Origin of the sequence: Roseivirga sp. (genome assembly GCF_965216855.1) — a bacterium.
GTDB lineage: Bacteria > Bacteroidota > Bacteroidia > Cytophagales > Cyclobacteriaceae > Roseivirga.
This window is the reverse complement of sequence record NZ_OZ244204.1, coordinates 2,349,654-2,406,960: the sequence shown is the minus strand read 5'-3', so window position 1 is coordinate 2,406,960 and position 57,307 is coordinate 2,349,654. Positions and strand designations below refer to the sequence as shown.

Genomic DNA, 57,307 nt, shown 5'->3' with positions numbered 1-57,307 from the left:
TGAGGGTTCAAAAATATAACCAATCAGACCGATATTCATGCAATAATTAGAGTTTATTCAAAGTGACAGTTCATTTAAATAATCTATTTATATTAGATGAAATAGTAGTATTTCAACTAATTGTTAATCAATAGACACTTAGCTTTTTGAATAGTCAACCTGTTTTAATATTAACTTTTAAGTGAATTATATTTGAAAATAAACTTATAAGTGAATACTTTCGTTGTTCAAATGTGGGATGATGAGGGCAGTATGTGTAATTTCTATACTGTGCGTTGGGATGATTCTGACATTAGTGAAACGGATAAGTTTTATGAGAAATTCATTCAAGATGAAAAACACACAGAAGCTCTAGATCAATTGACAAGTTTGATCTTGAACAAAATAGGAAATGACTATGGTGCTATTGACGAACTATTCAATAGAAATGAGAATGAGGTTTCCGCATTACCCCCTAAAGGAAAAATCCATTTTGATGAACTGACTCTACTATATTACCCTCAATTTCCATTGAGGCTCTTCGCTCTTAGAATTACTGAAGAAATAGTTGTCCTCTTTAACGGAGGAATCAAAGATGCAGCAACGAACCAGAAGAGTTCGTTAAGTATGCAATGGAGAGAAGCTCTATTGTTCGCTAAGAAGATAATTGAAGGAATATTAGACGGAACTATCATTGTGAACCATAAAGAAGCCAAACTAGAATACTTTAATGGTAGCGATGAAATAATATTATAAGGCTATGAGAAGTGAATATGCAAAAAGAGTACTGGCCAGAACTTCAGAAGATACACATAGGTTTGTAGACAAGTACACCGATCTCATTGTATTGATCAAGCAGGTCATGAAGGAGAAAAAAATGACTCAAAAATCATTGGCCGAGCAATTGGGGAAGAAGCCTTCGGAAATTAATAAATGGCTCAGCGGTAAGCATAACCTTACATTAAAATCTATTTGTAAGCTCGAAGTTGTGTTAGATACAACACTACTTTTGGTGCCAAAAAAACTTCTTTATGCTGGTGAAAAAAAGAAGAAAATATCTCATTTGACCAGCACACCAAAATACGATCTAAATGTGGGTTTGGATTCGCTTAAATATGTCAAGCCCAAAGTTTCTAAAGCAAAAGAGAATGTCGAAGAAAGACGCGCAGCATAAACTCGATCCAACGAAAATAGAGATACGGGATTTTCAAATTCTGGAAGGATCAATTCAAAGCCCTTTCGAGTTTGACATAAGTAAGGTCAAAGATCATGAGTTTTCTTCTGGCCTGAACGTGGGCTTTGCTTTAGATCATAAGCTTATTAAAACAGATTTTTCTATTAGCGTTGCGACAGATTCTAATGGCGAGAATGAAAAGGAAGCTGAAGGTAAGTTCGTATTCACCTTCATTTTTCAAGTTGATAACTTAGATGAATTGACAGAAGTAGATGAAAATCAAGAGGTCACAATGGATTATGGTTTAGCCAATGCTATATCATCAATAACATACTCAACCTCTCGCGGTATCCTTATGACCCGCTTTCAGGGAACTGCTTTGCGAAGCTTTATTCTTCCAGTTATAGACCCCAATGAACTGTTATAATAAAAGCCAACCCATTAACTGAGTTGGCTTGAGTTTTAACTATCCCTCCGGCTTTAAGGGGAGGACATCACTGCTCTTAGTTGCTTAATGCCAGAGTTGGGACATTCCCGCCTTCACGGGAATGACGTGCAACCTGCCTTCTTCTACCCGAAGAAATAAGGAAACTTGCCTTTGGCGATCATAGTATCGGCTACTTGTCTGCGGAGTTCTTTGACGTTTACCAGATCCATTTTGGTGAATCGCTTCAGACCCATCAGCATCACTTTCTGCTCATCACCTTTCGTGAACGAACCAATCGCTTCCTTGGCAGCTGCGTTGATTTTCTCCACGGCCTGAGACATATAAATCTGCGTCATGGCGATGTAATCTTTGCAAGCATCCTCGCCTCTTTGGCTTACCAGCTTTTCTGTTCTCAGCATAGCTGATTCACAGGCGTAGATTTCTATGAGGATATCCGCCAGGTTCATCATTACTTCCTGCTCGTCTTCAATTTTGTCCTGCAAAGCCATGGCTGCTTTTCCACCTACCATCAGGAACACCTTTTTCAGGTTCTTGATCACTTCTTTCTCCCCTGCAAAAAGTACAGATTTGTCAATGGTGGAGAAAGTAGGTACTGAGGTCAGTTCTTTGGAAACAGCCATAGCTGGTCCGTAGATATCTACTTCCCCCTTCATGGCTCTTTTTAGTAACATACCTACCATCAGCATACGATTGATCTCGTTGGTACCCTCGTAGATTCTGGCAATACGGGCATCACGATAGGCTCTTTCCATTGGGGCATCGGCTGAGAAGCCCATACCTCCATATACCTGAACGCCTTCGTCTACCACATAGTCCAGTACTTCTGAGCTATGGATTTTAGCAATGGCGCATTCTATAGCGAATTGCTCGACACCTTTCAACTTGGCCTGGGCATCATCCATTCCATCGGCAATCAGGTCATTGATCTTGTCTTCAATGTTTTGTCCTGCACGATAATCGAGCGACTCGGTTACATAGGTTCTGGTGGCCATTTCTGCTAACTTACCCTTAATGGCTCCGAAGCTGGAAATAGATACACCAAACTGCTTGCGTTCATTGGCATAGTTAGTCGCCTGAGAGATCACGGTTCTACATCCTCCCAATACTCCGGCACCTAGTTTTACACGGCCAATGTTCAGGATATTTACTGCGATCTTAAACCCGTTGCCTCTTTCCGAAAGCATGTTTTCAGCCGGCACCTCGCAGTCGTTGAAGAACACCTGACGGGTAGATGAGCCTTTGATACCCATCTTTTTCTCTTCTTCATTCATGGTGATACCACCAAAGGTTTTCTCCACAATGAAAGCGGTCAGGTTTTTATCGTCTTCAATTTTCGCGAAGACAATGAAAAGGTCTGCAAATCCGGCATTGGAGATCCACATCTTCTGACCGGTGATTTTATAATGGCTGCCATCTGCAGAAAGAACTGCTTTGGTTTTACCACTATTGGCATCAGACCCGGCATCGGGTTCAGTCAGGCAGTAGCAGGCAGCCCACTCACCTGTGGCCAGTTTTGGCAGGTATTTCTGTTTCTGCTCCTCCGTACCATAGTAAAGAATCGGTAAAGTACCGATACCGGTGTGAGCACCATAAGTAGTAGAGAATGAACCTGCTGCACCAATAATATCGGCCATCAACATAGAGGTATTGAAACTCATGCCCATGCCGCCATATTCTTCGGGAACAGAGATTCCTAAAAGACCCAACTCACCGGCTTTCTTGAAAATATTCGGAACGAGGTCCGGATCTTTCATGGAGTCAATTTCATTGGCCTTAGGAGTAATCTCCGTGTCGATAAAGTCCTGGCACGCCTGTGCCATCATTTTTTGCTCTTCAGAAAATTCTTCAGGAATAAATACTTCCTGAGCTTCTGTTTCTCTGACGATGAATTCACCGCCTTTAATTGATTTAGTTTCTGCTACGGATGACATATTGCAAAGTATTTTAGTACATAGTATTGAGTATTGAGACAGACCTGCCTAACGAATAGATTTCTTTAGGCTATAAATCATCCTCTGTAAAGAGAGATAAGCTGTTTCCAATTCCTCAAATGTTTGATCATTTATAAAATTCAATTTGTTCGCGATAATGAGTTGAGTGTCCAATTCACAGGTGGAGCCATAAGCTATACCGAGGAATTGATTGAACTCACCATCTGTATTTCGTCCGGCACCTTCCGCAATATTAGAAGCGACAGAAACTGCGCTCCTTCTTATTTGAGAGGTCAACCCAAACTTTTCTTCTGGAGGCAGTGAGTTTGTCTGTTTGTATACCTGAACAGCAAAGTCTACTGACTTCTGCCAAACCTTCAATTCTCTGTAGTTATGCATAATGTTTATTTTCTGATGAATCGGTCTCAATACTGGTTACCCAATACTCAAGACTAATTCAAGAACTCATAAATCCCTGCGACTCCCTGGCCACCGCCCACACAAGCGGTTACCATACCATATTTAGACTTGCGTCTTCTCATTTCATTGAAAAGCTGAACAGAGAGTTTTGCTCCTGAACATCCCAGCGGGTGACCCAAAGCAATAGCGCCTCCATTGACATTTAGCTTTTCTCTGTCAAAATCCAGCTCTTTGATCACCGCGAGTGACTGAGCGGCAAAAGCTTCATTGAGTTCAATCAAATCGAGGTCTGACTGTTTCAATCCTGCTTGCTTCAATGCCTTTGGCACTGCTTCTACCGGACCAATTCCCATAATTCTTGGATGAACACCCATGGCTGTATAAGTGACCATTCGGGCAATCGGCTCCAGTTTCAACTCCTTGACCATTTTCTCAGACATCACCATGACAAAAGAGGCTCCGTCAGAAACGGGAGAAGAGTTACCTGCCGTTACTTGTCCGCCTTGAGCGAATACAGGCCTCAGTCCAGCGAGTACATCAAGGGATGTATCTGCTCTTGGTCCTTCGTCTTTATCAACTGTGTAAGATTTCTCGGCCATTTTGCCTGAGGCATCTACAAATTTCTCTGTGACTTTAATCGGCACGATCTCATCATCGAAGAGGCCTGCTTCCTGAGCTTTGATAGCCTTTTGGTGCGACTCCAATGCGAACTGATCGGCTTCTTCTCTGGTGATATTGAATTCCTTGGCCACCTGCTCTGCCGTAAGTCCCATATTCAAATAATAGTCCTTATGCTCGGTAGCGAGTTTGTAGTTCAGAGCCGTTTTGTAACCCATAATTGGCACCATGCTCATAGACTCAGTACCACCGGCAATAATGCAGTCGGCTGTACCGGCATGAATTCGGGCAGAAGCCAAAGCAATGGCCTCCAGACCAGAGCCGCAGTAGCGGTTCACAATCATTCCAGGAACACCGATCGGCAAAGAAAGCAATGAGATCATTCGACCCATTTGCATGCCTTGCTCAGCTTCCGGAACTGCATTTCCAACAATCAGGTCATCGACCCTTGTTGGATCGAATCCTTCGATTTTGGAAACCAAATGTTTAATTACATCAGCAGCCATATCGTCTGGACGTACGCTTTTTAAAACACTGCGCTTTCCGCGTCCTACTGCTGTTCTATATCCTGCAACTATATAAGCATCCATATTTTTAGAGATTAGAGGTTAGATATTAGTACATTGACTATTGCTTACCTCGAAGTTTGTTTATCAATCCTGTTATCATTTTTTGAACTTCCCAGACCATTTCTAAGAAGAGGTCTAGTTTTTCTTGAGATACATATCCCAAGTCAAAAGACAGAAACAGCTGAGATTCCAATTCATGAGAGGAACCCATGCTAATGTCCAAGAATCTGGCAAAATCCACATCAGTTGATCTACCAGAACCTTCTGCAATATTTGATGGAATTGAGACAGCACAACTCTGCATTTGAGAACACAAATTGTATTTCTCTGTAGTAGGGTACTCTGCTGTTAGTATGTAAACCTCTTTCACCAAGAGTCTGCTTTTCTGCCAAACTTTCAATTCCCTAAAATTGTGCATGTCTATTATCTATCATCTAAATTCTAACATCTAGTTACGAAGCGGCTTACCCTTAAACAGGATTGAGTGAATCCGCTCAAGTGTCTTAGGCTCTGCCGTCAACTCAACAAACATTTGTCGCTCGAGGTCAAGTAGATATTGCTCTGAAACTTCCTGAGGAGTAGTTAAATCACCACCACACATAATCCAGGCTAGTTTCTTGGCAATCTTGGCATCGTGCTCAGAGATGTAGTTTCCAAGCAGCATTCCATTAATACCTGCTTCGAAATTGGCTAATCCCACTCTTCCGTGGACTTTAATATCCTTTCTCTCTACTGGCTCAGTATACCCTGCCTCATAAAGTTCTAGTACTTTGGCTTTGGCATCTGTGAGCAGACGTTTTCTATTCAGTGTTATTTCATCCTGAGGTCGTAAGATGTTCATCGCTCTGGCTTCCTCGGCTGAGGTAGCTACTTTTGCCGTGGCAATGTTCATAAAGGCCTCCTGCAATCTGTTCAGTTCAGGATCTCCTTCGGCCAGAGAGTCTGCTACCCTGAGGGTCAATTCCTTGGTACCCCCTCCTCCTGGAATCAATCCGACTCCTACCTCTACCAAACCGATGTAGGTTTCGGCATGAGCCTGAATGGCATCACAGTGTAGAGAGAGTTCGCATCCTCCTCCTAAGGCCAGACCTGACGGAGCAGCCACTACCGGAATAGATGAGAACTTTGCACGCTTCATGGTATTTTGGAATTGAGCCACCATAAGGTTGACTTCATCGAACTCCTGATCACCTGCGAACATAAAGAGCATGGCCAGGTTAGCACCAGCAGAGAAATTATCTCCTTCATTACCAATTACCAGTCCTTTATAGTCTTTCTCCGCCATAGAAATAGCGGTTTCAATACCTTCTATAATTTCCTGACCGATGGCATTCATCTTGGTATGGAACTCCAGGCAGAGTACCCCATCCCCAATGTCGAACAAAGACGATCCGGCATTACCCCAGACTTTGTGGGTTTCTCGAATATTCTCGAGGATCACTAAATCTTCCGTACCCGGAATGGTTTTGTAAGATTTAGATGGAATATCGTAATACTTCTTAATGCCATTCTCAATCAGGTAGAAGGAGTCATTTCCTGCCTCAAGCATTTCATAAACCCAGTCTGCCGGTTTAAGATCCATGGACTCCATTTGCTCTACCACCTTTTTAACCCCTAGTAAATCCCAGGTGTCGAAAGGACCCATCTTCCAGGCAAAGCCGGCACAAACAGCCTGATCTATTCTGTAGAGCTCATCTGAAATTTCAGGAATTCTAAAAGAGACATACTTGAAGGTGTCGAAGAAGGTTCTTCTGTAGAATTCGCCTGCTTTATCGTCAAAATTGACAAGCTGAACGATTCTCTTTTTGAGGTCTTCTTCTTCTTTCACTGCCTCAAGGGCTTTGAAGTTGGCTCTGGTTCTTGGGCCGTACTCGAAAGTTTTAAGGTCTAATTCCAGGATCTCACGATTTCCGTCTTTATCCTTTGTCTTCTTAAAGTATCCCTGACCTGACTTGTCGCCAAACCAACCTTTCTCATGTACTTCCTTAACAATGTTAGGAAGTTTGAAAGCTTCCTTGGATTCGTCATTTGGAAGTCCCTCATAGAGGTTATTGGCCACATTCACTGTAGTGTCCAGACCAACCACATCCATCGTTCTGAAAGTGGCCGACTTGGCTCTACCGATGATAGGACCTGTCATACGATCTACTTCACCCACCGTTAAACCCATATCTTCAATAGTATGCATGGCAGACATGATGGCATAAATGCCTATTCGGTTCGCAATGAAAGCTGGCGTGTCTTTACAAAGCACTGTTTCCTTGCCGAGGTAGAGGTCTCCATAGTGCATCAGGAAGTCGATGATCTCCGGATCTGTTTTTGGACCGGGAATAATTTCGAGTAACCTCAAATATCTAGGAGGATTGAAGAAGTGTGTTCCACAGAAATGCTTCTGGAAGTCTTCACTTCTACCTTCGCACATCATGTGCATTGGAATACCAGAGGTATTGGATGTAATTAAAGTACCAGGCTTTCTGTGTTGCTCAACCTGATCAAAGACAATTTTCTTAATGTCCAACCTTTCCACAACCACCTCAATGATCCAATCTACATCTTTGATTTTCGACATGTCGTCTTCGAAGTTTCCCGTGGAAATAAGGGAGGCAAACTTCTGGTCATAGATTGGTGAGGGCTTAGATTTGAGTGCGAATGCCAGTGCATCGTTTACAATTTTATTTCGGGCAGCCTTATCCTTTTTCTTTTCTTCAGGCAGGTCCCGGGGAACGATATCAAGCAATAGCACTTCAACACCAATATTCGCAAAATGACAGGCGATTCGGGAGCCCATTACTCCTGAACCCAGCACTGCAACTTTTTTAATGGCTCGTTTCATGCTTATCTGAATATATTTTTTGATTCAACGATTTGATTAATCTTGGTTATGACTTCAAAGAAGGCATCGAGTTTCTCGGGTGCAATCGATTGTCGAACAGCTTCATTAAAACAGATGACTGTTTCTTTAGAAATTCTTCGCTTTTCTTTACCTAAATCTGTCAGGAAAATCCTGACAGACCTTCCATCTGTGGGGTCCTTCTTTTTGTAGATAACTCCCATTTCTTCCATAGTCTTGAGCATCCTGGTGAGGCTTCTGGATTCGAGGCCCATTAAAGGAGCTATTTTGGTAGCGGGAGTACCTTCGACCGGATCAATATTTAATACCACGAATGCCTGAGACGTGGTACTGTTATGCTTGGCTGCTTCCTGATTGTACATTCTGTAAATCGCATGCCAGCAGGTTTTTATATGGTGATCTACGGTTTCTTCTCTCTTCATATTCTCTTGTGAGGCTTACGAAGTTAGAAAAAATTTGTTATGCATGCATACTATTTTTCCGAAAGTATGTTAAGCTTATTTTAAGAAGTATGTTTTAATTGAGTCTTTCTACCAGATAAATAGTGGTAAGCGTTGAGCTGATGATGGCAGCAAGTGTTCCAAAGTTCTCCAGAAACTTACCTGGTTCCTTCGGCTCTTTCGGTGGCTTTGCAGAAACAGTAATGATAGACCCATCCAACACTTTAGGGTTTTGGAGCCATCCTACTTTTTTGGTGAAGCCGTTAGCGTTGGTGATATATATCTTGTTCGCATTCTTTGTCTTTCCGCCAGCATCTTTGATATAGGCTCTTACAGTTTGGTTGGGTCGATACTTCTGAAGAGAAGGGTTACTCACCTCCCCTTCTACTCTTACAGTATAGAAGGCCTCGGGAACATAAATACTATCATTTGGCTGAAGTATAATGTTGAAAGAGTCAGTATCTCTATTCATAAGATCATCCAGCGAAAAAGCCAATTGTTTCCCATTTCGGAAAAACTTAGCTCCATTCAAATAGGCATTTGGTGAAACCCCTCCTGCCCGACTTAAAACTTCTTTCAGCGTTTCTTCCTTGCTCTGTAAGAAGTAACTGCCAGGAAATTTGATTTCGCCTGTTAACTTCACTTCTCTAGATTCGGACGAGCCTGGGATCAGGTCTACAGTTACATTATCATTATGCTTCAGATAATAGCTATTCACCGACTCAATACTGTTACCTAGCAAATAATCCATATCTGTAGGGACACGATTAATTCTCGCAATCAGGTTGCCACTGAAGTCAAAGTTCTCTCTGGTTATAGTCACTGAATCTCTGAAAGCAGTTCTTACAAAACCTCCTGCCTGAAGTATTAAATCCTCAATTGACATACTATCGGTTAATGCATATCTACCTTCATTTTTAACAGCTCCTCTGATAGTCACATACTGATCCAGCACTTCGTTTATGTCTCGACTGTATAGGATTACGCGATCCCTGGGCTTGAGAACGGCATTGAACCTCTTGTCCAAAACATTATCAAGGTTGAAAGGAATTACCTGATATTCTGTTTGGCCTTCCTGAAACCTCAATAAATCTGCACGGTTGGTCAGTATTCGGTTTTTATATTCCAGGTCTTCTACATTGGCAGACATAAAAATGAGATCATACAGTGTAAAGTTCTCCCTCCACAAAACCGTTCTCGGTTCGGACAGGTATCCTTCAATAGAAACCGTTTCAAGGCTCTTTAATTCTTCTGTATTGTAAACCTTCAGGGAATCATCTGCCTGAAGCAATAGGTCTGATCTGCCTGAACCTGACATCACTTCAGTCAAATTGAATGACTGAAACTTCAACTCGCCTGTTCTGTCTCTTCTGAATAAATCTACCTTCTCAAAATAAGTATTAGGTCTGAGGCCACCAGCTCGTTGAACAAGCTGCCCCAATGACATTCCCTCGCTGTATTCATATTCTCCCGGTCGGAAAACAGAACCAGCTACTTTTACCACATTGTCATACTTGTCGAGTACACGATCAAATACCACCTCATCACCATCTTGCATAGTGAAATTTCTTCCTTCCATCAAGAGCTCATTATAGTTAAGCGTTATGATCTCGCGGTCAAATGAACTATTTGCAGGTCTACCAATTAGTGGTTTAATTCTTTTGATGGATACCGATTGTGTATGTGCCGAGGGTTTAAGCCCTCCCGCAAATCCAATGAGATCAATTAGCCCCTCATTACCTTTCAACTCATAAATTCCCTCTCTATTCACCTCTCCCTGAATTGAAATGGTATTCAAACGACTTGGGATAAATATGACATCATTACTCATTAGGCGTATATCCTCTGATACTGCTCCTTTAATGAGGTAGTCATATAGGTCTATCGTTGATATAAACTTATTATTCCTGAAAACCTTTACTTCTCTCAATGAGCCTGATGTTTGAATGCCTCCGGAGGCATAGATGGAATTCATGGTAGTCGCAAAGGAGTTGATGAGAAGTGAGCCTGGATTTTTGGACTCTCCCATCACCATAATTCTTATTGGTCTCAGTTTGGTTAATGAAACATCGAGAAAAATGGCAGCCGGGGATTTAGCCAGCCCTGAGTAGAATCTCGATAAATATTGCTTAAGTCTATCATGAAGATTGCTATAGGTAGTTCCCGAAACGAACACCTGACCCACATTTGGTATGAACAGGTTACCATTAATATCAACTTTACCTTCGAATTGAAATTCTGCCTCTCCCCATAAATAAACACGCAACTCATCTCCGGGACCAATAATATAACCTGGATCAATATTGCCTACTAAACCTTGCTGATTGGCGTAAGGATTCGAATTGAAAATATTGTAGCCGAAATAAGGAAGGCCAGATCCTTTCTCTTCAATTGGTTCCTGAGGTTCAACCTGCTCATATCTGTCCTTAACTTCAGTGGTATAATCCACTGTATCGAGCTCAATGGATGTAATAGCATCCATATTAGTTGAATCCTTTGGCTTAGTTAGGATATATTTTCTGAGATATTCATCGTAATTTATTCCGTAGAGGCGTGCCTGTCTTCTGGCATCAGCCTCACTCATACCTCTTTTTCTTAATTCAGCCTGAACTTCTTCATAGGTATCAATACCTCTTTTTTCAAGCTCATTTTTTATCTGTTGCTCAGACTGCGAATTAGCTGAAAAGGGTAGAGCCAACAAGGCCAAACCTGTTAAAAAAACAGCTGCTAACTCTCTAATGTACATTTTCAGGGTCTATTTGGTTAGGTCTTCCCTAGCTGAGGACTTTGAAGGTATTAAATAGTTGGCGCAAAGAGAAATATTCAATTTGGAATTAACGAAAGATTAACTTGTAATTAGAGGGATTCAATGTCAAAATCATCTCCTTTGCCTAAACATATCAAGTCAAAAAGTCTGTATTTCTCCAGAGTATTTATGTCTTTCAATTGGCAATCTCCATCTGCCAATATTTCTAGTATTTCAAATTCATATGTTTCCCCGAAATTAGTCAATTTGAAAGTTTTGCCAACTCTGAGGTTGTTGAAAGACTGGGCCATTAATGTCAGTTATTGAAATCTCCGCGCAAGGTTCGGAACCTGTTCCGCGCTTCGGCCACATAGATACTACCTTTGAATTTGGTAAGCAAGTCTGAATAAACCTGCATCGCTTCTTCTGTTCTGTTAAGATTTTCCTCAAGAATTAACCCCGTCAGGAATAAGGCATCATCACCCAAAATATCATAATAGAATTTCTCATTGATTTTCTGTACCGACTCCATGGCCTGTTCAAAATCTCCCAGTTCTCTTAGGGTATTGGCCTTTAACAAAAGTACCTCATCTGCAATAGAATGGTCAGGATACTTGGTCAACATAGAGTCCATGGCATGAATGGCCTCTTTCTTTTGATTTTGAAAAATCATCAGTTCGATGTTAGCATAATTTTGCATGATGACATCGGTAGTATCAAAGACCGTATTATTCTTGATCAGAATACTTAAGTCAAGTGCATCATTGGCAATTTCTCTTGAGGTGGCCAGTTTCAAAATGTCCAGATGACTTTGAGCCAGTTCAAACTCACCCTTAAAGTATGAAAGTTTAGCACTCTTTAGTTTCGCTGTGTAGCCGAGAGGTTCATCTTTGAACATGCGCTCAACCTGGCCATAGAGGAGTATAGATTCCCATGGCTGTTTGTCGAGAAGGTAAATATCCGCCAAGTCCATTTTGGCTTCAGCTATCACTCTATGTTTGCCTACTGGTTGATTCACCAACTCCTGAAGCGTAGCAATGGCCGTTTCGATTTCATTGAGTTGAAACGCTTGCAAAAGCGCAATACGTCTCTGGGCTTCCATGGCCGAAAATATATCTCTTGATTCCTGTTTATACACATCATACTTTTCTATGAGTCGCCTTACAGCTGTGCTATCTACGGGGAAGGTTGTTTTGATGACCTCTTCTTCTGCAAGTAAGGAATAGCGTTGTGCGAGCCTTTGATTGGGGCTTTCAGGAAAATCTGTGATGATATAATCAAAAGCTTTTGAGGCATTTTTAAAATCATCATTTTCAAAAGCAATCATTCCTACATTGAGAATATTTTGGCCATTATTCTCCATTCGTCTATCGAGGGCCCTTGCCTGCCGTAAGGCAGCCGAAAAATTTTTTTGTTGCAGATGGGTCCAAACCAGCAGCTCGTTGAACACCGGATTACCGGCTTCTTCCTGAATGAAGTCGTAAAGAACAATTTCAAGGGTATCCATATCGGTGGGCTCAGTCAAATACCTTTGAAGAGAGTTTTTGACATAACCGATGTTCCTGGGTTGAGATTTGGAAAAGTTCAGATATTCTGTGACCATATTTTCCTTCTCATTCATAACGCGATAAACGTTCGCCAGATCCAGCGCGAATAAATCACTACGCCCGAATGACTCTCTACCCTTCTCATAAGTTTTAATGGCCTTGTCTCTAAAGTTCTTCTCGAAAAACATTTGGGCCAAAAAGCGCGTGTCGTTCATTTTTTGCTGAACATCTTCGTTACCGGTGACCCGATCAATTAAATCATCCAGATAGGAACTCGCTTTTTCGTCTTCTCCTTTGGCCCGATAGAGTACGCCCATATCAATGGCATAATTGAAACTGTTATCCATTTGACGGAGAACCATTTTAAGATATTTCTCTGCCTCATCAAAATCCTCTTCAGATAATAGAAGATTGAAATATGTATTATGGATTAATGGAATGTACTGTCTGCTACGCGCCAATTTTTCGAATTCACTCCTGGCTTTTTCAACTTCACCCTGAGTAAGATATTCTTCAGCAATCATTACCGGATCACTGTTCTGACCCATTACCATTGTCGAAGTAACAAGCAAGGCGAACATGAGAACTAATCCAGTGTTTGGCTTTATCAACAGTTTCAACATACCATTTATATATATTTAAATATTAAATAATTTTTTATCATATCTATTAAGGCTGTGTAAAAGTGGATAACTGTTGATAGGTGAGTTATCCATAACCTATGTGTAGATATGGTTTAGAAATAATTACTTATTAACAGGTTATCGATTTCTATTTTCTAGAAAATCAATGACTTATGAATTACTGTTGATAAGATCTTCTTTTTGTTGATATTGATGCAAACTGTTTGAGTTGTGGATCAGTTCAGGATATTATGTGAATGGATCACTGAATTATTAACGTAATGACTGAAATCAGAGCTAAGAGTGGATTGCTTTTCTTTTCTCCACATAGATCAATACGGTTATACACAACTTAAAAACTGATGTTGATATCGGAATTAGCCCAGTTTTTCCTCACTTCGATGACTTTGGTTTTGTAGTAGGTATCGAAATAATAATGTACATCTTCCGGTACTTCGTTGGTAAGGATATTACCAATATCGAGGCGACCATTACCGTTACGATCGTCAATGACACGCACCATATATCTGCCTGCAGGCAGGTAACTGAATTCAAAGGTCTTGGTGTTTGTTTCACGTAGCACTCTCTTATTATTGGCGCTAAGTAACTGAATTATCACATTAGCTGATGAAGAAATCACCTGACCGGAAATAACAGCTGTTTCTGATTCTTCTAAATGGTTATACTTTTTCTCGAATCGTTTGGAGCTGTCCTGATCGGCTGAAATAAATGCTGCCTTGTGAGTGATGATCGTAAGTTGGACATCTTTCTCATTTAGTTGTTGGTCAGGTATGAACCCTGTATTGAGTTCAGTACGGTATTGATTAAATCTGAATAGTTGTGGATTAAGTGTGAAGGTTCTGGTGCTGTCCAGGTTGATACTGATACTATCCAGGTTATATGAGACGATAGGTTTACTGAATTTGAAAATTAAGGTATCTGTGGGGCTTGCTTGTGGTGTAGCAGGATCGGTAGAGATTGTAAAATCGGTTTTGTCAATTTTAGATTCAGAGAAATACAGACCGACCGTATCCTGAAGAATGGTATTGAGAGAATCTTTGACCTGGTAAATAAGATCAAGTGTATCTCCATAGGTTCTGTCGTTCCGGAAGAATCTCATTTTATCAGGTCCTTCGGGTCTATAATAAAAGTTTCCGACTGTAAGTATTTGAAAATCAGTGAATTGTTTATTAAATGTAATGTCGAAATATTCTCCAAAATGTCTGGCATTGAGTGTTTTAATCTCTGTGGTATTCAGATTTTGTATAGTGAAATCGATGTTTTCAATATTATTGGTGAGCATAAGGCTGTCAGGATAAAAGCCATAACGCTCGGACTGAGAGTCAGCCCGGTTGTTATTGTTGTCGTCACGTGCGGCATAGATTCGGTAAGTTCCCGGACGGAGATTACGGAATTGATAGTTTCCTGTTGTATCTGTGAGTGTGAAATATGAGGCTACTCCATTGAGAATATTGGTGGAGTCGTTGTTGTCGTATAGGGCGACTAGTACTTCTTCAGCGGGTTCCTGATCGATTAGAGATTTAATAGTTCCGGAAATCTGTAGACTATCTATATAGGGCCCTGTAGAGAAACTAAGGTTAAGGTTTTCAGCTGGGTTATTATTAGTGACATCCCGTATTGTTCCACCAAAGGAGACGGCATAAGTAGTGTTTTCCAAGAGGGGTTCAAAGAAGGTAATCTCAACCTGATTCTTTTTGACTTTCGTTTTGAAAGAACTTACAATTCTTGGGGTAATGATTACTTCTGTTTCGATGTTTCTGGTGTTAACCCATTCATCGAAATTCAGAAGAATGGTCTGACCCTGATAGTTGGTTTGTTCTTGATCTGGTACTGAAGATATGAGTTGTGGAGGAGTTTCATCTTCAGGTCCGCCTTGTGGTGAGCTTACATTGGCGCAACCCTGGATCAGGAGAATGAAGATATAGATGATAATTGGGTATTGTAATCTCATTTGCTCAGGATATATATCAGACTACTATATTCTTTTGTCTTCTGTGCTTTTCTATTAGATACCATGCCCTGGTAAAATGCCTTGAGAATCTTACTGGATCCTGATCTATACTTTTCAGAAAGGAGACTAACATAATAGCTGTCGAAATGCATGGGATGTGTTGCAACAATATTCAAACCAAGTTTCTTGGCCAGAGTAAATATACTTTTTTGACTAAAGTGATAAAGATGACGGGGAACATCATATCCGGCCCAATGTTCCTGATAATGCTCAGCATCGTAAGATTTGTAATTAGGAAGAGCCAGGATCAAAACTCCGTTTCGGTTAAGACAGCTTATAAGTTGAGTGAGAGTTTCATTTAATGAATGAACATGCTCCAGAACGTGAAACAGAGTAATGGAATCGAAGGATTGTGTTAGTTGATCTATACTGGTTAAATCAATTCTATTATTAAGAGCTATTTGTCTGGCTTGTTCATCGGGCTCGATGCCAAGGGTATCCCAACCGTGCTTTGACATGTAGGATAGGAAAGTACCGGTACCACAACCATAATCGAGAATGGAATGACCGATGGTGTACTTGTGTATGATCTTTTTCTTGTATGCCAGGTTTTTATTCTGAATGAACCTATAAACCCTATCGAATATTGGGTTAACAGAGTCTCCATGTGATACGTAACTATTTGACTTATAGTATTTTACAATCTCTTTTTCGTCTGGAAGAGGAGATGTGTATAGTGTTTGACACTGTGTACAAAGTAATAGATTGAATGAGTCCCCGGAACCAAAATAGTCCTGTGTGGTGAGGTGGGGTTTCAGGGTTTGATTTCCACAAATACTACAGGCAACAATTTCTTTCACTTCCTTATCTCCCCATATAAACCATCAAAACGGAAATATCTGCCGGTGATACCCCACTTATTCTGGATGCCTGGCCTAATGTGGCAGGTCTGATTTTATTAAGCTTTTCTCTTCCTTCTGCAGAAAGCGCGGGTATTTCTGCAAAGTTCATTTTGTCTGAAATTTTGACGTGCTCTAACTCATTCATTTTCTGAGCGAGTTTCATCTCTTTATCAATGTAGTCTTCATATTTGATATGAATGTCAGCAGCTTCAATGATTTCAGAATCATACTTACCCAGATAGGTCGAAATATCCTCGTTAATCTCTTTTAGGTTTTGAATATCAAGCTGTGGTCTTTTAACCAACTTATTCAAAGTTGTTCTGTGCTGAATTGTTGCTGTTCCATGCTTATCTAACATAGGATTGGCAATGGCAGGATCTACCTTCTTTTGATTGAGATCATTGATGAGTCGATCGAGTTGCTTTTGCTTTTCCTTGGTCTGTTGTAATCGCTCATCTGATGCGAGGCCTAACTGATGACCTCTTTCAGTAAGTCTTAGATCGGCATTATCCTGTCGGAGAAGAATACGATGTTCAGCTCTACTGGTGAACATGCGATATGGTTCATTGGTACCTTTATTGATGAGATCATCAATTAATACACCAATATATGCCTCAGATCTGCTAAGTGTGAACTTATCCAGATCGTTGATTTTTTGATGTGCATTGATACCAGCTACTAACCCTTGGCAGGCAGCTTCCTCATAACCGGTTGTTCCATTAATCTGACCTGCGAAGAATAAGTTTTCTACAAGCTTGGTCTCTAGGGTGAGGCCCAATTGTGTAGGCGGAAAGAAGTCGTACTCAATGGCGTAACCAGGTCTGAACATTTTAACTTGCTCGAAACCTGGGATCTTTTTGATGGCTTCATACTGTATGTCTTCAGGCAAGGACGTAGAAAATCCGTTGACGTAGATTTCTACTGTATCCCAACCTTCGGGTTCTACGAAGATCTGATGTCGATTACGTTCAGCGAATCGGTTGATTTTATCTTCGATAGATGGACAGTATCTAGGGCCAAGACCTTGGATACGACCATTAAACATAGGAGATCTGTCGAATCCTTTCTCCAATGTTTCATGAACTTCAGGATTGGTATAAGTAATGAAACAGCTTCTCTGTTTAGTTAAAGGGGTTGTTTCATGACTGAAGGAGAACTTTTGAGGATTTTCATCACCAGGTTGTTCTTCCATTTTGTTGTAGTCTAATGAACGACCATCTACTCTGGGAGGAGTTCCGGTTTTCATTCTACCTGCTTCAAAGCCAAGTTGGACTAACTGCTCAGTAATACCTTTAGCAGCATGCTCACCTGTTCTACCACCACCGAATTGTTTTTCTCCTATATGAATAACCCCATTAAGAAATGTACCAGAGGTAAGGATAACAGATTTGGCTTTGAAGTCTATGCCCATTCCGGTTTTAACACCTGTGACCTTGCCATTGTCAACTGTTATGCCAGTGACCATTTCCTGCCAAAAGTCGACATTCGGATTTCTCTCCAGTGCCAATCGCCATTCTTCGGCAAACCTCATCCGGTCGTTTTGGGTCCTTGGACTCCACATGGCTGGGCCCTTAGACTTATTGAGCATTCTGAATTGAATCATGGATTTGTCGGAAATAATACCCGACATTCCTCCTAGTGCATCTATTTCACGAACAATCTGCCCTTTGGCCACTCCACCCATAGCGGGATTACATGACATTTGAGCAATGGTGTTCATGTTCATAGTGATTAGAAGAACTTTAGAGCCCATGCGAGCAGCGGCATTTGCTGCTTCACAGCCGGCATGACCGGCTCCAACTACGATGATGTCATATTCTGGATACATATACTCTCCTTTAACCTACTGTTCCACGTGGAACAATAAGTGATTTGAAAGACTTAAAGTTTCACGTGGAACACTATACTTTTGGAATCCGGAGCAAAGATAGCGAAGCTTCTTCTCTTTTTCTCATCTCCATTTGTTGCTGCTCCGTTTTGTCTCCCTGGCCCAATAAATGAAGAACTCCATGTATCATAACACGATATAGTTCTTGATCAAAGGAGTTGTTAAGTGACTGTGCATTGTCTTTGACTCTGTCTATAGAGATAAATATGTCTGATGAAATAGGATCGTCTGCTTGGTCTCTATTGTCGAAGGTAATGATGTCGGTATAGTAATCGTGTTGAAGGTAGTTCCGATTAATGTCGAGCAGATACTCATCAGAACAGAAGATATAATTGATTTCTTCTAGTTCGTGATTTTGATTTTCTATGATAAGAGAAATCCATTTTCTGATGTTGGACTTATGCTCGAGTTTGAATTCAATGTCCTCAGAGAAAAAATGAACTGACATTTCTAATCGAGATAGAAAGTTAACTCTACGGTGCGGCCATCATCTTTGAATTGAATTTCATCGGCCAGATTACGCATAAGGAAAATACCCCTTCCTCCTATTTTCTCTACATTCTCCGGAGCTGTTGGATCTGGTAGGTTTTTATAGTCGAAACCTATACCCTGATCACTAACACAGAAAATGATTTCTCCATCGAGTAGCTGGGCTGTTAAACGAACATTTTTCTGTTTGTCTGTCTGGTTACCATGAATAATGGCATTGTTGACTGACTCAATAACAGCAATCATGATGTTTCCATAAAGATCATCAGTCAGCTCATACTTCTCCTTTGCATTGTCTATAAAGCTCTCAACGATTCTTATGTTTTCGGTAAGAGAAGGTATTTCAATACTAATATTCTTCATTCAGTGAGCTCAGTTCTTTTCTTTGATTTTTTTGAAGTATTTATTGGTTTCCTTTTTATAGTAAGGATTGAGTTTAGCAGGAATTGTTTTTAATAATTCAATTTCTTTCTCTTTGGCTTTTAAGTATTCTGTCAGTGATTCTGGTATTGATAGTTCAAAATCTTCTGCCGTTTGGGCTTCTCGTTGATCGTCTTCACCTCTTTCCCTCATAGAGTTTTCGGCATCTAACAGTCTGGTGAGAATATCTTGTTGTCTTTCTATGGTTTCATCAGTAATATTTTTATTAATGAGATCCCATTCGTTTTGCTCCATCTGCTCAACCAACTTCTCAATTTTCTCGCCTAATTTATTTCCCTCCATTCCGGTTTCAAAGTTTTCAAGCGCATTTCTTAGGCGTTCCTGCTGCGCAGCCATTCTGGCAAGTTCTTCAGATAGCTCTCTTCCACTCTTACCACTCTGTTTTAAGTCTTGAATCTGTTGACTTAATTGTTTTTGAATTTCAGACAGACCATTGAGCTGAGGATTATTCTTCTGATTCTTGGCCTGACCTTTTTGGCCATTCATTTGTGCAGCCATTTGTTGCTGCATTTGTTGAAGTACGTCATCTAATAGTAAAGCCAGGTTATTGATGGAGGTCATAGTGAATTGCTGTTTGCCGACTACTTCATTGACTCTTTTTTCTTTTAGAGATTCAATGGCGCCATCCATCTGACGATTCATTTCGTTGAGCTCTTTCATCACGAAGGAAGAGATTTGAAAAACTCTTTGTGATAAAGCTACCAGACTGTCTTGTATGATTTGAGAGTCATCCTTTAGCTTGAGTTGTTCCTGTCCAAGCTTTACAAAACGGGGGTCACTCTGATTAATATCCCTGAACTCATCCATCAGACCTTCCTGATTGAATGAGAGCGTTACCAGGTTATCGACCAGATCGCGCAGATTGTCCATGTCCTCCATTTGTTGCTCCATTTGCATGCTGCTCTGCATGGATTGAAGGCTTTGCTTCAATTGCTCCATTTTTTGGCCTGCACGTTGCTGCGATTTTACAGCTTTTTGTCTTGGCTGGTCGCCCTGTTGCTGCTCTCCCTGCTCCTGTTCTGATTGTTCCTCTTTACTCTCTTCACCTTGTTGCTGTTCTTGTTCAGCAGCTTCTTTTAGTGATTCCTCAGCCTCTTTCTGATCTTCCTGTATCTCTTCCAGTTGTTCTTTAGAATCTTGAGGTATTTGGTCTGGATTTTTCCGGTTTTGATTCAGCTCATTGAGCTTATCTAGTTGTTCTTTCAGTTTTTTAAGATCTTCTTGCTCTTCTGCCTGTTCCTTAGCTAATTCTTCGCTAGACTTCTCTCCTTTGTCTGTTTCTTCTTCAAGTTGTTTTTGATCCTGTATTTCTTCTTCGAGCTGCTCGATACTTTCCTCCAGTTTCATATCAAATTGAAGTTTCTTGAAGAGTTCCAATGTTCTTTCCAGGTCTTCTTCGAGATTACCTCCGTCATTCTTCAACTCTTCCATTTTGTCTCTAAACTCCTCTATGTCAGACTCTTGTTCAAGTAATTCTCTAAGTTCATCGTATAGTTTTTTAGTTTCTTCATCCAGAACACTATTCATAATGTCCTGCAGCTGATCCATTTTTTGTCTGATCTCTTCGTTTTGAGGTTTGAATTGATTGAGCTTCTGGTTGTTCTGCTGATTCTGCTTTTTCAGTTCATCTACTTTCTTGGCTAGTTGCTCCTTCTGATCAAGAATTTCCTGCATCAGTTTTTCATCCTGCCAATCCATCTCTTTCTTGGTCTTAAGACGCTCATCGGCTTCTTGTATCTTCTGATTGAGTTCTTCGGCCTCTTTTAGTGTTTTATCAATATCATCCTGCACGGCTTGGCTAGATCTTTCTATATCCTCTTCCAACTCTTCCAGAGAAGGCACTTTGAAATTGTATGAGGCCGATTTTGCATATTTATAGCCATTAACCCCATCGTTATCACCTACTTGCATGTAATAAGTGAGTTCAGCACCAGCCTTAATCCTTGCTGAGTCTAGTTTAAAAACATAGTAGTAGGACTGGTCCAGAGTGGCGGGGTTAAAAGGAACATTTACTTGTTCATAGTTTTGCCCATCATAACTATAATTAAGTTGAAGCGAACTAAAGCCGTAATCATCTTCAATTTTGCCACCAAGCACAATGTTTTTGTAGAGAACAGTATCTTGATACTGATCAAGGATAATAGACGGGCTTTTGTCTTTGATAATCTCTATCTGAAACTTTAGTGAATCTCTGTTGCTGCTATTGGAATTGCGCAGGTTGATGGAGTAGTTGCTGCTGCGATTTAGCTTCTTCTCCAAGGAGAAATTGTTTCCGGTGTTTGATACACCAGCTTCTTTGTTGTTTTCCGTCTCAAAGAAAAAGATGACTTCTTCTGTATTACTGGTGTTAATGTTCCACGTGGCACTGGTGCCTTCCGGAACAGTCAGGTTACCGGAGTTTTTTACTGATTCATCCTGAATACGAGTATAATCAGGGTAATTGAGGTCAATATCGAACAAAGAGAGGCTAGGCCTCAATAGGGTATTGACATCATAATTATCGGAAACTATTCCTTCCGCTTCAACCTTAAAGCTTGTTCCATCCTTTAGTCTTGCAATTTGATATTCGAAGGTTCCTGTACCGGTCTGAGTAGCTTTAATCTTTCGGTCATTCAACCATACAAAGACGTTTTCTGGTACGGCTCGACCTTCTGTGTTAACCGTAATCTTGAATGGTTCATCTTTAAAACCACTCAACGACTCATCATCAACAATAAACCTGAATGGTGCTTCAGGAACAAAGTCATTATTATAGTTAATGATTCTTGTTGAGCTCTCAGTCAGAAACTGAGGAATGAACACAAGAAGAAGAACAATGATGGCAGCGGGTAAATATGAATACTTAATGTACTTCTTGTTGGCAGAGAGGTCTACCGCACTAACAAAAGGTATTTTCTGTAGTTTGAGACTCTTTTGCTGTATTCCGGCAATTAATAAATCACTCTGTTTATCGGTAAGCTTTTCGAGCTGAATAACATTCAACAGCTTATCTGAAACTTCAGGAAAATATTGGCCTATCTGAATAGCCGCTTCTTCATTGCTCATTTGTCGGCTGTCGTTCATCATCATGATGATATGTCGAATGACGAACCAATAAGATGTACCCAGGAAGGCCAATAGAAATGAATAGAAGAGAATGGCTCTTCCCGTTTTGGAAAGATGTGCCGAGAACTCAATCGTATTGATTACTAAAAAGGCACAGAGAAACAAACTGAGAAGGATGATTGCTCCCTTAATGGCCTTGTTCTTATAGAACTTTCTTTTGTAGTCGCTTAATTGTTTGATTAAAGACTCATTAGAACCCATACACTTCACCCATTAGTCTACCTTAATTACGCAAATACTTTCTAAAGGATTGTAAAACAATTGATAAACAGGCAAATAAAGTTGCTGTTTAGTCAATTTCAACTACTATCGGGCAATGGTCCGAGTGATGGGCATCAGGTAAAATGGATGCTCCACTAAGCCTGTCTTTCATATTTTCTGTGGCCATATGGTAGTCAATACGCCAGCCCTTATTATTAGCTCTTGCATTGGCCCGGTAACTCCACCAGGAGTATTGATGTGGGTCCTCATTGAAATGCCTGAAAGTATCGACAAAACCTGAATCTACATACTTGGATAACCAGGCACGTTCTTCCGGTAAAAAGCCGGATGAGTTTTTGTTAGAAACAGGATTATGAATGTCTATTTCTTTGTGTGCAATATTATAATCTCCACTAATAATCAGGTTGGGGTGATTCTGGGTTAGGTCGTTGGCGTAGTCGTAGAAGAAATCCAGCCATTCGTATTTGAAGTCCTGACGTATATCTCCGCTTGTACCGCTTGGCATGTAAACAGACATCACAGAAAAGTTATCGAAATCTGCACGGATTACCCTTCCTTCACTATCATATAAGGAGTTACCGCAGCCATGTTCCACGTGGTTGGGCTTATGTTTGGTTAAGATTGCAACCCCCGAATAGCCCTTTTTCTCAGCACTTTCCCAATACATTTCATAACCTAGTTGTTCATAAAAGTTTTCTACCTGCTCAGGCAGCGCTTTTAATTCCTGAAGGCATAGAATGTCAGGTTTCTCCTGCTCCAACCACTCCTGAAATCCTTTCTTTAGTGCAGCCCTGATACCGTTAACATTGTAAGAGATGATTTTCATACTTCTATTTTCAGTTGATACTCTTTTTCGAAATATTCCAGTACATGCATTTTCAGCAGTTTTTCCTGATCAAGTAAGTCAAACTTGGGGAGTTTTTTAACCAACTCCCAATGAGGCCACCCTTCCTGATCTACACTTTTGAGCTCGTAGTATCCGGAATAGCTGAGTACTTTGCAAATAGCAATATGCATAAGGTCTTGCTTCTCCTCCTTACTGAAATTCTGAGGGCCTCTACCCAGTTCTTGTACTCCAATCAGGAAAAGAACACCATTCAGGTCTTTTGGTCTTTTTCCAATGACATCTTTAAGGGAAGACATTAGCCTTCCCCATCTGATTTGAAGCTCCAGGTCTTTTTTATACATGCTGCTCTTCCTGAAGGGCTTCCCAGTATTCAACCGCCCTTCTTAAGTGTGGGATTACAATGGAACCACCAATTAAACTGGCAATTGAAAATACTTCAAACACTTCTTTATCTGAAACACCACTTTCGTGGCATTTTCCTAAGTGATATTTAACACAGTCATCACAACGTAAAACCATAGAACAGGCAAGGCCTACTATTTCTTTGGTTTTAACATCCAGTGCCCCATCAGCATAAGCGTTGGTATCCAGGTTGAAAAAACGCTTGATCACCTTGTTATCAGCAGCCATGATTTTCTCATTCATCATAGCCCTGTAATCATTAAATTCTTGTACTTTACCCATTAATAATTTTATTATTTGATATAAATGAGGCTTCAGACTTATTTAAACGATTTTCTATCGCTTATCTACCCTAAGCTTTGTCTGGGTTGTGACGCTCCACTCCCCAAGGGTAGCAAATATATATGTCCCGCTTGTCATTACAATCTTCCGAAAACGAATAGTCATCTATCGGATGACCACCTATTTAAAGAGAAGTTTCAGGGAATAGTTCCTGTCAAGTCAGTTTTAGTCTATGCCTACTTTATCAAGGATGGGATTATGCAGCAGGTTCTGCATGATTTAAAGTACAATGACAATCAGGAGATTGGCAGAATGATGGGGCGTTGGTTTGGTCACGACCTGTTACTCGGTGGTTATGCAGACTCTTTCGATCTGATTGTTCCTGTTCCTTTACATCCGGAAAAACTAAAAAACAGAGGCTATAATCAGTCCTTTGCTTTTGGAGAAGGCTTGTCCGAAGTATTGAAAGTTCCTGTAAAAGAAATGTTGATACGCGAGAAAAACCTAGCTTCTCAAACCCGAAAGGATAAAGTTCATCGAATACAGGGTGTTGATGGGATCTTTGCAGCCACAAACGCAGATTCTTTAAATGGACAAAACGTGCTGCTGGTAGATGATGTGTTGACTACCGGTTCTACTCTCATATCATGTGCCGAACCTTTGTTGGCTGCCGGGATAAGTTCGTTGAGCATTGCTGTTATGGCTGGGGTAAAATAAAAAAGGTGACCATTTGGTCACCTTTTATTCTTAGTTACGAATTTCTTATTCTTTTCCACCGAACACTTTTCCAATCAGGCCATTGGACTGGTCTAGCTGTTGTGTTCCGATAGAAATCATGGCACATCTGAAACCAATGGTATTTGTCGCTCTGTCAAGGTCCATATATCTTCTCGTTCCAGGAGCCATCCAATACGCTACATCTTTCCAAGAACCACCTTTATATACTCTGGCTCTGTCATTGACCAAAGATCTGTACTCGAGGTTTTGGTTAGCAGCAATGCTGTCTTTGCTGTCTAGTGTTTCCCAACCATAATCAGTTTCAGGATCGTTAGTACCGTCTTTTCTAACCGGGTTGAGGTCATCAAAATCACCGAATGAAAGCGGTCTGTAGGTATCGAATACCCACTCACTTACATTACCAGCCATATTAAACAGGTTAAAGTCATTAGGTTCTCTACTGCCTACGGGTTCAGGAATTACAGAGGCGTCATTATTGATGTTTCCGGCAATACCGGCATAATCACCTCTACCTCTTTTGAAGTTAGCCAGCAATTCGCCTCTTCTCTTACCGTAAGGATTTCTAACTCCTCTTCCATCCCAAGGATAAATTCTGCCATATTCTTCATTTTCATCAAGATAAACAGTTCCTACTGTGGCTTTAGCAGCATATTCCCACTCTGCTTCATTAGGAAGTCTGAAGTCAGGAAGGTAAATCCCTCTTTCAATAAATCTTCTTCTGTTTTCAGGAACGTTGATGTACTCAACAACCTCCTGCTGGAACTCATCAAAGTCTGCAATTTCAATGTTTTGGCCCTGGCCACTACTAACATCACCAATAGGTTGGCCACCAATAGCCAACTGATAATCACCTGTTGTCTCCTCTGTTACGAAGAACTCCTCAACGAATTGCTCTGGTAATTCTTCGTAGTCCATTCCGAAAATGATACTTAAGTTAACAAAGTCAGTTCTCCACTTACAGAAGTCAGCTACTTGTCTCCATGATACACCAACTACCGGATATTTATTGAAACCAGGGTTGCTATAATAGTTTTCGGCATAAACATCGTTGAACGAGAAATCGCTGGCCCAAACATCGTCATCAGGAATAATGTCTTCGTAGTTCTGCGGATTACTCTTGCTATGGGTAGGACCATTGTAATCGGGAATCCAAGGAGCCGGAGGGCTACTTAAATTTTGATTGTCCTCATCATCAGGATCCAGAATAGTTGTGGATTTCGGCACAGGAAGATCCTGTGGGTTGTACTGGAAGAACACATATTCTTTCCAGTTACTGTTGGTTACCTCAGTTTCATCCATGAAGAATGAGTTGACAGTAACAGTTCTTTCAATATTATCTCGAGAACCGTAGAGGTCTTGCTCGAAGGAACCTAAAATTGTTCGACCACCCTGAATAAATACCATACCCGGAGGGCTCGGCAATTCCTGATCATCGTAGGGTTGATAGCCCAAAAGACTTTTTTCGGTTGCATATTCTGCTCCGGTTGTGGCACTGATGTTATCTTTATTTCCACCAATACCCAGAACAGAACAGGAGCTTGCCGAAAATAGTACGGCTACACCCAACAAACCCGCTTTTAATTGACCCACGCTTGTTTTCATGATTATCTAATTTCCTATGTCCAGGTGAAATTTGAACTTGCTAATATAAGCTTCTATTCAAATCTATCACAATCCCTCACCTAGATTCACATGCTCAACGCCCTTTTGAAGGTAATTATTTTTAAAATTAAACAGTTTTATCAGTTAAATGCCTGAAGTATACGGAGTTCAGCAGATAGTAACGATTATTTAATCTGCAGATGACTAAAATGAACCTGCTCAAAATCTGCTAATCAGTAGATAAAACCATTCAGGCATTATATTAACATCAATAGAAGAGAATACCCTTTATTTGGAATATGAATAAAACTAAACTCTATTGGCTATTGCAGTTTGGTGGCTGGACAGGACTCATGCTGACCAGTTTTTTAGCCATGGCCATGTTCCTGCCTTTCCTTCCCGTTTTGGGCTCCAATATATTAACAATACTTCTCGGTGTATTTATTAGCCACCTTTACAGAGGTTATGTGAAAAGGAAAGACTGGAAGAGTCTTAAAATCCCTAAACTGGTTCCAAGGGTATTTCTGGCCAGCTTAATACAAGGTGCAATCATGTCCATATTAAGTCTGGTCATCCTGATCGGTGCAATGGTGATAGTTATGAAAGGTAACCCGGAGGCTGTAGATGGATTTATAGGTTTACCTCAGATGGATGATGTCGATCAGGAAACCATGGATAAGATCAGAGAAGCAAGCATGAATAGCTTTTCAGGCAGTAAGCTCTTTGTTTTTCTGATTAGTTATGTGACAAGCTTTGCCATCTACTTTCTTTGCTGGTCATCATTATACTTTGCTTATCAGTATTTACAGAAAACCCGTGAGGTTGAGATTGAAAAGTGGAAACTTTCAGCTTCGATAAAAGATGCAGAATTGAATGCTCTAAAGGCACAAATCAACCCCCACTTTATTTTCAATAGCCTTAATAATATCAGGTCTCTGGTAGTAGAAGATTCTGAAAAGGCCAGAGACTCAATTACTCACTTGTCTGACCTTCTAAGGTTTTCTATTCAGTTCGATCAGTACGAGAAAGTGTCACTTGAAAAAGAGTTGGAAGTGGTAAGAGACTACCTGAATCTGGAGGCCATTCAGCTGGAGGAAAGACTTAAATACCGGTTCAGTGTAGATGACGCTTCCGATGAAACCATGATTCCTCCAATGATCATTCAGACATTGGTTGAAAATGCAATTAAACATTCTATCAATAACCTGCCTAACGGAGGAGAGATCATCATTGAATCTAAACTGACGGATGACTTTGTATACATTTATGTCAAGAATACCGGCCAGCTGAGGATGAACAATGGTAAGCCCAAAGCCAGAAGAGGCATTGGTATTAATAACTCGAAAGAGCGCTTAAGACTACTCTATGGTAATAAAGCCAGCCTGGTAGTTGAAAACATGAATGAAAATATGGTTTGTGCAACGGTAAAAGTTCCTTTAAAATAAGCTTATGAAGACATTGATAATTGACGATTCACGTTTGGCCCGAAACGAGCTGAAAAGACTATTGAAAGAGTTTGACAATGTGAACATTGTCGGAGAAGCAGCCAATGTAGATGAGGCCATTGAGAAAATTGGCGAACTCAAACCTGACCTGATATTTCTGGATATTCAAATGCCGGGTAAAAGCGGTTTCGACTTACTAGAAGAACTTGAATCGGTACCGGAAGTAATCTTTTCAACGGCTTATGATGAGCATGCACTTAAGGCATTTGAATATAATGCCCTGGATTATTTGGTTAAACCTGTGGAGAAGCAGCGATTGGCCGGAGCCGTATCGAAGGTTTTCGACAAGATCAAGAAGAAAGAGAAGGAAGAAGAAAACCACGATGATAAACTGACTATCAATGATCAGGTATTTGTGAAAGATGGTGAGAAATGCTGGTTTGTACAGCTTTCGGACATCCGACTTTTTGAAGTGAGCGGAAATTACACCACCGTGTATTTCGGCAATTCAAAGCCCATGATCACCAGAACTCTTAATTATCTGGAGTCAAGATTAGATGATAAAACCTTCTTTAGAGCAAACAGGCAGCAAATCATTAACCTAAAATGGATTGAAAGAATAGAACCCTGGTTTAGTGGGAGCTTGCGAATTTACCTCAAGGGAGGTGAGGAAATTGATGTTTCGAGAAGACAAACCCTTAAATTCAAGGATCTAATGAGCTTCTAATGGCTTCCAAAATCAGTATTCGCAGAGCAACATTCGAGTTCCTATCCATTGTTGTGGCCGTGGTGTTGGCCATGGCCCTGACTGAATGGAGACAGGACTACCTGAATAGAAAACTGGCTCAGCAGTCATTGAAGAATATTATTGAAGAGGTTAGCGAAAATCGCAGGGAACTGATGAATGACTCTTCGCAGGTGGCAAGTGATATTAAAACACTGGATAATTGGTTGGCTTTGAATGTAAATGATACTGAGTCAACCGAAGGCTTAGGGGTAGGGTTCTCCTTTTCATTCTTAGGCCAGTCTGCACTGGAAGTAGCAAAGATTAACAACTCTCTTACCTATCTTCCGAATGAGGTCAACATGGAGATTGCAGAGATCTATGCCGCACAGGAGTTTTACTCAGAAAATGCTGTGAAGCTCTTTGATATTCTGGGGAACTTAGGACCATCAGATTCTTTCCGCAATTTTGAAGAATTCAAAACCCGTGTAAGGCAGTTGAGATTTCATATGGACCTAGTGAATAACACCATGTATGCCTACCTCAGGGTTTCCCAGGGTTTTCTGGAAAAACAAAAAGACTAACCTAACATTTGTGCTAACCAGTCTTTACCTTCATTGACAGTCAGTACTTCATCGATTTTAAGAATCAGTCGGGTTTTATATTCCTTCATTTTGCATTGCCTCGGGTGTTGCTGTACAAATGACAGTACCTTACCAAAAGTTTCGGATTGGAAGTAAGCTTCCTTGTCTGAAGGAACAAAATGGCATTTCATCGACTCATTCTTTAGGATAACTTTCTCGAACCCTAGTTTTTCCGCCAGCCAACGTAATCTCACCGTTTGAATCAGGTCTTGTACAGATTCCGGAATTGGACCGAACCGGTCTTTTAGGTTTTTGACAAAACGCTCCAGTTTTTCTTCGTTTTTGATATTATCCAGCTTGGCGTAAAGACCTATCCTTTCTGTTGTATTGGAGACATATGTATCGGGAATGAGTATTTCCAGATCTGTTTCTATTGTACAGTCTTGTGCCACTATTTGTGCGGCTTCTTTGACCAGGTCTTTGGTAAATAGCTCTTTAAACTCTGTTTCTTTCAACTCCTGAACAGCTTCATCGAGTATTTTATGATACATGTCGAAACCCAAATCAGAGATAAACCCGCTTTGCTCAGCACCTAGTAAATTACCTGCTCCACGAATATCCAGATCACGCATAGCCACTTTAAAACCATCACCCAGGTCTGAAAACTCCTCCAGTGCACTCAATCTTTTTCTGGCATCACTGGTAAGCCCTATGGTTGGAGGAGTGAGCAGGTAACAAAATGCCTTTCGGTTAGAACGACCCACCCTTCCTCGCATTTGGTGCAAATCGGAAAGGCCAAACATATGTGCATGATTGATAATGATGGTATTGGCATTAGGAATATCCAGCCCTGATTCGATGATATTAGTCGAAACCAGTACATCATATTCGCCTTCAATGAATTTGACCATGCGTTTCTCAAGCAAAGTACCATCCATTTGGCCATGAGCGATGCCGATTCGGGCATCTGGTACCAGCCTCAAAATGATATTTCCTACCTGTTCAATATCATTGATGCGGTTATGTACAAAGAATACCTGACCACCTCTTCTTAATTCAAAGCTGACAGCATCGCGAATCAGTTCATCATTGAAAGTGTGTATTTCTGTCGTAACAGGTTGTCTGTTAGGTGGAGGAGTTGCAATGACACTCAGGTCTCGGGCTCCCATAAGTGAAAAATGAAGCGTACGAGGGATAGGTGTTGCGGTGAGTGTTAATACGTCTACATTCACCCTTAACTCCTTCAACTTGTCTTTCACTTTGACACCAAACTTTTGCTCTTCGTCAATGATCAGCAGACCTAAGTCCTTAAACTCTACATCCTTATTGACAATGCGGTGTGTCCCTACCAGAATCTCCGTTTTACCCTCCTTCACCCGCTGAAGGGTTTCTTTGATCTGTTTGGTAGTCTTAAAACGGTTAATGTATTCCACCTTGAGAGGGAAATTGGACAGGCGCTCAGAAAATGTTCTGTAATGCTGCATGGCCAATATAGTTGTTGGCACAAGTACCGCTACCTGTTTACCATTAACGGCTGCCTTGAAGCAGCCCTGATGGCCACTTCTGTTTTACCAAAACCCACATCTCCACAAACCAATCTGTCCATTGGGTGAGGTAGTTCCATATCGGCTTTTACATCTTCTGTGGCCTTGGCCTGATCTGGAGTATCTTCATAAATAAATGAAGACTCAAGTTCTGCCTGAAGAAATCCGTCATTGGAATAGGCAAAACCCGGAGCATCTTTTCGCTTGGCATAGAGGTTAATGAGGTCTTTGGCTATATCCTTAACCTTTCCTTTTACCCTTTTCTTTTTATTCTCCCACTCTGGTGAACCCAGTTTGCTCATGGAAGGAGGAGCTCCTTCTTTACCTGTATATTTTGAAATTTTGTGGATAGAATGAACACTCACATAGAGCAAATCATCATCCCGGTAGACTAATCGAATGGACTCCTGCTTTCTCCCATTAACATCTACCTTTTCCATTCCTGCGAATCGTGCAATACCATGGTCGATGTGGGTCACATAATCCCCGGGTTGAAGAGATCTAAGTTCTTTAAGGGTAAGTGCTTTTGACTTCGAATGCTTCGTTTTTGTTTTGTATTTGTGAAAGCGATCGAAAAGCTGGTGGTCAGTGTAGCAAAGCAGTTCTCGGTTTTTGTCAATAAACCCGCTTCTCAGGCCAATATTTAATGGTTGTACTTCAAGCGTGGGGTCAAGCTCTTTGAAGATAGTATCGAGCCGATTAAACTGGGCCATCGACTCAGCGGCAATACACAGGCCTGTATTATGAATCTGCCACTGCCCCAGGTTTTCAACAATTAGGTCGAAATTCTTATTGAAGGAGGTTTGGGGCTCAGCTTCAAAAACAAGTTCAAAATCTGTATTGCGATAAAACCTGTTTCCAAATTCGATTTGCTGAAAACCTTCAAGCTCATTTTCGAAGCCCTCAATTTGTTCAAATAACTCAGATGGGCTCAGCACCACTTGTGTATCGGTTACAGAAAGTACTTCATCGAAATTACTCGTTGCTTTTTCGAAGTACTTTTGAATGGTGTCGAGTGTCTGTTGGTAGTCTTTGAACCAGATTTTAGAGTTTTTGGGAATAAAGCTCAGGAAGGATTGCCGGGTTTCTTGCAGCAATCGGGTCTGTACATTAGGGATAATATTGATTTCCTTAATGTTGTCCTGGCTCAATTGAGATACCGGGTCAAAAGTTCGAATGCTCTCTATTTCGTTGCCAAAGAGCTCGATTCTGTAGGGCAATTCGTTGGCATAGGAATAGACATCCACAATACCTCCGCGAACTGAGAATTGGCCTGCCTCATAAACAAAGTCTGCCGGCTCAAAATCATAGGTCTGCAACAGTTCTGTGAGAAAAGCCACATCGAGGTTTTCACCCACTTTGGCTGAAAAGGTATTCTGGTTGAGTGATTTCTTGTTGATCACCTTTTCGGTCAGGGCCTCCGGATAGGTAACTATCAATTCTCCGGTAGAGGCTTTATGGTTGATTCGGTTAAGGATTTCTGCCCTCTGCAGAATATTGGCATTTTCAGTTTCATCAAACTGATAGGGCCTTTTGTAAGAGGTTGGAAAAAGAAGGACTTCTTTCTCTCCAATCAGGTTTTGCAAGTCATTATGGAAGTAGGCTGCTTCTTCTTTATCGTGCATTACGAAAATGCAGGTTTGCTTATTTAGTTGATAAACAGCTGCTGCTATTACTGCATCCAGACTGCCAACGAGACCTTTTAGTCTTATATGTGACGTTTCGTTGGGTTTTATCTTTTCCGCGATGGTCTGAACTACCGCATCCTCTTTGTAAATCTTTATAAAATCTTTGACCTTCAAGACCTGTTATTCAATGGCTTGCAAATGTATGAATTCTATCTATTGTAGACGAAAAGCTTAAAACCACAGAAATAAATTATTTGTTTCCTGTGCTAACCCTTTCGTTTATTTAAGTGTTAAAGCGACAATGAAAAAAGAAAAAGAAGGGCTGAATCTAAGAAAAGAAGCTTTCAGGAAAATGGAACAAATGCATCCGCATGAGGTGCTGGTTTACATTTCTATGATTGGAAGCGCTGTTATTTTCTTTTTTACCATACTGGCCTTTACGGTCTCTAAACCAGTGGAGGTTGACTTTTTTAAATTTGAATTCCCCAAGTCATTTATTGTGAGCACCGTTGTACTCCTTGTTTCCAATTACTCGGTAACCAAGATAATGCCTCACTATTTGAGCGATGATATAGAAGGCTTGAAGAAGTGGATGGGTATTACCTTTTTATTGGGGTTGATTTTTGCCTGCTTTCAGATTATTGGCTGGAAGGAACTTCAGGCGCATAATATATTATTTACCGGAGAGCGTTCAGGAGCTTACCTTTATGTGATTTCAGGCTTGCATGTTATCCACATGGCTGGAGTAATGGGTTTTTTATTGTATCTGCTCTTAGAGTCGCACAAGGTGTCTAAAGATGTGGTGAAGCATCTACTCTATTCAACAAGCCCCTATCAAAAAGTAAAGTTTAAAATACTTTCTAATTGCTGGCATTTTGTTGACGCTGTCTGGGTGGCGATCTTCTTTTATTTTCTGTTCAGTTTTTGACTTCAGAGTTTAGAAACAGGTCTAGCTCACTTAAGCTTCCAAAAAATTCAATATTTCCGTTGGCTTGAATTAATGCCATGTGATTGAGTGATTGAAATTTCTGGACAAAATTGACCTCATATACTCCGTCAAAGTCAAAGGAGTAAAAATCGGGACTCTTGCCTAACTGATGAAATGTAAACTCCAACCGCCTTTCACTCCTTCCTTTACCGAGAATTAAGAGTTTGACCTTGGGTTTTTCTAATCTTTCCACCCAATTAATGGTTTCTTCAAGTTCCATGATACAACCAGAGCAATCTGAGTCTAGAAACTTTAGAATGTAAAGATTATCATCTGGTAATTTCTGGAGGGAGTTATTTAAATCTCCTGTTTTAATAGGGTGCTTAAACATAAAAATGTTAGACTCAGAATAATAGCAGGAGAAAAGAACCATAACCGTAACTAGATTTAACAGTATGTTAGTTAATCTTGAATTCAATGATTCTTGGGTTTTCTTGATCAAAGTTCAATCCATAAATAGTATTGGTCTCAGTATCTACATCGAAGCACTGAATACTGTGGTCTAGTTGCAATTGCTCAATTGGTTTACCATTCCTGTCGTAAACTAGTATCAAATTGCAATTATAAGCATCAGTTGGATCTTCTAGATCTTTGTCATATTTACCAGAATAAAGCGCATAAATTTCGTCATTTACGACTTTGACATTCATATACCCGGTAAACCCTCTTTGTGCAATAGGTCTCTCTTTATAGTACCTAAGCTGATGGTTTTGTGGGCCATAGATAGATTTGAACGATTTTGTTCGGTCGTCATAGATTAATAAATAATCTACAATAAGAGCTCCTAAAGCAAGCAAATCTCTGTTTTCATTTATATATAATACACCATGATGTGACTGAACTTGATTTGCAACAGGAATACGTTCGTCCAATTTCATTAATGACTTCCAGTCTCCTATATCATAGCTTTTCTTAGACTTGAAGTCCATTATGCGGAATACGTGCTTTCCTATTGACCAATCCATCATGATAATATTGGTCTCGTCAAGCCAAAGAGCGTTCAAGGGAATATGGTCTTCCAAATCTATAGTTTGTAGAGCAGTGGATGGTTTACCCTGAAGACTGAACCTGTGGTATTTTGAATTTTCAAAATCGTATAGCCAGAAGGATTTATTGTCAAACCCTTTATCTATTAATTGAGTAGACATAATCTCACCTGGGCCAAACCCTTCACTACCCATCCAAAACCCCTTTTTAGTGCGTGTATCGATAATCTTGATGAACTTATTTTTATTGGTTTCATCCAAGATAATTAGGAAATGATCTTTAAAATAAAGGTCTGTAGGGTCAGCCAGGCCAGGTGTAGCTTTCCAGAATTTTCCTTGAACCCCCTTCTTCAATGGAAAGTCACTCCAATGCACTGTGGAGAATTGAGCGTTGCATAAAAAACCTGATAATAAGATTATTATCAGGCTTATGAATATTCTTTTCATCACTTATCTAAAGGGGTAAAAGTTCTCCTCCTACATTATATTCAGCACCTCTTTTTTTGCATCCACTTGTCGTAAAACAAATGTCACCTTTGCTTTTGGTACACTGTTCTTGTTTTTCTTTTCGACAGCTTATATCGTCAGAGTCACCAAAACTAAATTGATTGTTTGGTGCTACCATACTAATGACACTGACCGCAGTAATAACTGCAAAAACCCGAGTTAAATTTTTCATATTATTCTATTGTTGGTTTTTCTCCTGGAATCCATTCTCTATTTCTGTAGGCTCTAGAAAAAACAATGCAAAGATCTTTTTTCTTGCTTTTACAGGTGCCTGGATAAACCTCCATTTCTAATCTGTTCTCAACATTCTCTACGAGTTTCCATTTGGTTTGTAAACTAAGAAGCGCAAATAGTATTATGACTAATCCCTTCATAACAATTCAAGGTTTGCAGGTTCCCAGTATCGATTATTCTTGATGAAGATCATTCTATCATAATTGTACTGGCATTTATCTCTTTTCTTCCATCTACAGGTACCAAAAGCATTGTAAGGAGCCTCTAGACTCACGCTTGATTCAACAGGTAAGAACAAGAAGATTGCAAGAAATAAGGTTAACACTGTTTTCATGATTATAATTAATTTAATTTTTGACAAAGTACAATATTAACATTGATTTTAATTCAAAAAATTTACTAAACACTTACTTAATAAAAAAGGCCGCGTAACCACACGCGACCTTAAGCAACAGACTTGTACTTATGAAGAGTTCTTGACCTTCGGACTTGACCTAATTGAAAGTAATTTCTTTAACCTTTTCCCAGATGATGAATTTAGGATCGCCATTGCCGGCAAAGACCAGTACACCATCGTTGTCTTCACTTACATCTCTTGATTCACCAAGCGTAAGTTTGGTACCGTTTTTCAATACCACTTCTGAGTAATCCCAATTTTTAGGGCTGATACTCTTTACTGACTCTAATGGAATGATGTAACTCACATCATCATCTTCACCCTGAAGCATTTCGAAAGTGTATGATTCGTCCAGATCGTAGATAATCTCTCCGGTCAGTGTTTCACCATCAGTTGTAGTTACGGTACCGGAAAGCTTCTTCATACCTGAGAAGTCTGAATATTTTTTGATCGTGGCTGGTGCATCAGAGAAAGTTACCTTTCTGAATTCTCTCCAGGGAATATCTACTCTACCAAAGTCTGTGGTAACGATAATCCCTCTGTTGCTGGAGTTCACATCGTTTGAACCTCTCAGGTACATTTCTCTTCCTGACTTGGTAACTATGGTACTTCCTGACCCATCTTTTTCGATAGAAGCCAGGTTGCCAAATTCAATTTCTACATCGCCATCGCGTGAGTCTCCATCTAATACATCGGTAGAAAGTCTTTCATCATGGTCCCACTGAATGACACCGGTTAATTCACCACCGTAGTATTCAACCGTGCCATAAAGGGCATCGCCCATAGTATTACGCAAATTGGCAGGTGTATCCATGAATTCAATCATTTCGATTCTGCTCCATCTAAAGCTGGTTTCACCGAGCTCTGAATCCATTACCCTTACTTCTGTATCGAAATCGTTGGAGCCATCCCCGATGTAAAGCTCCTCTCCATTGCGGAGTGTCATTCTTACTTCAGATCTTCTGGTGATTTCAATCTTGGAGATATCACCGAAACGAGCTTGGAATTCGTGAGTGGTTTCATACTCGTTGCGACTGCTTCCCCAGTTTACCCAAACATTGTTCCAGCGGTTTCTGTCGCGATACTTATCTCTTAGTTCCTCCCTGTCTTCTCTGGTGAGGTAGCGGTAGTTGTCATTACCATCTTTGGTACCATTGAATAAATCTGTCCAGTAAGCTTCTTCTTTTCCCCAGCGGATTTGGCCGGTATAACTGTCACCATCGATTGTGGTAACCTTTCCATAGATGAAACCTTCCTGGGCTTTCATGCTGCTAGAGATAAACAGCAATAGAATTGAGATTGTGAATAGTTTAAATTTTGAGTTCATGACCTTTGTTTTAATTGACAGGTCAAAAATGGCCATCACACCTTAGTTAGCCAATACTCTCATGTTCTATCGGGGAATGTTTCAGCTGAATCGGGAGAACTCAATACCGAACCGGAAGGTCCGATTCACTCTATTGATCTAGCCACTGCTTGAATAGTGGTGTTTTATCGGAGCTGATCACAATTTCATCATTCGCATCGGGCTGAAGATCGAGTTTGACACGACCTTTAAAATAAGGGTGGATGTCACTCACTGAATCAAAGTGGACGATAAACTTCCTGTTGACTCTAAAGTAATTTTTAGGATCTAAAATGCCTTCCAGCTCTTCGAGTGTCTGGTCCAAAGGAAGCTTCTTTCCATCAAAGGTCATCAGGTAAGTCAGTTTGTCCTGAGAAAAGAAATAAGCAATCTGTTCTACCGGAATGGCTTTTATACGCTGTCCGAACTTGACGAGAAACCTTGACTTGTACTGTACATTGGAACCTTGAATGGCTTCGCGAATTTTATCAATATCTAATGCTGAAGATGAGCTATCTGATTTTCTCTCATCGTATTTGTCGATTGCGTTTGCCAGTTTCTGCTTTTGAATCGGCTTGAGCAAATAGTCAACACTATTAACATCAAAGGCTTTGATAGCATACTCATCGTAAGCGGTGGTAAAAATAACAGGACATTTGATGGGGTGTTGATCGAATATTTCAAAACTGGAACCATCGAGTAGCTGAATATCACTAACCAGCAAATCAGGCTCCTCATTGCTCTTGAGCCAAAGGAGTGCTGCTTCAACTGATTTCAATGCGGCTACCACTTCTGCCTCAGGTCTTATTTCCTGAATTAATTCTACCAGGCGCTCCGAGGCCAGCTTTTCATCTTCGAATACTACTACCTTCATTCCAAATTACTGTTCCAGTTCAACAAGTGGTATTTTGACAATAAAGCTATCGGTATTCTGAAATACCTGAACCTGCTTGTCAGTGAAATAAGAATATCGCTTTTTAATATTTTCCAAACCAGACCTGTTGCTATTCCTGATTTCAAGCTTTTTAGGCTGGTAATTGTTTTTAATACTGATAAAACCGTTCTGACTGGAGATGTGAATTTTTAGCGGACGGAGTTCTGAAATCACATTGTGCTTAATGGCATTTTCAATCAGCATTTGCAGGGTTAGTGGAGGAATGAACTTTTTATGATCCTGAGTCTCTACATCGATAAATGTCTGTATAGTGTCTTCAAAGCGAATTTCGAGCAGGTAGAGGTAAGAAGCTATAAAACAGAGTTCGTCATTGAGTGTGACCAATTCTTCCTTGCTACTCTGAAGGATATTGCGGTATACATCAGCAAACTTCTCAAGATAGTTTTGAGATAATTCTTTGTCTTTGCTAATAAGCGATGAAAGTATATTCAGGTTATTGAATAGAAAATGGGGATCCAGGTGATTCTTCAAGGTAGTCAGTTCGGCCTTGATTGTTTCTTTCTGAAATTGTTCCGAATTCAATTGAGCCGTTTTCCAGTTGCTCAGGAACTGAATACCGAAATTGATCGAAATGGTCGGCAACAAAATCAAAATACCCATAATGTTCATGGCTATCATTTGTTGATCATTTGGTGGGTCAGTTGTCAGCCCTAGCTTCAAGCCCAGATAACTGACATTGATAATGATCAGTGAAATCAGAATTCCCAGCCCCAATTGCCAGTAGAAACGCTTGTTGCCATGTTTAAGCCAGGGAAGCTTTTTATCCAGCTGTCGGGTTAACAGGCGGTTACAAAGCCAGACTAATCCGAGTGTCGTGGTAATCCAACCTGCCGTGAGGTAAAGATCACGTGAGGCATTGGTCAGGTACAGGGTGAGAAATACCCCACCTGTAATCACCAGTGCTACGATTAGCTGGATAATTAATTTTCGGCTGAATTTCACAACTCAAAAGTTAATCAAAAATCACCTGATCGATCTTTGACCACCGCACATAAATCGGGTCAGCATTTTTAGAAGTAAAAATCAAGATGCCATCGTTGTCATCACTTACATCGCGTGAACCGCCCAACAACAGATTGGTTCCGTTTCTTAGAATGACACTGGAGTAGTTATAATTTTTAGGAATAATGTTTTTCACATTCCTGAGGGGTATCTGATAACTGACATCATCGTCATTAGCATCAAGGATTTCGAACTCCCAGGCTTCATCCAGATCGTAGGCAAGTAATCCTTTGAATTCTTCACCGTCAATAGTTACTACTGTTCCGGACAAACCCCTGGAGGTTGGGAAGTCATCGTAAGTCATTGTCCATGTGGCCTCGGGTTCTACAATTTCCAGATCATAGAAGTCTCTCCAAGGAACAACTACTCTGCCTATTTCAGGGTTGAAAACCACAACTCCTCGGTTTTCACGATTGACATCATTAGAGCCGGTAAGGTAGAAATCGCGACCTGAATGTAGCACCACATCTACTCCATTACCTTTTTTGGCAATAGACTTAATACTTTTGAAAGGAATATCTTTTTTACCGTCCCTGTCTTCTCCATTCAGGATTTCATCCATGAATCTTTCGTCACTATCCCATTGAATGAGTCCTTTGAAAGTTCCTTTTCTTCCGGCATTGACAACTCCGTATATAGGCTCTCCAAAACCTGATTTTGTACCTGCCGGGGCAGGCAGGAATCGTACTTCTTTGATTCTGTCCCATCGGATAGCAAATTCTCCTAATTCAAAGTCATAAATGACTACGCTACCACCTACATCTTCATATCCGCTACCACCCGCTTCAATGATTACTCCGTTTTTAAGGGTAATGCGAGCCTTTGACCTTCCTGATGGCTCTACAGATTTAATATCTCCGAACTGCAAATCGAGCTGATGCTGAGAGCGTGAGAACCTGTCTTCCCAAATACTAATCACTCCAAGGTCAATCCCTAACCAGGAAGACCCACCTTCACCTTGTTGTTGGTTAAGCTCTTCAACTTCCTTTTTCGAAAGAAAGCGCATAAAGTCATTGGAAGTTTTGGTGGCATTGAATAGCTCTACCCAGTAAACCTCATCGGAACCCCAGCGGATAGGTCCTTTGTAAGTATCTCCCTCAATGGTTTCTACTTCTCCATAAATAAATGGCCTGGCTTCTTGTGCCTGAGCCGTACTAAGAACAATCAGGACACCAATGGCGATACCTAAAAAGAGTAATATGCTTCTCATGAGCTGTTGACCTTTATGTAGCTTCTTTTGCATACTACAAACGTAGGCTGATAGTTGCCAAAGAGAAATGGAAAAGGATTGGAGTCGAGTATTCACTGACCGAATCGGGAATTTCAACTGATCAATTAGTTAGGGAATTGACTGGCATCTAAGCCGGGAATAATTCTCAAGGCATTCTTATAGTAAAGCTTTTTCAGGATTTCATCAGGAAGCCCAAGACCATACATTCTCCAAAAAGCGTGGTAGCGTTTATAGTATGGGAAGTATTCATCTTTGGTTTCCAGTACTCTGAAATAAGTGTAGTATTCTTCCGGGTTGTAAGCATCCTTACCGAATAATACCCTGTCCTGATACTTTTCGAAAAACTTGTTGGCCATTATGGGTTGTCTTCCCAGTTCGGCAATAACTGCTCCGATCTCTACCATCATATTCGGCATTTCATCCAGTAACTCTCCCAGATGAGCAAGATCGTTGGCATACCAACCCATGTGTGCGGCAATGAATGTGGTTTTCGGGTGCTTTTTGAAAACATTGTGCTGCTCTTGAATGAGAGTCTTCCATGGGGCAGGGTCATTATCTTCTCTCTTTCTTCGAGGGTGTGTTTTCAGTTCTAACCAGCGTTCGTTATTCGCGTCAAAAGGCTCCCAGAATTGCTTGGGGTCAGCCGTGTGAATGAGTACCGGAATGCCTAACTCGCCACACTTGGCCCAAACAGGGTCTAATCGAGGATCATCAACCGCTACCCGCTTACCATCGGAGTCGGTCACTGATAAGCCCAGGCTTTTGAAAATTTTAAGGCCGCTGGCACCCTGCTCAACATCTCTTTGCAATTGGGCAGCAGCTCTTTCTCCCCAGTTTTCGTCCAGGTTGTTAAAGTTGAGGTTAGCGAAAACCACAAATCTTTTGGGTTGATTGGCCTTAATATTAGCCATGGCATCGGCTATCGCTTTACCACTTCCTCCGGAAAGGTTAACCATTAAACCCATATGGAGAGAGTCCATCTCTGCCGCCAGTGCATTAAGATCGCGTTCTCCCATGCGCCACTGATGGCTGTGAACATCTATGAAGGGGTATTTTGCAGTTTTAACAGGGTTTTCCGGAACTACCAATGAAGAAGGCGGGTCGTACTCTTCAAATGTGACAGTTTGGGCTGAAAGTGAGGTAGCGAAAAGGCCGCCAGCTATTAGTGTGAGCAAAGTCTTCTTCATACGAATTCGTTTAAGGCTTTATCGTAATTGCTATCAATATGTTTTTCAAGCTCGCGATAAGCATGTAATTTATTCACCTTAAATGGATATGACATGGAAATTTCTTTGAGTGGAAAAGTAGTATTGGTTACGGGAGCATCCAGGGGCATTGGCGCGGCAATAGCACAAGCCTGTGACCAGTCAGGAGCGAGTGTGGCTTTGCACTACAACGCTAATCAGCAGAAGGCAGAGCAGGTACTGACGAACATGAATGAACGTTCAAAGGCTTTTCAAGCTAACCTCGCTGACACCAAAGATATAGTAAAGTTGTTTGAACAAATAATAGAGTGCTTTGGTCGGCTTGATGTGTTGGTAAACAATGCCGGTATTGCCATATCTTCAGATATGTCCTCGTCCGTAGAGGAGTGGGTAAGTGACTGGGACAAGACTTTTGCGGTTAATACCAGAGCTCAGGGACTACTTTGCAAGCTGGCCATTGAAGAGTTTGAAAAAGTTGGTGCAGGTAGAATTATTAATATCTCATCCAGAGCTGCATTCAGAGGAGATACGCCTGATTACCTGGCCTATGGGGCTTCGAAGGGGGCGATAGCTTCTCTTACACGATCCATTGCACGCTACTATGGCAAAAAGAACATTACGGCATTTAATATTGCTCCCGGCTTTGTAAGGACAGATATGGCTCAGGATTTTATGGACCAGTATGGTGAAGACTATGCTCTGAACGATATCGCTCTTAACCAACTAACCCAGCCGAAAGACCTTGCTCCTATGATTGTTCTGTTGGCATCGGGCCTGGCAGATCATGCGACCGGTTGTACTATAGATATTAACGCTGCTAGTTATGTGCATTGACGGGTATGCTCAGGCTGGCGATAAATTGTGTTTCACTTTTTTGGACTTGCATGGAGATTTCCAGTTTGTGTGCTAATTCCTGACTAAGCCAAAGTCCTAGCTGGTGACCCTGGTTGAGCTGTTGTTTCGGATTAATACTATTTCTGACTATGAGGGATACATGGTCAGATGATGATCTCAGGGAAACCTCAATATTATCCACAGAATCAGAGAATTTAATTGCATTAGATATTAAATTGGAAAGAATACTTTCCATTTTTGATAAATCTGTTGAAATCAAAAAGGAGGAATTGTCTTCGGACTGAATACTGACCTTAACCTCCTTTCCATTTAATGAGAACCTCATTTTCTCCAATAGATCATACAGCAGATCATCCACTCTTACCTTTTCTTTTTTCAATGTAATCTGTTGGTTCTTGATTTGGCTCATGAGAAGAAAATCGCTGACGATCTGAGACAGGCGCAATACTTCCGACTTAAGACTTTTTAGCATCTTTGTTTTATCCGTGCTTTTTCCACTCTCGAGTTGATAATCAATTTCAGCAAGCATATTGGCCAATGGTGTTTTCAGTTCATGGGAAGCTGAATCGAAGAACTTGTTTTGACGTAGGATGGCGTTTTCGATTCTCGCTATCATTTCATTAATGGTCAGGCTCAACTCGCTAACATCGCGGCTTGATTGAGAAACAGGTAATCTGTCCATAGTGGCCCCTGCTTTAATCAGGGTCGCTTTCTCCACAATTTTCTTTAGCGGCATCAGGAGAAAGTTGGCTAAGAGAACAGCGACTATTAGGGCTGCCAACCCGGAAAGTAAAATACTACTGATCAGTCCTATTCTGATGTTACTGAGTTCGCTTTGGAGTCTGGAGTTACTTTTTGCCAGAACAAAGCCTCGACTGTTGATGGAAGATTCGCTGTAACTTGTTTTCTGAACAAACAGGCTTAGTGTGTCGAAATCGATGACCAGCCCCTGGTCGAAGGGAATGTCTGATTCTATGGAAAGAAAGAGATCTGCGGCTTCCTCAGGGAAAAAGTCATGCGTGTAGAAGGGTTGCCAGTTACCTAATTCATTCACCCAGATTTGAACGGGCTGCTCCACGCTCAAAGGAGGGATGACGAATGGGTTGTTGTCAGAGTTGTTGATGAGGCTTGTTCCTTCAATAATCAGTTTTTCTTCAAATGATTGCCGGAGGACTTCTTGAATACGGTCGAACTGAAAATAGCTGAATATGGAGCTAATGAGTAGAAACACGGCAAAGAATGCCAGTGCCATTTGAACTCTGAGGCTTTTGATAATCTTCAATGCTATTTTTTGATCAGTTCTCCTTCTATTTTATAACCGTATCCAACCATGGTTTGAATCAGCTTATCAGAATCGTTCTTTTCAAGCTTCTTCCTCAATTGATGCATATGTACTTCTACCACGTTACTGGACATATCGAAATTTACATTCCATACTTTTTCAGTGATTTCTGATTTGGAAACAACACGATTGGTGTTCCTAACCAGAAGCTCAAGGATGGAAAACTCACGTTTGCTAAGCTCAATTACTTCATTGCGTAAAACAACCTCTCTTTTGAGCAGGTCGAGGGAAAGCCCATTTACCTGAAAAACGGAAGTCCTTTGGCCACCGAACTTTCTCTGCACGTTCCTGACACGTGCCTTTAATTCTTCAAAGTCGAAAGGCTTCTTGATATAATCGACAGCACCCATGTCAAGCCCTTTGATAATGTGTTCGCTGTCACTTAGAGCACTGATGAAAATAACAGGGCTGTTGATTGAGAACTCTCTGATATTTCTCAAAACATCAAAACCATTCTGACCAGGCAGCATAATATCCAGGAGAATGAGATCATAATTTTCAGTGGCAGCAAGCTCTATGGCTTTGCTGCCATCCCTTTCCAGGTCTATAGTGTAACCAACATCCTCTAGACCTTTCACGATAAAAGAGGCCAGCTTTTGTTCATCTTCAACTAAAAGGATTCTCATAAGCCATTTCGAAAAAGGTCCTTCACAGAATAAGTTTTCTTACCAAGCACAATGGTTTTAGGATAGTATATATCATACTCCTTCATATGATATTCATTGTCGGAATTTACTTTTTTGTATCCCTCAATTTCTATCTGATCGCCTACTTTAATATTTCTTCCAATTGAAATCCCGGTATAATCAGGAATATTCATATAAATGGAATCATCGATAATGGCTCCTGTATACCTTTCTATTCCTTGAATTTTAGTTTGGAAGAGTGTGGTGATTTTACCCTCAATGGTTGATATATTCTTGTTATAATCTTCAGATGAATGCCTCCATGTACCTCTGCTTATTTCATTAACGGTCTCACCTTCCTCAATTCCAAGAATTTTCCAGGAGTCTCTCTGGGCCATCAGATGAACTGTTCTTGTACCCAGTTCGAAAAGACTTTTTATTTCCTGCCCTCTTTTGAAGTCAAACTTGACCAGAAGTCTTTCACCCTCAAGGTTTCTTACCCAAGCTGATTCTACAATGCCATTGTTCTCAGGTATAAATTCGTCAATCGATACGACTTCTGTATTCATTAATAGGGTATTAATCAAGAAAGAACCATTTTGAGAAATAAGGACTTGGCTGGCCTTTCCGCGGTAAAGGTTGAAAACATGAGGATTACGGAAGTAGGCAGGATTATCTTCATCCCTTACCTCTTTCACATAGCTTAATTTTTGAGGTATCTCGTCCAATGAATAGTCACTACCCTTAGCCATCAAAAGAGAGTCTCCATTCTGTAGACAAATCAGTATCTCAGATTCATTGAGTTCAGATTTACTTTTTACGTCCGCATTGTAAACATTCACCAGGCGATCAAAGAAACGGTTTTGAATAAGCCGTTTATCCATGGTTTCTAAACTGATAGAACCCGTTTCGTTTTTGACTGCTTTCAGAATGCCCATACCAAAGATTTCCTCCTTCATAGAGAACTCCAGCTCTCGGAGATAATCATCGCGATAAATGAGTACGTCTAATAGTAGCGGGTCACCCGTTACTCTGATTTCTGCCTTTTTTCCTTCCTGAAGAAATGGTTTAAATGATTTACCATACCAGTCTGAGAAGCGAATGTAGGTCAGTTTGCCGTCAGATTTGCGAAATACCAGGCCGCTTAAAGGACCTCCTAAGGTTTGGAAACTATAGAGTAGCTTTTCAACCGTACCGGTATATGTCTTTTCGATGTGATTGTTTCTCCTGGACATGCGCTTGATCTGGTCCAGTTGGTCGGGAGTAACTTTTTGTGCAGTTAATTGGCCACCGAGTAGTATGGTCGACAAAATGATGATGAACTTTTTCATGTTTATTGATTTTATCGCAACCTAAAAGAGCGAACTTAAGTCTGCCTTAAGATCAAATTAACTTTTCTTAATCTCTATCCATGAAAAAAAGATGTGCCTGGTGCGAAAACAGTTTCGATGCCTATGTAAAATACCATGATGAAGAATGGGGTGTTCCCGTTCATGACGACCGTATTCATTTCGAGTTTTTAATTCTTGAAGGTGCACAGGCAGGGCTGAGCTGGGCTACGATCTTGAAGAGAAGAGATGGTTATCGGGCTGCATTCGCAGATTTCAATCCAGAGGAGGTAGCCCAATTTGATCAGGAAAAAGTGGAGGCCCTCTTACTCGATCAAGGTATTATTCGAAACAGGCTTAAGGTACAGGGAACAGTGATTAATGCGCAGAAATTTATGGAAGTTCAAAAGGAGTTTGGCTCGTTTGATGCCTATGTATGGTCTTTCGTTGGAGGCAAGCCAAAAGTCAATGCCCCTAAAACAATGAAAGGTATTCCGGCTACCAGTCCTGAGTCAGATGCTTTGAGCAAGGATTTAAAAAAACGGGGGTTCAAGTTTGTGGGCAGCACTATCATGTATGCCTACATGCAGGCTTGTGGTTTGGTCAATGACCATGTTGTTGATTGCTTTAGGTTTGGCCAGAATTAATTATCTATACTCAGAACTATTTCCTTTCGACTGAATAGAATAGACCACATTCCTATGGTTGAGTCTGAAATGATCATGGGTTTGGTGTAGAGCAGTTTCACACCGCCTTCCAGCTTCTGAATGTTGGTTTCAGAAGGAATTCCGTTCTTTCGATTGTAGTCGTAAGCCTGAAAAAGTTGAAGCTCTTTTCCCGTAAGATTATGCTCCTGATCGAACAGGTAATAAGCTTTCTGGTAAAGACTATCATTTCCGAAACTGACCGAATAGCCCGTATCGGATTTTTCTATACTGAACTTTTCCGAAACGGAATTGCCCAAATCCATAGCCTTTTCAATAATCTGAGCATCGGAAACGACCTTGATTTCCCTTGCTTCCATTTCCTTTCGGGCCTGTGTCGTATCAATCTTTTGATCTCCACAGGAGAAAAGCAAAGCAGAAATGCTTATCATGATAATCAGGGATCTCTTCATTTAGACTAAAGGATGTTTCTGTAAAGGTAAACAGCTATTGTTTTTGTTTGTTAATTTTGCACGCTAATACTAATTCTATGATCGATAAGCTTCAGGCCATAAAAGATAGATTTGAGGAGGTAGGTCAGCTCATAGTGCAACCCGATGCTATGTCTGACATGAAAGCCTATTCCAAACTCAGTAAGGAATATAAAGACCTTGAGAAAATCGTGAAGAGCTTTGACGAGTATCAAAATGTTCGGGAGAACATTAAGTCAACCAAAGAGCTTTTGAAGACTGAAAAGGATGAGGACTTTCGTGAAATGGCTAAGGCCGAACTAGATGATTTTCAGCAGCGAGAGGAAGAGTTGGAAGAAGAGCTCAAGGTGATGCTTATACCGAAAGATCCAGACGATCATAAAGATGTGATTGTTGAAATTCGTGCCGGTGCCGGTGGTGATGAGGCTGCGATATTCGCGGGAGACCTTTACAGAATGTATGAGCGCTTTATCGATACCAAGGGTTGGACAAAAGAACTCATTAGTTTGAATGAAGCCTCTTCCGGTGGTTTCAAGGAAATAGTTTTCAGTGTATCGGGTGAAGATGTATATGGCACATTGAAATTCGAATCAGGCGTTCACAGAGTTCAGCGTGTACCGGTTACTGAATCTCAGGGAAGGGTTCACACCTCTGCAGCATCTGTAGCCGTTTTGCCCGAAGTAGAAGATGTAGATGTTGAGCTGGATATGAAGGATGTGAAGAAGGACACCTATCGAAGCTCAGGAGCGGGTGGACAGCACGTAAACAAAACAGAATCAGCAGTACGACTGACTCATATTCCAACCGGAATCGTGGTGGAGTGTCAGGATGGTCGTTCACAGCATAAGAATTATGATAAGGCTTTAACCGTATTGAGGTCAAGGCTCTATGAAATGGAGCATAAGAAGCAGCAGGAAGAAATAGCCGGAGCCAGAAAGTCTTTGGTGGGTTCTGCCGATCGCTCCGATAAAATCAGAACCTATAATTATCCGCAAGGAAGAGTAACAGATCATAGAATCGGCTATTCGGTGCATAATCTGCCTACAGTAATGGATGGTGCTTTGGACGATTTCGTAGAAAACCTCCGTATTGCCGAGAATGCCGAGAAGCTTCAGGAAGGTAGTCAGGCCTGATGTACCTACAGAAGGAAATTACGCTTAAGCCCAGAAGAAGGGGCTTCCACTTAATTACTCAGGAAGTACTTGGTCAGTTTGAGGAAATCAGGCAAATCAAGGTGGGCCTACTGCATATTCATATCAAGCATACCAGCGCTAGTCTGACCATCAACGAAAATGCTGACCCGACAGTAAGGGAAGATTTTGAAAGTCACTTTAACATTTTGGTGCCCGAAGAGGCCCGTCATTATCAGCATACCTTTGAGGGGCCTGATGACATGACCTCACATATCAAGGCATCGCTCCTCGGAGCTTCAGTGACTGTACCTATCACTAACGGACGACTAAATCTGGGAACCTGGCAAGGCATCTATCTCTGCGAACACCGAAACCATGGAGGTTCAAGACGCCTGGTACTTACGGCTCAGGGAGATTAAGGCTCCAATTCCAATATTTGATCAATGATTGTGTTAATCTGATCCTCGTTCTGACTGATATAAACCAACCCGGCTTCGTGTAAAGCTTTCAGATTTTCAGGGCTCACGTCATCCATTTGTGATTTGGCGTTGTGGAGGCTTGGCTGAATTCTATGATAGCAACCTTCGTGCTTTACCGCCTTGAACATCTGCTTCAACTGGTAATCAACGGTTTCGGAGTTACCAGACATCATAATGTCTATAATCGGTTGAATCCACTTGATCATTCCCCAGTTTTTGGCTTTATCATAGTAATAGGGCTCTTGTTCGGTACCAGTACCCAGAGAGAGCAGGAACATATCTTCCGCGCTTGGATAGGCAAAATCGCCCGGAGTATCCTGTTGACTAAAGTCAAGGGTTCTGGCTTCAGCATAAGCACAAAGGGCAGGGTTATTGGCGAAAACACCACCATCAACCAGTACAAGAGGAGACTCGATTTCTGATTTGATCCGGGCTGGTTTAAAATAAGTCGGTGCTGCAGAGGTAGCACGGGCTACATCTTTGACTTTATAATTTCTTACCGGGTTTTTAACACCATCCACTTTGTTGAAGAAAACCGCTTTTCTATCCCTGATGTCGTATGAGGTAATGATACAAGGCCTTTTCAGGTCGGCCGTCATGGTTTCACCAAAGTAGTCGTGTAAGGCCTTTTCCAAAGAACTGACTGAATACTTGGGCCTTCTAAGCCCGAACCAGCTCCATAGCTTTCGGCTGAACGGCAGGTTGAAGATATCTCCTCCCCGTTCCAGGTATATGTTTAAGGCATCTGCCGCAGAGTACTTACTTTGACCGTTTTCATCGCACATGAGATAGGTACAGGTGAGAATACCACCCGTACTGGTTCCGGCAATCAGGTCGAAGTGATCTGCCAGCCGGGTATCTGGATTATTGGTCTTTCGCTGGAGTTCGGATTCAATGTACTTGAGGATTGTACCCGGAAGAATTCCCCGAATACCTCCTCCGTCAATGCTGAGTATTTTGATCTTTTTCTTAGTCATGAGTTTATTGGTTAGGTTATACTTTTCCCTCATTGGTCTTCAGTCCGGCATAGGTAGCAGAACTGATTCCCATAAGTCCCAGAATTCCGGGGTCTAAATCGGGCATTTCAAACTTGGTGATCACTTCAAATACGAAGAAGACCCCGATAAAAAAGGTGAAGACTACGCTTTGAAACCTTTGAATGTTGATCCCGGCATGATCGGACAGAATCTGAAACAGGAAGGACTGGTCTTTGTGTATAGCATTGACAGGCTCAATTTCAGCTTTTTCATCTTTGCTCTTTAATTGTCTGATTCGGCTAATGTCTATGGTTTGAGCTGTGGCCGCTGTTCCCGCACTGATCCCTATGAGAATCAGAGTGTCTGAAGTTAATGGAACAAGGATACCGCTATCAGACCACAGGGCGATATAGCAGCACAAAACAATCATGGTCCACCAGGCCAGTTGTACCCGTGACAGACTGTATTTTGAACTACCTCCTGCCTTGAGAAATGAATTTTCTCTCACCAGTACAAAAAACACCACGATTACCAGTACAATGATTCCTCTGCCAATCCAGCTTCTTAAGTCGAAATTGGGGTCAAAGTCGATGATGATGTTGCTTTCATCCAGATGAATGTGCTCGCCCTCTTTGTTGCCGAAGCTCATTCTCACTTTGGCTTCGTGAATACCCCAGCTATTGATGTCTCTATTAAGCAAGCCTCTGAGAGTATCTGTTGCAAAAAGCTCAAAGACTACACTTTTACTGGTTACATATTTAGCCTGGTAAGGGCTTAATCGGTATCCATTGATATACAGAAACAATTCCTGAGGTTCTCGAAGCCTGATAGAATCGGGCTTTGATATTTCGAACTCAATAAGGTCTTCCAGATATATTTCATCTGTTGCTGGCCGATTGCTTTCCAGGTTTTTGACAGAGATGAGTTTGATTTGGTCAAATGCTGACTGCTGGGCTGTTATTTCATTAGATAGTAACAGAATAGCCCAGAAAGTAAGGAGAAGTTGAAGTTTCATCGTGTGTAATAGCCAAATGGAATTTAGCAAAAACACGAGAAATATCTTAGGCTTCCATCATTAATGCTGATAATCTACAGGCTCTAACTCAAAGAGTTTGTTCACAGTAGTATTGAAAATCTCAGATATTTTCAGCGCCAGGGAGGTTGAGGGCGTATATTTTCCACGTTCAATCGCATTGATGCTTTGCCTGGAAACTCCAACCATTTCAGCCAATTGCTCTTGAGTGATTTTTTTCTTCTTACGCTCTACCTTCAGGGAATTTTTCATTCGATGAAGCATTTTTGATGTCGTGAAATTAGATGCAAATCGACCTTTAGAAGCCCTTAAAAACGTTAACTTTTTATTACATTTTGGTCAACAGAATGAGCTGATTGTTACACGCTTGTTAAAAAATGGTGAAGCGCTTCTTAACATTGGGGTTTTACTATATCTTTGCAGCCTAAACGAAAGAAACTATGTTATTCGACCCACCAATTGCTAGCGGAGCTAATACATTTATCTGGATTGTTTGTATCCTGATTGCTTTTGTTGGTGCTCTTTCACAGCACGATGCACTTTTCAAAGGCAAAAAGAAGAAAGAAGAGGAAAGTCACTAAAACTGTCTTACCAGACGGTAGTAGTCAAACATAGTCACGCGAAAAGCTTCTCTGCTTTTTGTGTCAATGAGTATATCTACCTTTTTACCATCCAGAAGTATCTGAAAAGTACTTCCAGCTTGTATTTGCTCATAAATAGCACCTGCAAAGTTTAGCAGGTCTTTTTTATTTCCTCCTTCAAAGCGTATCTCTCCTTCAGAACCACTTTCATTTATCCAATGAATAGATATTTCATTGCCGTTGGGTATGAGGCTATTGGGTTCTAGCAGGATGTAAGCTTCATCATAGCGCCAATTGTTCACTATGGCCAGGTTAATAACTGGCTGATCGGTATCAACAACTCTCTTCTTTAACCGATATATTTCCAGTTTGGCTTCCTCCATTTTCTCCAGATCATAATAGGACTGTCTGAGGTTCTTGAAGAATAAGCGGGAAGAGTCATCCGTTTTGAAGTCAATACTTGTCTGATCAACTTTAGTATTTTTATCCGGATTACAAGCACTCAATAGACCAACACAAAACAGGATGAAGAAAAGCCCTTTTCTCATGCTTAGAATAACCTAATGGTGTGACTAAAGTTCAATTGTCGATGCGGTTTGTTGAATCAGCGACCACGCGTTTTCCACATGATAGGCCTCCAGATTGGTGTTTCCAAAGGCTAAACGTAAAACAAACTTTCCATTTAACTTGGTTTGTGTGAAAAACAACTTGCCTGTGTTGTTCACTTTTTTCATGATCTCTTCATTGATCTGATCCAGCTTGTCCGTTTCTCCATTGATATATCTAAAACAAAGAGTGTTGAGAGGAACCGGAGCCATGAGCTCAAAGTCCTGATGTGCTTCAATTTGATTAGCCAGCCACTGTCCCAACAGAATGTGCTTTCTGATTTTTTCCTGAATGCCTTCGACTCCAAATTCCCTGATCACAAACCAGAGCTTGAGTGCCCGGAACCTTCTTCCTAATGGTATGCCCCAGTCTCTGTAGTTTTTTACCTCTCCATCTACTGAAGTTTTAAGGTAGTCAGGGGTAATAGTAAAGGTGTTGACCAGGCTTACGGGATCTTTTACAAAATAGGCAGTGCAGTCAAAGTTGGTGAACATCCATTTGTGAGGATTGAATACGAAAGAGTCTGCTTTTTGAATGCCCTCAGACATCCATCGCATTTCCGGTAGAATCAGTGCAGTACCGGCATAGGCCGCATCAACATGATGCCACACTTGATGCTTCAGGCAGATATCACCAACTTCATCGATGGGGTCAATGGCGGTTGTGCTGGTGGTGCCAATGGCTGAGACAACACATAGCGGAGTATAACCATCATTTAAATCTGCTTCGATTATTTGGTTTAGTTGCTCAGGAACCATGGCAAAGGCCTCATCTACTCCAACCTTTCTCAGGTTGACAGCACCAATCCCTGCAATTTTCACAGCCTTGTCGATTGATGAGTGGATTTGCTCAGAAGCATATACGGTGAACTTCTGGTTATCGAAACCCCTTTCGTTGATAGCGTACTCAGTTACCTTTTCTCTGGCAGTTAAGATGGCGCAAAGCGTTGCAGTAGAAGCGGTATCCTGTATTACCCCAGTAAAAGTTTCTGGTAGTCCGAGTATCTCTCGCAGCCATACCATCATTTGCTCCTCCAACTCAGCAGCAGCCGGAGAAGTAAGCCATTGCATACACTGTGCTCCCAGAGTACTCATTAGCATTTCGGCTAATACAGAACCTTTACTCTTATTGGCTGGGAAATAAGCCATAAAGTTAGGGCTCTCCCAGTGAGTAATTCCCGGCATGATGATGTCTTTAAAATCTTTGAAAACCTGATCAAATGATTCAGCCTGCTCAGGAGCACTGGCTGGAATCTGCTTGAGTATATCGCCTGGATTTACCTGCGACATGACCGGATAGTCTTCTACAGACTCGAAATAATCCGCCATCCAGTCCACCAATTCATGTGCATGTTTTCTAAAGGATTGAGTATCCATATTGCTACGTTTATCTGCCATATTGTCCGATAACAAAGTTAGCATATAAGTTGCAGGCCATAAGCCGTAAATTCTATCAAAACCGAAATAGACAATGAAGAAAGGATGGATTGTTTTAATAGTGGTAGCGGTGCTGCTGCTAATCGTTTATTCCAACATAAAGGGAACCTATAACACCATGGTTCGAACTGATGAAAGCATCAATGCTGCCTGGGCACAGGTAGAGAACCAGTATCAAAGACGAGCAGACTTGATTCCTAATCTGGTCAATACAGTTAAAGGATATGCAGACTTTGAACAAGAGACATTGACCGGAGTAATTGAGGCCCGAGCCAAAGCGACTTCTGTCAATATAGACCCTTCCAATTTATCGCCCGAAGCAATTGCCAATTTTGAGCAGGCTCAGCAAGGCTTAAGCTCAGCATTGAGTCGATTGTTGGTATCCGTGGAGCGCTATCCGGACCTGAAAGCCAGCCAGCAATTCCAGCAATTACAGGTTCAACTGGAGGGTACTGAAAACAGGATATCTGTAGAGCGAAGAAACTTCAATGATGTAGTGAATGGATATAATACTTATATCAGAAGTTTCCCTAAGAATATCTATGCCAACATGTTTGGCTTTGAGAAGAAAGGATATTTTGAGTCTACAGCAGGTTCAGAGACACCACCAGAAGTAAGCTTTAACTAATGGCAGAGGCTAGTTTTTCAAGCGATCAAAAAAGGCGGATAAAAGCCGCAATCGAAGAAGCAGAACTGAATACCAGTGGTGAGATCAGGGTACACCTGGAAAACCATTGTAAATCGGAGAATGTGCTCGACAGGGCTGCGCAGGTATTTGCGCAGCTTAAGATGCACGAAACGGAAGCCCGCAATGGAGTATTGATTTACATGGCTGTCAAAGATCACCGCTTTGCCATTATTGGTGATGGTGGTATCAATGCACAGGTCGAAGAAGATTTCTGGGATATTACTAAAGAGAAGATGTTGAAGCACTTCAAAACCGGAGACCTTACCCAAGGCCTGGTCGATGGTATTCTGTGTGCTGGTGAAAGACTGAAAGAGTTCTTCCCATACCAAAAAGACGATATCAACGAATTATCAGACGACATTTCATTTGGCAAAAACTAATATGCGGAACATACTGATTATACTATTTCTTTCAATAAGCACTTTAGGTTTTGCTCAACGTGGCATACCAGACCCTCCCAGGGAAGAGAAGCTGGTTAATGACTTTACAAAAACCACTCTGTCTCAAAGAGAGATTAATGCTTTAGAGAATAAGTTATTAGGATATGAGGATAGCACCTCCACTCAAGTAGCTATACTGATTGTGGAATCCCTGAATGGGTATGAGGTTGTAGATTTCGCACAAAGAACGGGTCAAAAGTGGGGTGTTGGAACAGCCAAAGATAACGGGGTATTTATAGTAGTTTCTATTAATGATAGAAAAGCGGCTATTGTTACGGGTTATGGAATGGAAGGATCAATTACCGATGCTGCAACATTTACTATTCGTGAAGAATATATGAACCCTCAATTTAAAGAGGGAAGGTTTTACCAAGGCCTTGACGATGCTACAGATGTCATATTCAAGCTGGCATCTGGTGAGTACAAAGCGGAGCAGTTTGCCCAAAACAGAAAGAGTAAATCCAGTGATGGTAAGGGCTTCCCCTTTGTAACTCTTTTTATTCTGTTCTTTTTTATCATCCCCGCCATTGTAGGTCGAAGAAGAAGAGGTGGAATTGGTTCGCGAGGTATTCCCTGGTGGGTTTGGCTTATGATGGGAAGTGGCGGACATAGAAGACGAGATGACGACTGGGATAATTTCCGTGGAGGCGGAGGCATGTTTGGCGGAGGTGGCTCAGGCTTCGGAGGCGGAGGAGGCGGCTTTGGCGGTTTCGGTGGAGGATCCTTCGGAGGCGGAGGTTCTGGTGGAAGCTGGTAACAGCCTGGTATTAAAATATAACTTTATTAAAAAGGGTTTTGACTTGTCAGAGCCCTTTTTAATGTGCTGGTTCTTTGACCGGTACCGGTTAAAAACTAATGCTAACGAATTTGTAAGATTTGAACTCTGATTCCAATTAATATCTAAATTGGCCAAAAACTAAATAGCTGAAACATGAACACCCCATTCCATTTAGCCTTCCCTGTCAGGGATATAGAATCAACCAGAGCATTCTTTGGGGATTTACTCGGATGCGAGATTGGTAGATCTACCGACAAGTGGATCGATTTTAATTTCTTTGGACACCAGTTGAGTGCCCATGTCAAGCCAGAGGAGTTATTACAGGCTCAAACGAATGCGGTAGATGGAAAAAATGTACCGGTCAGGCATTTTGGGGCCGTGCTGGAATGGCATCAGTGGCATGACCTGGCGGATAAACTCAAAGACCATGGAATCGAGTTTGTTATTGAACCCTATATTCGGTTTAAGGGGGAAGTAGGAGAACAGGCTACTATGTTCTTCCTAGACCCAAGCGGAAATGCCCTGGAGTTCAAATCCTTCAAAGACCCTTCTCAAATATTTGCCAAATAGGCTAAGCTCGGAGTTTTGATTAGATTTAGGTATGAAGCTTAAACTAATCCTCGCGCTTTTATTCAGTACCAGTCTGGCCATGGCCCAGGCTGATTATCTGTTGATTCCCGATCAGGTGTTTGATGGTAAAGTCATGCACAATAACTGGGTAGTTGCTGTTGAAGGTAACTCTATTACTTATGCAGGGCCCAGAAAGACCATATTGGCCGATTCAACCATCAATTTAAAAGGCATGACCTTAATGCCCGGTATGATTGAGGGCCATTCCCATATATTGTTACATCCCTATAATGAGACTTCCTGGAATGATCAGGTGCTCAAAGAATCCGTTGCAGAAAGATCAGCCAGAGCAGTAAATCATCTGAAGGCTTCTATAATGGCTGGTATCACCACCATGCGCGACCTGGGTTCTGAAGGGGCTGGTTATGCCGATGTGGGACTGAAACAGGCTGTAGAGAAGGGTATCATTCCCGGACCGAGGTTATTGGTGGCAGGCAAGGCTATTGTCACTACGGGAAGCTATGGTCCCAAAGGCTTTCATGAGGGCGTTCAGGTACCACTAGGTGCTGAAGAAGCGGATGGCTTTGATGATTTGATCAGAGTAACCCGTGACCAGATTGGCCATGGCGCAGATTTTATTAAGGTTTATGCCGACTATCGCTGGGGACCTGATGGTACAGCTCAGCCGACCTTTACCACGGAGGAGTTGAAGACCATTGTAGAAATTGCCGAAAGCAGCGGGCGCTATGTTGTAGCCCATGCTTCTTCTCCGGAAGCTATGATGCGTGCCATTGAAGCCGGGGTAGAAACCATTGAGCATGGCGATGAAGGCACCCTGGAAGTATTTGAGAAAATGGCAGAAGCCGGAGTTGCGTTTTGTCCAACGGTTGCGGCTGGAGATGCTGTGACTCAATATGCAGGCTGGCGTAAAGGAGTAGATCCTGAACCGGGTAGAATCACCACTAAGAAGAGATCATTTCAATTGGCACTACAGGCGGGAGTGAAAATAGTGTTTGGAGGAGATGTCGGAGTTTTCACTCATGGAGATAATGTGAGAGAGTTAGAAATGATGGTGGATTATGGTCTTCCTGTTGAACTCGCACTTATTTCTGCTACCTCCGGAAACGCTGAAGTCTTTCACCTGAATAAACTGGGACAATTGGCTGATGGGTACTGGGCAGATATTATAGCCGTAGAGGGCAATCCTCTGGACGATATCAGCAACCTTAGAAAAATAGGACTGGTCATGAAGAATGGAATAATTTATAAGAGACCCTGATGAGATACCTGATTATTTGCTTCCTGGCGGCCGTTGTGCTGAGCTGTAATACGGAAAACACTAAAGAAGTTGCACAAACAACTAAGTCTATTCATCAAACCGAGAACCGACCTTCAGATACACTGAATGTAGGTTTTTTGGTCATCAATGGAGTTTATAACTCTGAACTTATGGCTCCCTATGATATCTTTCAGCATACCATTTTTCATACCGACCCAGGAATGAAGACTTTTATAGTCTCTCCAACCATGGAGCCCATTACCACCTTCGAAGGAATCACGGTAAGCCCTCACTATAGTTTTGACAATGTACCGGATATTGATGTTTTGGTGGTGCCTAGTGCCGAGCATAACATGGATTCGGACTTGAAAGATGAGCGACTGATTGCCTTTGTGAAAGAAAAGGGTAGCCAGGCCAAATACATAATGTCGCTGTGCGATGGTGCCTTTATTCTTGCTCAGGCAGGGCTTTTAGATGAGCTAAAGTGTACAACCTTTCCTTCAGATATACCAAAGTTTAAAGAGACTTTCCCTCAATTAGCTGTTCAGGAGAAAGTAAGCTTTGTCCATGATGGAAAAGCCATCACTTCAGCGGGTGGAGCCAAGTCTTATGATCCTGCTCTCTATCTGGTGGAATACCTTTACGGTAAGAAGGTTGCAGATGGTGTTGCCGGAGGTCTGGTAATAGATTGGGATGTTAATCAGATCCCATCTATCTATCCAAAATAGACTTCTTAATAAGCTGCGAAGTATTCTTCCAGGTCTTTCAATGTAGAGCTACTGGTCTTAATATCCTGTTTGATCTCACCTTTTTCCAGCAATACGATTCTTTCACAAACCTCAGTCACATGGTTTAAGTCATGACTAGAAATCAACATGGTGAGCTGATGGTTTTCTTTCCACTCTTTCAGCAGATTCTTTAATCGAATCTGAGTGGTAGGGTCCAGATTAGCAAAAGGTTCATCAAGCAGTATGATTTCTGGTCGGCCCATTAATGCCGCAGCAATACCC

56 protein-coding genes and 1 pseudogene (2 of these 57 only partly in view) are annotated in these 57,307 nt (G+C 41.3%); 19 read left to right on the top strand and 38 right to left on the bottom strand.

Features of this window, described 5'->3' with window-relative positions:
- Position 1 carries a 1-nt sliver of a type I restriction-modification system subunit M gene (locus ACOOEY_RS10800; protein ID WP_420384722.1) on the bottom strand. 2,156 nt of this gene lie to the left of the window's left edge, so just 1 of its 2,157 coding nucleotides falls inside the window; only part of the start codon is in view: it crosses the left edge, with 1 base visible at position 1; its stop codon lies beyond the left edge, outside the window.
- Between the two features lie 209 nt (positions 2-210).
- Here ACOOEY_RS10800 and ACOOEY_RS10795 point away from each other — a divergent pair, with 209 nt between their 5' ends.
- The 3 genes from ACOOEY_RS10795 to ACOOEY_RS10785 are packed head-to-tail and all read left to right on the top strand — an operon-like array spanning position 211 to position 1,580.
- Positions 211-735 carry a hypothetical protein gene (locus ACOOEY_RS10795; RefSeq protein ID WP_420384721.1) on the top strand — a complete coding sequence of 175 codons (525 nt, stop codon included), beginning with the start codon at positions 211-213 and terminating at the stop codon, positions 733-735.
- Between the two features lie 4 nt (positions 736-739).
- The gene (locus ACOOEY_RS10790; protein WP_420384720.1) at positions 740-1,153 is read left to right on the top strand and encodes a helix-turn-helix domain-containing protein; all 414 of its coding nucleotides are present in this window, start codon (positions 740-742) and stop codon (positions 1,151-1,153) included.
- Positions 1,128-1,580, top strand: coding sequence for a hypothetical protein (locus ACOOEY_RS10785; RefSeq protein ID WP_420384719.1), 453 nt, complete (start codon positions 1,128-1,130; stop codon positions 1,578-1,580). The genes ACOOEY_RS10790 and ACOOEY_RS10785 overlap by 26 nt, the downstream gene beginning before the upstream one ends.
- A gap of 143 nt (positions 1,581-1,723) precedes the next feature.
- On the opposite strand, the gene ACOOEY_RS10780 is transcribed toward ACOOEY_RS10785, so the two are convergent.
- The 17 genes from ACOOEY_RS10780 to ACOOEY_RS10700 all read right to left on the bottom strand — a co-directional run bounded on the left by ACOOEY_RS10780 (position 1,724) and on the right by ACOOEY_RS10700 (position 23,896).
- Positions 1,724-3,532: an acyl-CoA dehydrogenase family protein gene (locus ACOOEY_RS10780; protein ID WP_420384718.1), complete on the bottom strand. Its 1,809-nt coding sequence runs from the start codon at positions 3,530-3,532 to the stop codon at positions 1,724-1,726.
- Between the two features lie 48 nt (positions 3,533-3,580).
- Positions 3,581-3,931 carry a four helix bundle protein gene (locus ACOOEY_RS10775; RefSeq protein WP_420384717.1) on the bottom strand — a complete coding sequence of 117 codons (351 nt, stop codon included), beginning with the start codon at positions 3,929-3,931 and terminating at the stop codon, positions 3,581-3,583.
- A 53-nt stretch (positions 3,932-3,984) separates the two neighbouring features.
- Positions 3,985-5,160 (bottom strand): thiolase family protein, encoded by a 1,176-nt coding sequence (locus ACOOEY_RS10770; RefSeq protein ID WP_420384716.1) that lies wholly within the window; start codon positions 5,158-5,160, stop codon positions 3,985-3,987.
- A gap of 37 nt (positions 5,161-5,197) precedes the next feature.
- Positions 5,198-5,557: a four helix bundle protein gene (locus ACOOEY_RS10765; RefSeq protein WP_420384715.1), complete on the bottom strand. Its 360-nt coding sequence runs from the start codon at positions 5,555-5,557 to the stop codon at positions 5,198-5,200.
- Positions 5,558-5,587: 30 nt separating this feature from the next.
- Entirely contained in the window at positions 5,588-7,972 is a 2,385-nt protein-coding gene (locus ACOOEY_RS10760) for a 3-hydroxyacyl-CoA dehydrogenase/enoyl-CoA hydratase family protein (protein ID WP_420384714.1), read from the bottom strand.
- A 2-nt stretch (positions 7,973-7,974) separates the two neighbouring features.
- A complete protein-coding gene (locus ACOOEY_RS10755) occupies positions 7,975-8,412 on the bottom strand; it encodes a MarR family winged helix-turn-helix transcriptional regulator (RefSeq protein WP_420384713.1) in 438 nt (145 codons plus the stop codon).
- 94 nt (positions 8,413-8,506) lie between these two features.
- Positions 8,507-11,176: an SLBB domain-containing protein gene (locus ACOOEY_RS10750; protein WP_420384712.1), complete on the bottom strand. Its 2,670-nt coding sequence runs from the start codon at positions 11,174-11,176 to the stop codon at positions 8,507-8,509.
- A 316-nt stretch (positions 11,177-11,492) separates the two neighbouring features.
- Positions 11,493-13,271: a tetratricopeptide repeat protein gene (locus tag ACOOEY_RS10745; RefSeq protein WP_420384711.1), complete on the bottom strand. Its 1,779-nt coding sequence runs from the start codon at positions 13,269-13,271 to the stop codon at positions 11,493-11,495.
- A 427-nt stretch (positions 13,272-13,698) separates the two neighbouring features.
- Entirely contained in the window at positions 13,699-15,318 is a 1,620-nt protein-coding gene (locus ACOOEY_RS10740; RefSeq protein WP_420384710.1) for an Ig-like domain-containing protein, read from the bottom strand.
- Positions 15,315-16,178 (bottom strand): class I SAM-dependent methyltransferase, encoded by an 864-nt coding sequence (locus ACOOEY_RS10735; protein WP_420384709.1) that lies wholly within the window; start codon positions 16,176-16,178, stop codon positions 15,315-15,317. Before ACOOEY_RS10735 ends, ACOOEY_RS10740 begins: the two co-directional genes overlap by 4 nt.
- Positions 16,179-16,182: 4 nt before the next feature.
- Complete coding sequence (gene mnmG, locus ACOOEY_RS10730; protein WP_420384708.1) at positions 16,183-18,048, bottom strand: tRNA uridine-5-carboxymethylaminomethyl(34) synthesis enzyme MnmG; 1,866 nt, start codon at positions 18,046-18,048, stop codon at positions 16,183-16,185.
- Positions 18,049-18,121: 73 nt separating this feature from the next.
- Positions 18,122-18,556, bottom strand: a complete 435-nt coding sequence (ybeY, locus tag ACOOEY_RS10725) for an rRNA maturation RNase YbeY (RefSeq protein ID WP_420384707.1) — start codon at positions 18,554-18,556, stop codon at positions 18,122-18,124.
- Between the two features lie 2 nt (positions 18,557-18,558).
- Positions 18,559-18,960, bottom strand: a complete 402-nt coding sequence (locus ACOOEY_RS10720; protein WP_420384706.1) for an ATP-binding protein — start codon at positions 18,958-18,960, stop codon at positions 18,559-18,561.
- A gap of 9 nt (positions 18,961-18,969) precedes the next feature.
- A complete protein-coding gene (locus ACOOEY_RS10715) occupies positions 18,970-22,344 on the bottom strand; it encodes a DUF4175 family protein (RefSeq protein WP_420384705.1) in 3,375 nt (1,124 codons plus the stop codon).
- 88 nt (positions 22,345-22,432) lie between these two features.
- Positions 22,433-23,191 (bottom strand): exodeoxyribonuclease III, encoded by a 759-nt coding sequence (locus ACOOEY_RS10710; protein ID WP_420384704.1) that lies wholly within the window; start codon positions 23,189-23,191, stop codon positions 22,433-22,435.
- Positions 23,188-23,553: a hypothetical protein gene (locus ACOOEY_RS10705; protein WP_420384703.1), complete on the bottom strand. Its 366-nt coding sequence runs from the start codon at positions 23,551-23,553 to the stop codon at positions 23,188-23,190. The genes ACOOEY_RS10710 and ACOOEY_RS10705 overlap by 4 nt, the downstream gene beginning before the upstream one ends.
- Positions 23,546-23,896 carry a carboxymuconolactone decarboxylase family protein gene (locus tag ACOOEY_RS10700; RefSeq protein WP_420384702.1) on the bottom strand — a complete coding sequence of 117 codons (351 nt, stop codon included), beginning with the start codon at positions 23,894-23,896 and terminating at the stop codon, positions 23,546-23,548. The genes ACOOEY_RS10705 and ACOOEY_RS10700 overlap by 8 nt, the downstream gene beginning before the upstream one ends.
- 24 nt (positions 23,897-23,920) lie before the next feature.
- Here ACOOEY_RS10700 and ACOOEY_RS10695 point away from each other — a divergent pair, with 24 nt between their 5' ends.
- Complete coding sequence (locus tag ACOOEY_RS10695; RefSeq protein WP_420384701.1) at positions 23,921-24,613, top strand: ComF family protein; 693 nt, start codon at positions 23,921-23,923, stop codon at positions 24,611-24,613.
- Between the two features lie 45 nt (positions 24,614-24,658).
- Here the strand turns inward: ACOOEY_RS10695 and ACOOEY_RS10690 are convergent, their stop codons facing one another.
- On the bottom strand, positions 24,659-26,236 hold the full coding sequence (locus ACOOEY_RS10690; RefSeq protein ID WP_420384700.1) for an SUMF1/EgtB/PvdO family nonheme iron enzyme: 1,578 nt from the start codon (positions 26,234-26,236) through the stop codon (positions 24,659-24,661).
- 299 nt (positions 26,237-26,535) lie between these two features.
- Here ACOOEY_RS10690 and ACOOEY_RS10685 point away from each other — a divergent pair, with 299 nt between their 5' ends.
- The 3 genes from ACOOEY_RS10685 to ACOOEY_RS10675 are packed head-to-tail and all read left to right on the top strand — an operon-like array spanning position 26,536 to position 28,989.
- Positions 26,536-27,681, top strand: a complete 1,146-nt coding sequence (locus ACOOEY_RS10685) for a sensor histidine kinase (RefSeq protein ID WP_420384699.1) — start codon at positions 26,536-26,538, stop codon at positions 27,679-27,681.
- A gap of 4 nt (positions 27,682-27,685) precedes the next feature.
- Positions 27,686-28,408 (top strand): LytR/AlgR family response regulator transcription factor, encoded by a 723-nt coding sequence (locus tag ACOOEY_RS10680; protein ID WP_420384698.1) that lies wholly within the window; start codon positions 27,686-27,688, stop codon positions 28,406-28,408.
- A complete protein-coding gene (locus tag ACOOEY_RS10675) occupies positions 28,408-28,989 on the top strand; it encodes a hypothetical protein (RefSeq protein ID WP_420384697.1) in 582 nt (193 codons plus the stop codon). Before ACOOEY_RS10680 ends, ACOOEY_RS10675 begins: the two co-directional genes overlap by 1 nt.
- On the opposite strand, the pseudogene mfd reads toward ACOOEY_RS10675, so the two are convergent.
- Positions 28,986-32,335 (bottom strand): annotated as a pseudogene (gene mfd, locus ACOOEY_RS10670) (transcription-repair coupling factor). The gene ACOOEY_RS10675 and the pseudogene mfd overlap by 4 nt on opposite strands.
- Before the next feature lie 127 nt (positions 32,336-32,462).
- Between mfd and ACOOEY_RS10665 the strand changes: the two are divergent.
- Complete coding sequence (locus tag ACOOEY_RS10665; RefSeq protein ID WP_420384696.1) at positions 32,463-33,089, top strand: cytochrome c oxidase subunit 3; 627 nt, start codon at positions 32,463-32,465, stop codon at positions 33,087-33,089.
- Here ACOOEY_RS10665 and ACOOEY_RS10660 read toward each other — a convergent pair.
- From ACOOEY_RS10660 to ACOOEY_RS10625, 8 genes are all read right to left on the bottom strand, one after another.
- A complete protein-coding gene (locus ACOOEY_RS10660; protein ID WP_420384695.1) occupies positions 33,079-33,369 on the bottom strand; it encodes a hypothetical protein in 291 nt (96 codons plus the stop codon). The genes ACOOEY_RS10665 and ACOOEY_RS10660 overlap by 11 nt on opposite strands.
- A 178-nt stretch (positions 33,370-33,547) precedes the next feature.
- A complete protein-coding gene (locus ACOOEY_RS10655) occupies positions 33,548-34,582 on the bottom strand; it encodes a BF3164 family lipoprotein (protein ID WP_420384694.1) in 1,035 nt (344 codons plus the stop codon).
- A 7-nt stretch (positions 34,583-34,589) separates the two neighbouring features.
- Complete coding sequence (locus ACOOEY_RS10650) at positions 34,590-34,814, bottom strand: hypothetical protein (RefSeq protein ID WP_420384693.1); 225 nt, start codon at positions 34,812-34,814, stop codon at positions 34,590-34,592.
- 556 nt (positions 34,815-35,370) lie between these two features.
- Positions 35,371-36,540, bottom strand: a complete 1,170-nt coding sequence (locus ACOOEY_RS10645) for a hypothetical protein (protein ID WP_420384692.1) — start codon at positions 36,538-36,540, stop codon at positions 35,371-35,373.
- 190 nt (positions 36,541-36,730) lie between these two features.
- Positions 36,731-37,492 carry a LytR/AlgR family response regulator transcription factor gene (locus tag ACOOEY_RS10640; RefSeq protein ID WP_420384691.1) on the bottom strand — a complete coding sequence of 254 codons (762 nt, stop codon included), beginning with the start codon at positions 37,490-37,492 and terminating at the stop codon, positions 36,731-36,733.
- 6 nt (positions 37,493-37,498) lie between these two features.
- Positions 37,499-38,515: a sensor histidine kinase gene (locus ACOOEY_RS10635; protein ID WP_420384690.1), complete on the bottom strand. Its 1,017-nt coding sequence runs from the start codon at positions 38,513-38,515 to the stop codon at positions 37,499-37,501.
- 10 nt (positions 38,516-38,525) lie between these two features.
- Entirely contained in the window at positions 38,526-39,785 is a 1,260-nt protein-coding gene (locus ACOOEY_RS10630; RefSeq protein WP_420384689.1) for a hypothetical protein, read from the bottom strand.
- A 125-nt stretch (positions 39,786-39,910) separates the two neighbouring features.
- A complete protein-coding gene (locus ACOOEY_RS10625; protein WP_420384688.1) occupies positions 39,911-40,993 on the bottom strand; it encodes an amidohydrolase family protein in 1,083 nt (360 codons plus the stop codon).
- Positions 40,994-41,086: 93 nt separating this feature from the next.
- Between ACOOEY_RS10625 and ACOOEY_RS10620 the strand changes: the two genes are divergently transcribed.
- Positions 41,087-41,845, top strand: a complete 759-nt coding sequence (locus ACOOEY_RS10620) for an SDR family NAD(P)-dependent oxidoreductase (RefSeq protein WP_420384687.1) — start codon at positions 41,087-41,089, stop codon at positions 41,843-41,845.
- Here the strand turns inward: ACOOEY_RS10620 and ACOOEY_RS10615 are convergent.
- From ACOOEY_RS10615 to ACOOEY_RS10605, 3 genes are read right to left on the bottom strand one after another with little or no spacing between them, the layout of a single operon-like run.
- Entirely contained in the window at positions 41,829-43,148 is a 1,320-nt protein-coding gene (locus tag ACOOEY_RS10615) for a sensor histidine kinase (RefSeq protein WP_420384686.1), read from the bottom strand. The two genes, ACOOEY_RS10620 and ACOOEY_RS10615, sit on opposite strands and share 17 nt — an antisense overlap.
- Positions 43,149-43,150: 2 nt before the next feature.
- Positions 43,151-43,834: a response regulator transcription factor gene (locus tag ACOOEY_RS10610; RefSeq protein WP_420384685.1), complete on the bottom strand. Its 684-nt coding sequence runs from the start codon at positions 43,832-43,834 to the stop codon at positions 43,151-43,153.
- Positions 43,831-45,165 (bottom strand): hypothetical protein, encoded by a 1,335-nt coding sequence (locus ACOOEY_RS10605; protein WP_420384684.1) that lies wholly within the window; start codon positions 45,163-45,165, stop codon positions 43,831-43,833. Before ACOOEY_RS10605 ends, ACOOEY_RS10610 begins: the two co-directional genes overlap by 4 nt.
- 80 nt (positions 45,166-45,245) lie before the next feature.
- Here ACOOEY_RS10605 and ACOOEY_RS10600 point away from each other — a divergent pair, with 80 nt between their 5' ends.
- Positions 45,246-45,809: a DNA-3-methyladenine glycosylase I gene (locus ACOOEY_RS10600; RefSeq protein WP_420384683.1), complete on the top strand. Its 564-nt coding sequence runs from the start codon at positions 45,246-45,248 to the stop codon at positions 45,807-45,809.
- Here the strand turns inward: ACOOEY_RS10600 and ACOOEY_RS10595 are convergent.
- A complete protein-coding gene (locus tag ACOOEY_RS10595; protein WP_420384682.1) occupies positions 45,806-46,279 on the bottom strand; it encodes a hypothetical protein in 474 nt (157 codons plus the stop codon). The two genes, ACOOEY_RS10600 and ACOOEY_RS10595, sit on opposite strands and share 4 nt — an antisense overlap.
- A 77-nt stretch (positions 46,280-46,356) precedes the next feature.
- Here ACOOEY_RS10595 and prfA point away from each other — a divergent pair, with 77 nt between their 5' ends.
- Together prfA and ACOOEY_RS10585 are read left to right on the top strand one after the other, a co-directional pair.
- On the top strand, positions 46,357-47,430 hold the full coding sequence (gene prfA / locus ACOOEY_RS10590) for a peptide chain release factor 1 (protein ID WP_420384681.1): 1,074 nt from the start codon (positions 46,357-46,359) through the stop codon (positions 47,428-47,430).
- Positions 47,430-47,849, top strand: coding sequence for a secondary thiamine-phosphate synthase enzyme YjbQ (locus tag ACOOEY_RS10585; RefSeq protein ID WP_420384680.1), 420 nt, complete (start codon positions 47,430-47,432; stop codon positions 47,847-47,849). Before prfA ends, ACOOEY_RS10585 begins: the two co-directional genes overlap by 1 nt.
- Here ACOOEY_RS10585 and ACOOEY_RS10580 read toward each other — a convergent pair.
- The 3 genes from ACOOEY_RS10580 to ACOOEY_RS10570 are packed head-to-tail and all read right to left on the bottom strand — an operon-like array spanning position 47,846 to position 50,171.
- Positions 47,846-48,886 carry a patatin-like phospholipase family protein gene (locus ACOOEY_RS10580; RefSeq protein ID WP_420384679.1) on the bottom strand — a complete coding sequence of 347 codons (1,041 nt, stop codon included), beginning with the start codon at positions 48,884-48,886 and terminating at the stop codon, positions 47,846-47,848. The genes ACOOEY_RS10585 and ACOOEY_RS10580 overlap by 4 nt on opposite strands.
- Positions 48,887-48,902: 16 nt before the next feature.
- Positions 48,903-49,901, bottom strand: a complete 999-nt coding sequence (locus ACOOEY_RS10575; RefSeq protein WP_420384678.1) for a hypothetical protein — start codon at positions 49,899-49,901, stop codon at positions 48,903-48,905.
- 60 nt (positions 49,902-49,961) lie between these two features.
- The gene (locus ACOOEY_RS10570; protein ID WP_420384677.1) at positions 49,962-50,171 is read right to left on the bottom strand and encodes a helix-turn-helix transcriptional regulator; all 210 of its coding nucleotides are present in this window, start codon (positions 50,169-50,171) and stop codon (positions 49,962-49,964) included.
- Positions 50,172-50,359: 188 nt separating this feature from the next.
- Here ACOOEY_RS10570 and ACOOEY_RS10565 point away from each other — a divergent pair, with 188 nt between their 5' ends.
- Positions 50,360-50,500 (top strand): hypothetical protein, encoded by a 141-nt coding sequence (locus ACOOEY_RS10565; RefSeq protein WP_420384676.1) that lies wholly within the window; start codon positions 50,360-50,362, stop codon positions 50,498-50,500.
- Here ACOOEY_RS10565 and ACOOEY_RS10560 read toward each other — a convergent pair.
- Together ACOOEY_RS10560 and ACOOEY_RS10555 are read right to left on the bottom strand one after the other, a co-directional pair.
- Positions 50,497-51,048, bottom strand: a complete 552-nt coding sequence (locus tag ACOOEY_RS10560; RefSeq protein ID WP_420384675.1) for a hypothetical protein — start codon at positions 51,046-51,048, stop codon at positions 50,497-50,499. The genes ACOOEY_RS10565 and ACOOEY_RS10560 overlap by 4 nt on opposite strands.
- A 24-nt stretch (positions 51,049-51,072) precedes the next feature.
- Positions 51,073-52,482, bottom strand: coding sequence for a pyridoxal phosphate-dependent decarboxylase family protein (locus tag ACOOEY_RS10555; protein WP_420384674.1), 1,410 nt, complete (start codon positions 52,480-52,482; stop codon positions 51,073-51,075).
- Between the two features lie 94 nt (positions 52,483-52,576).
- On the opposite strand from ACOOEY_RS10555, the gene ACOOEY_RS10550 reads away from it, so the two are divergent.
- The 6 genes from ACOOEY_RS10550 to ACOOEY_RS10525 all read left to right on the top strand — a co-directional run bounded on the left by ACOOEY_RS10550 (position 52,577) and on the right by ACOOEY_RS10525 (position 57,025).
- Positions 52,577-53,170 carry a LemA family protein gene (locus ACOOEY_RS10550; protein WP_420384673.1) on the top strand — a complete coding sequence of 198 codons (594 nt, stop codon included), beginning with the start codon at positions 52,577-52,579 and terminating at the stop codon, positions 53,168-53,170.
- Positions 53,170-53,610: a TPM domain-containing protein gene (locus ACOOEY_RS10545; protein WP_420384672.1), complete on the top strand. Its 441-nt coding sequence runs from the start codon at positions 53,170-53,172 to the stop codon at positions 53,608-53,610. Before ACOOEY_RS10550 ends, ACOOEY_RS10545 begins: the two co-directional genes overlap by 1 nt.
- Position 53,611: 1 nt before the next feature.
- Complete coding sequence (locus ACOOEY_RS10540; RefSeq protein ID WP_420384671.1) at positions 53,612-54,427, top strand: TPM domain-containing protein; 816 nt, start codon at positions 53,612-53,614, stop codon at positions 54,425-54,427.
- Between the two features lie 174 nt (positions 54,428-54,601).
- On the top strand, positions 54,602-55,018 hold the full coding sequence (locus ACOOEY_RS10535) for a VOC family protein (protein WP_420384670.1): 417 nt from the start codon (positions 54,602-54,604) through the stop codon (positions 55,016-55,018).
- Positions 55,019-55,049: 31 nt separating this feature from the next.
- On the top strand, positions 55,050-56,297 hold the full coding sequence (locus ACOOEY_RS10530; protein WP_420384669.1) for an amidohydrolase family protein: 1,248 nt from the start codon (positions 55,050-55,052) through the stop codon (positions 56,295-56,297).
- Positions 56,297-57,025: a DJ-1/PfpI family protein gene (locus ACOOEY_RS10525; RefSeq protein ID WP_420384668.1), complete on the top strand. Its 729-nt coding sequence runs from the start codon at positions 56,297-56,299 to the stop codon at positions 57,023-57,025. The genes ACOOEY_RS10530 and ACOOEY_RS10525 overlap by 1 nt, the downstream gene beginning before the upstream one ends.
- A gap of 5 nt (positions 57,026-57,030) precedes the next feature.
- Here ACOOEY_RS10525 and ACOOEY_RS10520 read toward each other — a convergent pair whose 3' ends face one another.
- Positions 57,031-57,307, bottom strand: the 3' portion of a protein-coding gene (locus ACOOEY_RS10520) for an ABC transporter ATP-binding protein (protein ID WP_420384667.1). The gene runs 422 nt beyond the window's last position; 277 of the gene's 699 nt are visible here — the last part of the coding sequence; its start codon lies off the right edge, out of view — the gene reads right to left on this strand; its stop codon occupies positions 57,031-57,033.

Excerpts from the sequence above, each read along its gene's own strand:
- ACOOEY_RS10790 (WP_420384720.1), top strand. The coding sequence starts at position 740 with ATGAGAAGTGAATATGCAAAAAGAGTACTGGCCAGAACTTCAGAAGAT.
- ACOOEY_RS10785 (WP_420384719.1), top strand. The coding sequence starts at position 1,128 with ATGTCGAAGAAAGACGCGCAGCATAAACTCGATCCAACGAAAATAGAG.
- ACOOEY_RS10780 (WP_420384718.1), bottom strand. The coding sequence starts at position 3,532 with ATGTCATCCGTAGCAGAAACTAAATCAATTAAAGGCGGTGAATTCATC.
- ACOOEY_RS10775 (WP_420384717.1), bottom strand. The coding sequence starts at position 3,931 with ATGCATAACTACAGAGAATTGAAGGTTTGGCAGAAGTCAGTAGACTTT.
- ACOOEY_RS10770 (WP_420384716.1), bottom strand. The coding sequence starts at position 5,160 with ATGGATGCTTATATAGTTGCAGGATATAGAACAGCAGTAGGACGCGGA.
- ACOOEY_RS10765 (WP_420384715.1), bottom strand. The coding sequence starts at position 5,557 with ATGCACAATTTTAGGGAATTGAAAGTTTGGCAGAAAAGCAGACTCTTG.
- ACOOEY_RS10760 (WP_420384714.1), bottom strand. The coding sequence starts at position 7,972 with ATGAAACGAGCCATTAAAAAAGTTGCAGTGCTGGGTTCAGGAGTAATG.
- ACOOEY_RS10755 (WP_420384713.1), bottom strand. The coding sequence starts at position 8,412 with ATGAAGAGAGAAGAAACCGTAGATCACCATATAAAAACCTGCTGGCAT.
- ACOOEY_RS10750 (WP_420384712.1), bottom strand. The coding sequence starts at position 11,176 with ATGTACATTAGAGAGTTAGCAGCTGTTTTTTTAACAGGTTTGGCCTTG.
- ACOOEY_RS10745 (WP_420384711.1), bottom strand. The coding sequence starts at position 13,271 with ATGGGTCAGAACAGTGATCCGGTAATGATTGCTGAAGAATATCTTACT.
- ACOOEY_RS10740 (WP_420384710.1), bottom strand. The coding sequence starts at position 15,318 with ATGAGATTACAATACCCAATTATCATCTATATCTTCATTCTCCTGATC.
- mnmG (WP_420384708.1), bottom strand. The coding sequence starts at position 18,048 with ATGTATCCAGAATATGACATCATCGTAGTTGGAGCCGGTCATGCCGGC.
- ybeY (WP_420384707.1), bottom strand. The coding sequence starts at position 18,556 with ATGTCAGTTCATTTTTTCTCTGAGGACATTGAATTCAAACTCGAGCAT.
- ACOOEY_RS10720 (WP_420384706.1), bottom strand. The coding sequence starts at position 18,960 with ATGAAGAATATTAGTATTGAAATACCTTCTCTTACCGAAAACATAAGA.
- ACOOEY_RS10715 (WP_420384705.1), bottom strand. The coding sequence starts at position 22,344 with ATGGGTTCTAATGAGTCTTTAATCAAACAATTAAGCGACTACAAAAGA.
- ACOOEY_RS10710 (WP_420384704.1), bottom strand. The coding sequence starts at position 23,191 with ATGAAAATCATCTCTTACAATGTTAACGGTATCAGGGCTGCACTAAAG.
- ACOOEY_RS10705 (WP_420384703.1), bottom strand. The coding sequence starts at position 23,553 with ATGTATAAAAAAGACCTGGAGCTTCAAATCAGATGGGGAAGGCTAATG.
- ACOOEY_RS10700 (WP_420384702.1), bottom strand. The coding sequence starts at position 23,896 with ATGGGTAAAGTACAAGAATTTAATGATTACAGGGCTATGATGAATGAG.
- ACOOEY_RS10695 (WP_420384701.1), top strand. The coding sequence starts at position 23,921 with ATGAGGCTTCAGACTTATTTAAACGATTTTCTATCGCTTATCTACCCT.
- ACOOEY_RS10690 (WP_420384700.1), bottom strand. The coding sequence starts at position 26,236 with ATGAAAACAAGCGTGGGTCAATTAAAAGCGGGTTTGTTGGGTGTAGCC.
- ACOOEY_RS10685 (WP_420384699.1), top strand. The coding sequence starts at position 26,536 with ATGAATAAAACTAAACTCTATTGGCTATTGCAGTTTGGTGGCTGGACA.
- ACOOEY_RS10680 (WP_420384698.1), top strand. The coding sequence starts at position 27,686 with ATGAAGACATTGATAATTGACGATTCACGTTTGGCCCGAAACGAGCTG.
- ACOOEY_RS10675 (WP_420384697.1), top strand. The coding sequence starts at position 28,408 with ATGGCTTCCAAAATCAGTATTCGCAGAGCAACATTCGAGTTCCTATCC.
- ACOOEY_RS10665 (WP_420384696.1), top strand. The coding sequence starts at position 32,463 with ATGAAAAAAGAAAAAGAAGGGCTGAATCTAAGAAAAGAAGCTTTCAGG.
- ACOOEY_RS10660 (WP_420384695.1), bottom strand. The coding sequence starts at position 33,369 with ATGGAACTTGAAGAAACCATTAATTGGGTGGAAAGATTAGAAAAACCC.
- ACOOEY_RS10655 (WP_420384694.1), bottom strand. The coding sequence starts at position 34,582 with ATGAAAAGAATATTCATAAGCCTGATAATAATCTTATTATCAGGTTTT.
- ACOOEY_RS10650 (WP_420384693.1), bottom strand. The coding sequence starts at position 34,814 with ATGAAAAATTTAACTCGGGTTTTTGCAGTTATTACTGCGGTCAGTGTC.
- ACOOEY_RS10645 (WP_420384692.1), bottom strand. The coding sequence starts at position 36,540 with ATGAAAGCCCAGGAAGGTTTCATCTATGGAAAGGTTACCACAATCGAT.
- ACOOEY_RS10640 (WP_420384691.1), bottom strand. The coding sequence starts at position 37,492 with ATGAAGGTAGTAGTATTCGAAGATGAAAAGCTGGCCTCGGAGCGCCTG.
- ACOOEY_RS10630 (WP_420384689.1), bottom strand. The coding sequence starts at position 39,785 with ATGAGAAGCATATTACTCTTTTTAGGTATCGCCATTGGTGTCCTGATT.
- ACOOEY_RS10625 (WP_420384688.1), bottom strand. The coding sequence starts at position 40,993 with ATGAAGAAGACTTTGCTCACACTAATAGCTGGCGGCCTTTTCGCTACC.
- ACOOEY_RS10620 (WP_420384687.1), top strand. The coding sequence starts at position 41,087 with ATGGAAATTTCTTTGAGTGGAAAAGTAGTATTGGTTACGGGAGCATCC.
- ACOOEY_RS10610 (WP_420384685.1), bottom strand. The coding sequence starts at position 43,834 with ATGAGAATCCTTTTAGTTGAAGATGAACAAAAGCTGGCCTCTTTTATC.
- ACOOEY_RS10605 (WP_420384684.1), bottom strand. The coding sequence starts at position 45,165 with ATGAAAAAGTTCATCATCATTTTGTCGACCATACTACTCGGTGGCCAA.
- ACOOEY_RS10600 (WP_420384683.1), top strand. The coding sequence starts at position 45,246 with ATGAAAAAAAGATGTGCCTGGTGCGAAAACAGTTTCGATGCCTATGTA.
- ACOOEY_RS10595 (WP_420384682.1), bottom strand. The coding sequence starts at position 46,279 with ATGAAGAGATCCCTGATTATCATGATAAGCATTTCTGCTTTGCTTTTC.
- prfA (WP_420384681.1), top strand. The coding sequence starts at position 46,357 with ATGATCGATAAGCTTCAGGCCATAAAAGATAGATTTGAGGAGGTAGGT.
- ACOOEY_RS10585 (WP_420384680.1), top strand. The coding sequence starts at position 47,430 with ATGTACCTACAGAAGGAAATTACGCTTAAGCCCAGAAGAAGGGGCTTC.
- ACOOEY_RS10580 (WP_420384679.1), bottom strand. The coding sequence starts at position 48,886 with ATGACTAAGAAAAAGATCAAAATACTCAGCATTGACGGAGGAGGTATT.
- ACOOEY_RS10575 (WP_420384678.1), bottom strand. The coding sequence starts at position 49,901 with ATGAAACTTCAACTTCTCCTTACTTTCTGGGCTATTCTGTTACTATCT.
- ACOOEY_RS10570 (WP_420384677.1), bottom strand. The coding sequence starts at position 50,171 with ATGAAAAATTCCCTGAAGGTAGAGCGTAAGAAGAAAAAAATCACTCAA.
- ACOOEY_RS10565 (WP_420384676.1), top strand. The coding sequence starts at position 50,360 with ATGTTATTCGACCCACCAATTGCTAGCGGAGCTAATACATTTATCTGG.
- ACOOEY_RS10560 (WP_420384675.1), bottom strand. The coding sequence starts at position 51,048 with ATGAGAAAAGGGCTTTTCTTCATCCTGTTTTGTGTTGGTCTATTGAGT.
- ACOOEY_RS10555 (WP_420384674.1), bottom strand. The coding sequence starts at position 52,482 with ATGGATACTCAATCCTTTAGAAAACATGCACATGAATTGGTGGACTGG.
- ACOOEY_RS10550 (WP_420384673.1), top strand. The coding sequence starts at position 52,577 with ATGAAGAAAGGATGGATTGTTTTAATAGTGGTAGCGGTGCTGCTGCTA.
- ACOOEY_RS10545 (WP_420384672.1), top strand. The coding sequence starts at position 53,170 with ATGGCAGAGGCTAGTTTTTCAAGCGATCAAAAAAGGCGGATAAAAGCC.
- ACOOEY_RS10540 (WP_420384671.1), top strand. The coding sequence starts at position 53,612 with ATGCGGAACATACTGATTATACTATTTCTTTCAATAAGCACTTTAGGT.
- ACOOEY_RS10535 (WP_420384670.1), top strand. The coding sequence starts at position 54,602 with ATGAACACCCCATTCCATTTAGCCTTCCCTGTCAGGGATATAGAATCA.
- ACOOEY_RS10530 (WP_420384669.1), top strand. The coding sequence starts at position 55,050 with ATGAAGCTTAAACTAATCCTCGCGCTTTTATTCAGTACCAGTCTGGCC.
- ACOOEY_RS10525 (WP_420384668.1), top strand. The coding sequence starts at position 56,297 with ATGAGATACCTGATTATTTGCTTCCTGGCGGCCGTTGTGCTGAGCTGT.